This is a genomic window from Escherichia marmotae (assembly GCF_002900365.1).
Lineage (GTDB): Bacteria > Pseudomonadota > Gammaproteobacteria > Enterobacterales > Enterobacteriaceae > Escherichia > Escherichia marmotae.
This window is the reverse complement of record NZ_CP025979.1, coordinates 1,315,541-1,373,211: the sequence shown is the minus strand read 5'-3', so window position 1 is coordinate 1,373,211 and position 57,671 is coordinate 1,315,541. Positions and strand designations below refer to the sequence as shown.

General features: G+C 50.0%; 56 protein-coding genes, 1 tRNA gene and 1 pseudogene (2 of these 58 running past the window's edge). 33 read left to right on the top strand and 25 right to left on the bottom strand.

Annotation, left to right across the window (positions count from 1 at the left end):
- The 3 genes from appB to C1192_RS07325 form a co-directional block, all read left to right on the top strand.
- Positions 1-813 carry the 3' portion of a cytochrome d ubiquinol oxidase subunit II gene (appB, locus tag C1192_RS07335; protein WP_016261889.1) on the top strand. The gene continues 324 nt to the left of window position 1, outside the view, so the window shows 813 of its 1,137 coding nt (coding positions 325-1,137); its start codon lies beyond the left edge, outside the window; its stop codon occupies positions 811-813.
- Positions 814-826: 13 nt separating this feature from the next.
- A complete protein-coding gene (gene cbdX, locus C1192_RS07330; protein ID WP_000270307.1) occupies positions 827-919 on the top strand; it encodes a cytochrome bd-II oxidase subunit CbdX in 93 nt (30 codons plus the stop codon).
- An 87-nt stretch (positions 920-1,006) separates the two neighbouring features.
- A complete protein-coding gene (locus tag C1192_RS07325) occupies positions 1,007-2,305 on the top strand; it encodes an AppA family phytase/histidine-type acid phosphatase (RefSeq protein ID WP_052463042.1) in 1,299 nt (432 codons plus the stop codon).
- Between the two features lie 41 nt (positions 2,306-2,346).
- Here the strand turns inward: C1192_RS07325 and etk are convergent, their stop codons facing one another.
- The 8 genes from etk to cspH all read right to left on the bottom strand — a co-directional run bounded on the left by etk (position 2,347) and on the right by cspH (position 10,717).
- Entirely contained in the window at positions 2,347-4,527 is a 2,181-nt protein-coding gene (gene etk / locus C1192_RS07320) for a tyrosine-protein kinase (protein ID WP_038355276.1), read from the bottom strand.
- Between the two features lie 19 nt (positions 4,528-4,546).
- Positions 4,547-4,993, bottom strand: coding sequence for a protein-tyrosine-phosphatase Etp (gene etp, locus C1192_RS07315; protein WP_038355275.1), 447 nt, complete (start codon positions 4,991-4,993; stop codon positions 4,547-4,549).
- Positions 4,981-6,120 (bottom strand): polysaccharide export protein, encoded by a 1,140-nt coding sequence (locus tag C1192_RS07310; RefSeq protein ID WP_038355274.1) that lies wholly within the window; start codon positions 6,118-6,120, stop codon positions 4,981-4,983. The genes etp and C1192_RS07310 overlap by 13 nt, the downstream gene beginning before the upstream one ends.
- Positions 6,121-6,165: 45 nt before the next feature.
- Positions 6,166-8,262 carry a YjbH domain-containing protein gene (locus C1192_RS07305; protein WP_038355273.1) on the bottom strand — a complete coding sequence of 699 codons (2,097 nt, stop codon included), beginning with the start codon at positions 8,260-8,262 and terminating at the stop codon, positions 6,166-6,168.
- Complete coding sequence (locus C1192_RS07300; RefSeq protein ID WP_038355272.1) at positions 8,262-9,008, bottom strand: capsule biosynthesis GfcC family protein; 747 nt, start codon at positions 9,006-9,008, stop codon at positions 8,262-8,264. Before C1192_RS07300 ends, C1192_RS07305 begins: the two co-directional genes overlap by 1 nt.
- Positions 9,005-9,649 (bottom strand): lipoprotein GfcB, encoded by a 645-nt coding sequence (gene gfcB / locus C1192_RS07295; RefSeq protein ID WP_038355271.1) that lies wholly within the window; start codon positions 9,647-9,649, stop codon positions 9,005-9,007. Before gfcB ends, C1192_RS07300 begins: the two co-directional genes overlap by 4 nt.
- Before the next feature lie 106 nt (positions 9,650-9,755).
- Positions 9,756-10,070 (bottom strand): hypothetical protein, encoded by a 315-nt coding sequence (locus tag C1192_RS07290; RefSeq protein WP_038355270.1) that lies wholly within the window; start codon positions 10,068-10,070, stop codon positions 9,756-9,758.
- 434 nt (positions 10,071-10,504) lie between these two features.
- Positions 10,505-10,717 (bottom strand): cold shock-like protein CspH, encoded by a 213-nt coding sequence (gene cspH, locus C1192_RS07285; protein ID WP_000087760.1) that lies wholly within the window; start codon positions 10,715-10,717, stop codon positions 10,505-10,507.
- A 284-nt stretch (positions 10,718-11,001) separates the two neighbouring features.
- Here cspH and cspG point away from each other — a divergent pair, with 284 nt between their 5' ends.
- From cspG to C1192_RS07270, 4 genes and pseudogenes are all read left to right on the top strand, one after another.
- Positions 11,002-11,214 (top strand): cold shock protein CspG, encoded by a 213-nt coding sequence (gene cspG, locus C1192_RS07280; protein ID WP_000066492.1) that lies wholly within the window; start codon positions 11,002-11,004, stop codon positions 11,212-11,214.
- Positions 11,215-11,224: 10 nt separating this feature from the next.
- Positions 11,225-11,413, top strand: a complete 189-nt coding sequence (ymcF, locus tag C1192_RS07275; RefSeq protein ID WP_071524879.1) for a cold shock small protein YmcF — start codon at positions 11,225-11,227, stop codon at positions 11,411-11,413.
- Positions 11,388-11,580 (top strand): annotated as a pseudogene (locus C1192_RS25480) (protein YmcE). The gene ymcF and the pseudogene C1192_RS25480 overlap by 26 nt, the downstream one beginning before the upstream one ends.
- A gap of 18 nt (positions 11,581-11,598) precedes the next feature.
- A complete protein-coding gene (locus tag C1192_RS07270) occupies positions 11,599-11,772 on the top strand; it encodes a GnsA/GnsB family addiction module toxin (protein WP_001019201.1) in 174 nt (57 codons plus the stop codon).
- 49 nt (positions 11,773-11,821) lie between these two features.
- Here C1192_RS07270 and C1192_RS07265 read toward each other — a convergent pair whose 3' ends face one another.
- The 3 genes from C1192_RS07265 to torR all read right to left on the bottom strand — a co-directional run bounded on the left by C1192_RS07265 (position 11,822) and on the right by torR (position 16,436).
- Positions 11,822-12,895 carry a 4Fe-4S binding protein gene (locus tag C1192_RS07265; protein ID WP_038355269.1) on the bottom strand — a complete coding sequence of 358 codons (1,074 nt, stop codon included), beginning with the start codon at positions 12,893-12,895 and terminating at the stop codon, positions 11,822-11,824.
- A gap of 71 nt (positions 12,896-12,966) precedes the next feature.
- Positions 12,967-15,711 carry a TMAO reductase system sensor histidine kinase/response regulator TorS gene (torS, locus tag C1192_RS07260; RefSeq protein WP_072041594.1) on the bottom strand — a complete coding sequence of 915 codons (2,745 nt, stop codon included), beginning with the start codon at positions 15,709-15,711 and terminating at the stop codon, positions 12,967-12,969.
- A 32-nt stretch (positions 15,712-15,743) separates the two neighbouring features.
- Entirely contained in the window at positions 15,744-16,436 is a 693-nt protein-coding gene (gene torR / locus C1192_RS07255; protein WP_038355268.1) for a two-component system response regulator TorR, read from the bottom strand.
- Between the two features lie 130 nt (positions 16,437-16,566).
- On the opposite strand from torR, the gene torC reads away from it, so the two are divergent.
- From torC to torD, 3 genes are read left to right on the top strand one after another with little or no spacing between them, the layout of a single operon-like run.
- Entirely contained in the window at positions 16,567-17,736 is a 1,170-nt protein-coding gene (gene torC, locus C1192_RS07250; protein WP_038355267.1) for a pentaheme c-type cytochrome TorC, read from the top strand.
- Positions 17,736-20,270, top strand: coding sequence for a trimethylamine-N-oxide reductase TorA (torA, locus tag C1192_RS07245; protein ID WP_038355266.1), 2,535 nt, complete (start codon positions 17,736-17,738; stop codon positions 20,268-20,270). Before torC ends, torA begins: the two co-directional genes overlap by 1 nt.
- Complete coding sequence (torD, locus tag C1192_RS07240) at positions 20,267-20,866, top strand: molecular chaperone TorD (protein ID WP_038355265.1); 600 nt, start codon at positions 20,267-20,269, stop codon at positions 20,864-20,866. Before torA ends, torD begins: the two co-directional genes overlap by 4 nt.
- Before the next feature lie 152 nt (positions 20,867-21,018).
- On the opposite strand, the gene cbpM is transcribed toward torD, so the two are convergent.
- The 5 genes from cbpM to admX form a co-directional block, all read right to left on the bottom strand.
- Positions 21,019-21,324, bottom strand: coding sequence for a chaperone modulator CbpM (cbpM, locus tag C1192_RS07235; RefSeq protein ID WP_000024563.1), 306 nt, complete (start codon positions 21,322-21,324; stop codon positions 21,019-21,021).
- The gene (gene cbpA, locus C1192_RS07230; RefSeq protein WP_000420635.1) at positions 21,324-22,244 is read right to left on the bottom strand and encodes a curved DNA-binding protein; all 921 of its coding nucleotides are present in this window, start codon (positions 22,242-22,244) and stop codon (positions 21,324-21,326) included. Before cbpA ends, cbpM begins: the two co-directional genes overlap by 1 nt.
- 214 nt (positions 22,245-22,458) lie before the next feature.
- A complete protein-coding gene (locus tag C1192_RS07225; protein ID WP_024191856.1) occupies positions 22,459-22,815 on the bottom strand; it encodes a RidA family protein in 357 nt (118 codons plus the stop codon).
- A complete protein-coding gene (locus tag C1192_RS07220; RefSeq protein ID WP_038355264.1) occupies positions 22,812-24,065 on the bottom strand; it encodes a D-amino acid dehydrogenase in 1,254 nt (417 codons plus the stop codon). The genes C1192_RS07225 and C1192_RS07220 overlap by 4 nt, the downstream gene beginning before the upstream one ends.
- Positions 24,066-24,115: 50 nt before the next feature.
- Entirely contained in the window at positions 24,116-25,030 is a 915-nt protein-coding gene (gene admX, locus C1192_RS07215; RefSeq protein WP_038355263.1) for an HTH-type transcriptional regulator AdmX, read from the bottom strand.
- A 273-nt stretch (positions 25,031-25,303) separates the two neighbouring features.
- Between admX and C1192_RS07210 the strand changes: the two genes are divergently transcribed.
- Both C1192_RS07210 and agp read left to right on the top strand, forming a co-directional pair.
- On the top strand, positions 25,304-26,737 hold the full coding sequence (locus tag C1192_RS07210; protein WP_001285182.1) for a hypothetical protein: 1,434 nt from the start codon (positions 25,304-25,306) through the stop codon (positions 26,735-26,737).
- A gap of 149 nt (positions 26,738-26,886) precedes the next feature.
- The gene (agp, locus tag C1192_RS07205; RefSeq protein ID WP_001516155.1) at positions 26,887-28,128 is read left to right on the top strand and encodes a bifunctional glucose-1-phosphatase/inositol phosphatase; all 1,242 of its coding nucleotides are present in this window, start codon (positions 26,887-26,889) and stop codon (positions 28,126-28,128) included.
- A 219-nt stretch (positions 28,129-28,347) separates the two neighbouring features.
- On the opposite strand, the gene C1192_RS07200 is transcribed toward agp, so the two are convergent.
- Both C1192_RS07200 and wrbA read right to left on the bottom strand, forming a co-directional pair.
- On the bottom strand, positions 28,348-28,575 hold the full coding sequence (locus C1192_RS07200) for a YccJ family protein (RefSeq protein ID WP_001143120.1): 228 nt from the start codon (positions 28,573-28,575) through the stop codon (positions 28,348-28,350).
- 20 nt (positions 28,576-28,595) lie between these two features.
- On the bottom strand, positions 28,596-29,192 hold the full coding sequence (wrbA, locus tag C1192_RS07195; protein ID WP_001151439.1) for an NAD(P)H:quinone oxidoreductase: 597 nt from the start codon (positions 29,190-29,192) through the stop codon (positions 28,596-28,598).
- A gap of 361 nt (positions 29,193-29,553) precedes the next feature.
- On the opposite strand from wrbA, the gene C1192_RS07185 reads away from it, so the two are divergent.
- Positions 29,554-29,727, top strand: a complete 174-nt coding sequence (locus C1192_RS07185; RefSeq protein ID WP_001273657.1) for a con-10 family general stress protein — start codon at positions 29,554-29,556, stop codon at positions 29,725-29,727.
- 212 nt (positions 29,728-29,939) lie between these two features.
- Complete coding sequence (gene rutR, locus C1192_RS07180) at positions 29,940-30,578, top strand: HTH-type transcriptional regulator RutR (protein WP_000191701.1); 639 nt, start codon at positions 29,940-29,942, stop codon at positions 30,576-30,578.
- A 39-nt stretch (positions 30,579-30,617) separates the two neighbouring features.
- On the opposite strand, the gene putA is transcribed toward rutR, so the two are convergent.
- Positions 30,618-34,580: a trifunctional transcriptional regulator/proline dehydrogenase/L-glutamate gamma-semialdehyde dehydrogenase gene (putA, locus tag C1192_RS07175; RefSeq protein ID WP_038355262.1), complete on the bottom strand. Its 3,963-nt coding sequence runs from the start codon at positions 34,578-34,580 to the stop codon at positions 30,618-30,620.
- Positions 34,581-34,637: 57 nt separating this feature from the next.
- Here putA and C1192_RS07170 point away from each other — a divergent pair, with 57 nt between their 5' ends.
- The 6 genes from C1192_RS07170 (at position 34,638) to phoH (ending at position 41,355) form a co-directional block, all read left to right on the top strand.
- A complete protein-coding gene (locus C1192_RS07170; protein ID WP_158650413.1) occupies positions 34,638-34,841 on the top strand; it encodes a hypothetical protein in 204 nt (67 codons plus the stop codon).
- A 160-nt stretch (positions 34,842-35,001) separates the two neighbouring features.
- Positions 35,002-36,510, top strand: a complete 1,509-nt coding sequence (gene putP, locus C1192_RS07165; protein ID WP_001018482.1) for a sodium/proline symporter PutP — start codon at positions 35,002-35,004, stop codon at positions 36,508-36,510.
- Positions 36,511-36,720: 210 nt separating this feature from the next.
- Positions 36,721-37,551, top strand: a complete 831-nt coding sequence (gene efeU / locus C1192_RS07160; RefSeq protein WP_038355260.1) for an iron uptake transporter permease EfeU — start codon at positions 36,721-36,723, stop codon at positions 37,549-37,551.
- A gap of 57 nt (positions 37,552-37,608) precedes the next feature.
- Positions 37,609-38,736 (top strand): iron uptake system protein EfeO, encoded by a 1,128-nt coding sequence (gene efeO / locus C1192_RS07155; RefSeq protein WP_038355259.1) that lies wholly within the window; start codon positions 37,609-37,611, stop codon positions 38,734-38,736.
- 5 nt (positions 38,737-38,741) lie between these two features.
- Positions 38,742-40,013 carry an iron uptake transporter deferrochelatase/peroxidase subunit gene (gene efeB, locus C1192_RS07150; RefSeq protein WP_001199627.1) on the top strand — a complete coding sequence of 424 codons (1,272 nt, stop codon included), beginning with the start codon at positions 38,742-38,744 and terminating at the stop codon, positions 40,011-40,013.
- A 553-nt stretch (positions 40,014-40,566) separates the two neighbouring features.
- Complete coding sequence (gene phoH / locus C1192_RS07145) at positions 40,567-41,355, top strand: phosphate starvation-inducible protein PhoH (RefSeq protein ID WP_000533531.1); 789 nt, start codon at positions 40,567-40,569, stop codon at positions 41,353-41,355.
- Between the two features lie 278 nt (positions 41,356-41,633).
- On the opposite strand, the gene C1192_RS07135 is transcribed toward phoH, so the two are convergent.
- Positions 41,634-41,721: transfer RNA gene (locus C1192_RS07135), tRNA-Ser, on the bottom strand.
- Positions 41,722-41,953: 232 nt separating this feature from the next.
- Between C1192_RS07135 and ghrA the strand changes: the two genes are divergently transcribed.
- The 4 genes from ghrA (at position 41,954) to C1192_RS07115 (ending at position 44,855) form a co-directional block, all read left to right on the top strand.
- A complete protein-coding gene (ghrA, locus tag C1192_RS07130; RefSeq protein ID WP_016248581.1) occupies positions 41,954-42,892 on the top strand; it encodes a glyoxylate/hydroxypyruvate reductase GhrA in 939 nt (312 codons plus the stop codon).
- 54 nt (positions 42,893-42,946) lie between these two features.
- Positions 42,947-43,684, top strand: a complete 738-nt coding sequence (gene ycdX, locus C1192_RS07125) for a zinc-binding phosphatase (protein ID WP_000283676.1) — start codon at positions 42,947-42,949, stop codon at positions 43,682-43,684.
- A 23-nt stretch (positions 43,685-43,707) separates the two neighbouring features.
- Positions 43,708-44,262: a molecular chaperone YcdY gene (gene ycdY, locus C1192_RS07120; RefSeq protein WP_038355258.1), complete on the top strand. Its 555-nt coding sequence runs from the start codon at positions 43,708-43,710 to the stop codon at positions 44,260-44,262.
- Between the two features lie 101 nt (positions 44,263-44,363).
- Entirely contained in the window at positions 44,364-44,855 is a 492-nt protein-coding gene (locus tag C1192_RS07115; protein WP_038355295.1) for a DUF1097 domain-containing protein, read from the top strand.
- A 50-nt stretch (positions 44,856-44,905) separates the two neighbouring features.
- On the opposite strand, the gene csgG is transcribed toward C1192_RS07115, so the two are convergent.
- Genes csgG through csgD form a run of 4 tightly spaced genes read right to left on the bottom strand, consistent with a single transcriptional unit; the run spans position 44,906 to position 47,252 of the window.
- Positions 44,906-45,739 carry a curli production assembly/transport protein CsgG gene (csgG, locus tag C1192_RS07110; protein ID WP_001189334.1) on the bottom strand — a complete coding sequence of 278 codons (834 nt, stop codon included), beginning with the start codon at positions 45,737-45,739 and terminating at the stop codon, positions 44,906-44,908.
- A 26-nt stretch (positions 45,740-45,765) separates the two neighbouring features.
- Positions 45,766-46,182: a curli production assembly/transport protein CsgF gene (gene csgF / locus C1192_RS07105; RefSeq protein WP_001264092.1), complete on the bottom strand. Its 417-nt coding sequence runs from the start codon at positions 46,180-46,182 to the stop codon at positions 45,766-45,768.
- Between the two features lie 25 nt (positions 46,183-46,207).
- Positions 46,208-46,597: a curli production assembly/transport protein CsgE gene (csgE, locus tag C1192_RS07100; protein WP_000833232.1), complete on the bottom strand. Its 390-nt coding sequence runs from the start codon at positions 46,595-46,597 to the stop codon at positions 46,208-46,210.
- Between the two features lie 4 nt (positions 46,598-46,601).
- A complete protein-coding gene (gene csgD / locus C1192_RS07095) occupies positions 46,602-47,252 on the bottom strand; it encodes a biofilm master transcriptional regulator CsgD (protein WP_000481523.1) in 651 nt (216 codons plus the stop codon).
- Between the two features lie 757 nt (positions 47,253-48,009).
- Here csgD and csgB point away from each other — a divergent pair.
- The 6 genes from csgB to clsC all read left to right on the top strand — a co-directional run bounded on the left by csgB (position 48,010) and on the right by clsC (position 51,842).
- Positions 48,010-48,465: a curli minor subunit CsgB gene (gene csgB / locus C1192_RS07085; protein WP_001516164.1), complete on the top strand. Its 456-nt coding sequence runs from the start codon at positions 48,010-48,012 to the stop codon at positions 48,463-48,465.
- Between the two features lie 40 nt (positions 48,466-48,505).
- Positions 48,506-48,967: a curli major subunit CsgA gene (gene csgA, locus C1192_RS07080; RefSeq protein WP_000771420.1), complete on the top strand. Its 462-nt coding sequence runs from the start codon at positions 48,506-48,508 to the stop codon at positions 48,965-48,967.
- 58 nt (positions 48,968-49,025) lie between these two features.
- Positions 49,026-49,358 carry a curli assembly chaperone CsgC gene (csgC, locus tag C1192_RS07075; protein ID WP_000992824.1) on the top strand — a complete coding sequence of 111 codons (333 nt, stop codon included), beginning with the start codon at positions 49,026-49,028 and terminating at the stop codon, positions 49,356-49,358.
- Between the two features lie 121 nt (positions 49,359-49,479).
- The gene (locus C1192_RS07070) at positions 49,480-49,791 is read left to right on the top strand and encodes a YmdA family protein (protein WP_000489594.1); all 312 of its coding nucleotides are present in this window, start codon (positions 49,480-49,482) and stop codon (positions 49,789-49,791) included.
- A gap of 94 nt (positions 49,792-49,885) precedes the next feature.
- A complete protein-coding gene (gene ymdB, locus C1192_RS07065; RefSeq protein ID WP_000842235.1) occupies positions 49,886-50,419 on the top strand; it encodes an O-acetyl-ADP-ribose deacetylase in 534 nt (177 codons plus the stop codon).
- Positions 50,361-51,842: a cardiolipin synthase ClsC gene (gene clsC, locus C1192_RS07060; protein ID WP_154663969.1), complete on the top strand. Its 1,482-nt coding sequence runs from the start codon at positions 50,361-50,363 to the stop codon at positions 51,840-51,842. The genes ymdB and clsC overlap by 59 nt, the downstream gene beginning before the upstream one ends.
- 7 nt (positions 51,843-51,849) lie before the next feature.
- On the opposite strand, the gene mdoC is transcribed toward clsC, so the two are convergent.
- Complete coding sequence (gene mdoC / locus C1192_RS07055; protein ID WP_001516166.1) at positions 51,850-53,007, bottom strand: glucans biosynthesis protein MdoC; 1,158 nt, start codon at positions 53,005-53,007, stop codon at positions 51,850-51,852.
- Between the two features lie 393 nt (positions 53,008-53,400).
- Between mdoC and mdoG the strand changes: the two genes are divergently transcribed.
- The 3 genes from mdoG to C1192_RS07030 form a co-directional block, all read left to right on the top strand.
- Positions 53,401-54,936 carry a glucans biosynthesis protein MdoG gene (gene mdoG / locus C1192_RS07040; RefSeq protein WP_077784563.1) on the top strand — a complete coding sequence of 512 codons (1,536 nt, stop codon included), beginning with the start codon at positions 53,401-53,403 and terminating at the stop codon, positions 54,934-54,936.
- The gene (mdoH, locus tag C1192_RS07035; RefSeq protein WP_072041593.1) at positions 54,929-57,472 is read left to right on the top strand and encodes a glucans biosynthesis glucosyltransferase MdoH; all 2,544 of its coding nucleotides are present in this window, start codon (positions 54,929-54,931) and stop codon (positions 57,470-57,472) included. The genes mdoG and mdoH overlap by 8 nt, the downstream gene beginning before the upstream one ends.
- A 195-nt stretch (positions 57,473-57,667) precedes the next feature.
- On the top strand, positions 57,668-57,671 hold the beginning of the coding sequence (locus C1192_RS07030) for an IS4-like element IS4 family transposase (protein WP_103194760.1). Its footprint extends 1,325 nt past the window's final position; only the first 4 of its 1,329 coding nucleotides appear in the window; its start codon is at positions 57,668-57,670; the stop codon falls past the right edge of the window.

The following is a 57,671-nucleotide window of genomic DNA, read 5'->3' as shown; positions in this document are numbered from 1 at the left end:
AAAATCGCGGATGCACGCTGGCGTAAAATGTGGGATGCCGGGCTGGTCATCGGTAGTCTGATACCGCCGGTCGTCTTCGGTATCGCGTTTGGCAATTTGTTACTCGGCGTGCCGTTTGCTTTCACGCCGCAATTACGCGTGGAGTACCTCGGTAGCTTCTGGCAATTACTGACGCCATTCCCACTACTGTGCGGTTTGCTCAGTCTTGGAATGGTGATTTTGCAGGGGGGCGTCTGGCTGCAACTAAAAACAGTCGGTGCTATTCACCTGCGTTCGCAACTGGCGACCAAACGCGCGGCTCTGCTGGTGATGCTCTGCTTTTTGCTGGCGGGGTACTGGCTGTGGGTTGGTATTGATGGCTTCGTATTGCTCGCTCAGGATGTTAACGGTCCATCCAATCCGTTAATGAAACTGGTTGCGGTATTGCCTGGTGCCTGGATGAATAATTTTGTTGAATCGCCGGTATTGTGGATCTTCCCGCTGCTGGGTTTCTTCTGCCCGTTGCTGACGGTGATGGCGATTTATCGTGGTCGCCCCGGTTGGGGATTTCTGCTGGCGTCATTGATGCAATTTGGCGTGATTTTCACGGCAGGCATCACGCTGTTTCCATTTGTTATGCCTTCGAACATCAGCCCGATCTCCAGCCTGACGCTGTGGGATAGCACCTCCAGTCAACTGACGTTGAGCATTATGTTAGTAATTGTGCTGATATTTTTGCCTATTGTGTTGCTCTACACTGTGTGGAGCTACTACAAAATGTGGGGGCGTATGACAACTGAAACTCTCCGCCATCACGATCATGAGCTGTACTAAGGAGGGATGAACAATGTGGTATTTATTGTGGTTCGTCGGCATTTTGTTGATGTGTTCACTCTCCACCGTGGTGTTGGTGTGGCTGGAACCGCGTCTAAAAGGTTGATTTGACGCACAACGAACATAGGCCGGATAAGACGCGTCAGCGTCGTATCCGGCAATAATGCGAAACATGAAAAACGGAAACCTGGCGATGAAAGCGATATTGCTCCCCTTTTTTTCTCTTCTGCTTCCGTTAACACCACTACCTGCATACGCTCAGAGTGAGCCGGAACTGAAATTGGAGAGTGTGGTGATTGTCAGCCGTCATGGCGTGCGTGCCCCCACTAAATCTACGCAACTCATGCAGGAAATTACTCCAGACACATGGCCAGGTTGGCCGGTGAAACTGGGTTGGCTGACACCACGAGGCGGTGAGCTGATCTCTTATCTCGGACATTACCAACGCCAGCGTCTGGTGACTGACGGTTTGCTGGCAAAAAATGGCTGTCCGAAACCAGGTCAGGTGGCGATTATTGCTGATGTCGACGAACGCACCCGTAAAACAGGCGAAGCCTTTGCCGCCGGGCTGGCTCCCAATTGTGCAATAACCGTACATACCCGGTCAGACACCGCCAGTCCCGATCCGCTATTTAACCCGCTGAAAACCGGTGTCTGCCAACTGGATAAAGCGAACGTGACTGAAGCTATTCTTAACAGGGCAGGCGGCTCGATCACTAACTTTACTGATCATCGGCAAACGGCATTTCACGAACTGGAGCGGGTGCTTAATTTCACGCAATCAAGTCTGTGCCTCAAACGAGAGAAACAAGACGAAAGTTGTTCATTGACGCAAGTATTGCCGTCTGAACTGAAAGTAAGTACCGATAACGTTTCATTAACCGGTGCGGTGAGTCTGGCATCAATGCTGACGGAGATATTTCTCCTGCAGCAGGCACAGGGAATGCCGGAGCCTGGTTGGGGACGAATTACTGATTCACACCAGTGGAACACCTTGCTGAGTCTGCATAATGCGCAGTTTTATCTGCTGCAACGTACCCCAGAAGTGGCCCGTAGCCGTGCCACGCCCTTGTTGGATTTGCTCCTGACGGCGCTGACGCCACATAATCCGCAAAGGCAGAGCTATGGTGTTACGCTACCGACTTCGCTGCTGTTTATTGCCGGGCATGATACTAACCTGGCGAATTTAGGTGGGGCACTGGGACTTAACTGGACGCTGCCGGGCCAACCGGATAACACCCCGCCGGGAGGTGAACTGGTATTTGAACGCTGGCGGCGGCTAAGTGATAACAGTCAGTGGATTCAGGTTTCGCTGGTATTCCAGACCTTGCAGCAGATGCGTGATAAAGCCCGTCTGTCGCTTGATACGCCGCCAGGGGAAGTGAAGTTGACGTTGGCCGAGTGTGAAGAAAGAAACGCGCAGGGCATGTGTTCACTGGCGGATTTTACGCAAATCGTGAATGAAGCGCGTATTCCGGCCTGCAGTTTATAGTGCATAAAAAAGGGCATTCAGTTATCTGAATGCCCTCAGTTTTACTCTTTCTCTGAGTAACTATAACCGTAATAGTTATAGCCATAACTGTAAGCGGTACTTGCGCGTTTAACCACACCGTTGAGGATAGCGCCTTTAATATTGACGCCCGCCTGTTCCAGACGTTGCATTGACAAGCTCACCTCTTTGGCAGTGTTCAAACTAAAACGGGCGACTAGCAGGCTGGTGCCGACATAGCGTCCCACTACCGCGGCATCACTCACTGCAAGCATCGGTGGCGTATCGACAATCACCAGATCGTAATGGTTGTTCGCCCATTCCAGTAATTGACGCATCCGATCACGCATTAGCAGTTCTGATGGATTAGGTGGCACCTGACCATGGGTAATCACGTCAAATCCACCTTTACCAAAATGCTGAATCACGTTGCCGATCTCATCCTTACCTGCCAGATATTCTGACAAGCCATGTTCGTTACCCACGGTAAACAGGTTATGCGAATAACCACGGCGTAAGTCGGCATCAATGAATAACACTTTTTGATCGGACTGGGCGATCACCGCCGCCAGGGTAGAGCTGACAAATGTTTTACCACTGTCTGGCGTCGCACCGGTGATCATAAGAATGTTATTCTCAGTCTCCATCATAGCGAAGTGCAGGCTGGTACGTAGTGCACGAACCGCTTCTACAGCAGAATCCGCCGGGTTATCCACTGCCAGGAAGGGGATATTTTTAGTACGGTGGCGCTGCTGATTAGAAAATAAACTTTTCTTGCGCAAACGGGTACGCTTATCCAGCCATTCTGACATCGGGACAGTGGCATAAACGCTGATTCCGTGTTCTTCTAGCTGTTCCGGCGCTTCTACACCACGACGCAACATCGCGCGCGCCAGCACGGCACCCACCGAAATAAACAGGCCGAGAATAAACCCAAGCACCACATTTAACGCTTTTTTCGGTTTCACTGGCTGCGGCTGAGTGACTGCCGGGTCGATAATCCGCACGTTACCAATCGCACTGGATTTCGAAATATTCAACTCTTGCTGGCGGTTAAGCAATTGCAGATATACTGCACGGCCCGCTTCTACGTCACGGCTTAAACGCAATACTTCCTGCTGGGTGGAAGGCATTGCCGATACCCGCTTATTCAGGCGTTTACGTTCTTGCTCCAGCGTCTGGCGTTTTTCCAGCAACGCACGATAGGTCGGGTGATCTTTCTTATACAGTTGGGAGATCTCTGCCTCGCGGAAGGTCAGCTCATTGAGTTGATTATCAACGTTAACAATCTGCTCAAGAACGGCTTTGGCTTCCAGGTTAAGGTCAACCGAATCGCGTTGCTGGCGATAGACGTTGAGTTTTTCTTCCGCCTGGTCCAGCTCGCTGCGCACTTCAGGCAGTTGGCGCTGTAAGAATTCAAGGCTTTGTGAATCCTGCGCCGCCTGGCGAGCGATATTCTGTTGCAAATAGTTGTTTGCAATGCTGTTCAGAATACGGGTAATCAACTGGGGATCGTCGCCGGTCATGGTGAGCTCCAGCATCCCGCTTTCTTTACTGCGTTCGCTAACGGTAAAGGTTTCCTGCAACGCGTTAATCGCTTCCAGTTCGGTACGCTGGCTCAGGATAAACTGCGTTCCAGGTTCGGCCTTAATGTCCGCGATAGTCAACGCAACGCCATTTTTTTCCAGACGCTGACCGACCATACCGTTGACGGTAAACCCTTCACCTTCCAGCGTATAGTGGCCGTTTTCCCCAACAGTCAGCGTCAGTTGCTGATCCTGACCATTCAGTTGCGGAATATGCATCCAGCTAATCGCCAGTTCACCGGGGTTTTCTTTGGTTAATCTCGCCCAGCCGCGACCAACAATCGGAAAATACTTCTGCTCAACAATATTACGCAGATTCAGTTCAGCAATGGTTTTGCCAAGAATCATGCGCGATTGCAGCAGTTGGATCTCCGGCGCTGACTCCGGCGATGAGTTAGGGATCATATCGCTCAGGCCGCTGAGAATGGCGTTGCCTTGTTTCTGCTCAACCTGAATCAGCGTATCCGCCTGATAAATCGGCGTGCTTAATAGTGAGTCGGCGACAGCTACCAGCGTGAACAACACGGTCACACTGATAATAAACTTACGGTGATCCCATAACTCGCCGACCAGACGAAGCAGATCGATCTCATTTTCCTGAGTGCTACCTGGCGACGTATTCATATTTTTAGTTGTCATCGTATTTTATAAACTCAAATTACCGGCTGAGACGCTTCGCCCATTCATGACTGGCGCGCTCCAACATGCCGTAAACATGTTCAAATGCGTTCTGGCTTTTGCGATAAGGATCGGGGATCTCTTTTTGCTCCAGCCATTGCCCAAATAACATCGTCTTCCCACGGACTTCGGGAGCTATCGCGGTAACCTGAGCAATATGTTCTGATTCCATTGCCAGAATCAGATCGTAATTTCGTGCCATATCAGCGGTGAGCTGACGGGCGGCGTGACCTTCAAGCGACACGCCATGATTAGCAGCAACATCTGCCGCTGTTGCATCTGCAGGGTGTTTTACCAGACCATGAACACCTGCTGATTTGACTTTTACTCCTGGCAGACGTTTACGCAGCAAGCGCTCGCCAATGGGCGAACGGCAAATGTTGCCAGTACAAACCACCAGGATAGAGTTAAATTTTAGTTGGGCCATGTTTGAATCCACCGTGAAGTCTCTGTCAGGTCATGCACCCCGGAAATCGTCGGTACCAGCAGAGAAATCACACGGTTCCAACGAGCCAGCGGTGCAGTAGTGACATAAACAATGTCGTAAGGTTCAAGCTGGAATTCCGTTCCGAGTATCATTGCTGATGCGTCCTTCGCATTCAGCTGATAAATATTGGCGATTTTGCCATTCTGCTTGTTCTGCGTTGCACGAATAACAAAAATCCCCGTCGCATCGGCGACATCCTGATTCATACCTTCGGCGTTGCCTAAGGCTTCCGCCAGCGTCATACCGCTGCGGTCCATTTTCAGCGTGCTCTGTTTACCCACTTCGCCCATCACGAAGACTTTCAGGTCATCGTTGCGCGGAATGAATAAAATATCGCCCGGGTGCAGCAGTTTGTTCTGACGCAAGTCGCCACGCTGCATCAGCGCATAGAGGTTCACTTTGGTCTTCACGCCATTCTGGGTGAGTACCACGTTGCGCCAGTCAGCATCTGCGGTCAGACCGCCCGCGGCGTTAATCGCATCCATAATGGTTAGTGGGATATTGGTAATCGGTTGCTGGCCAGATTTACTCACTTCGCCGGTAACGTATGCTTTTTGCGAACGGAACGCTGCGACGCTGACATCGACCTGCGGGCTTTCAATAACTGCATCCAGGCGCGCGGTAATTTCATCGCGTACCTGGGTGAGGGTTTTTCCAGCCACTTTCAGGCGACCAATATAGGGATAGAAAATCGCGCCATCGGCGTTAACCCAGTTACCCGTATCACTGGCGCTACGGTATTGCCCCGCGGGAGTGGTCAGTTCCGGGTGATCCCAGACCGTAACCATCAGCACATCGCCAATGCCGATGCGATATTCATAGTTTGCGATTTGTTGCTCCAGCTCCGGGTTAGCCTGCGACATAATCGGCTTTGCGCGTAGCTGCTCAATCAACCCAGGTGTGACAGGATAGATATTGACCATTTTGTCCAGGTCATACTGATTGTCAGGTAACTCGATGACATCCTTATTACTGGTCGATAAATTCTGACCAGGAACAAGGGTACATGCTGTCAAAGACAGAACAGCCAATGTCAGTACCGAAAACTTAAAAATGTTATTTTTCATTGGGTTATATTTATCAGTCAATGTAACGTTATGAATCGCGCCAGGTTATTGTCCAACCGGTACTTCTCGCTCTGCCGTCATTGGATAGAGCTGGTATTTGCGTGACAGCATTTGCCCACCGTCACGCGTCAATGGTGTCCACGAAACCACCGCGCGGTTGCGGTTAGGTCCAATGGTCATCAAGTCGAACGGAATCGAGATATAAAAACCTTTGCTAAAGCCGCCTTCGCCGTAGTCATCTTTCGACACGTTACTGATAGCTGCCCAGACCCCTACCGCCACGCCGCTATCAAAGCGTTTGGCGACGTCGATAGTTGCCCCTTTGTCTTTTGCCAGGTATTGCCCAACGCTGAGTTTCATCAGCACTCCGTTGAGCGTCGGCGGGTTCCAGTAAGCCGTCACGAAACCTGTTGGCGTGGAATAATCGGTGAAGCGCATCATGTTGTCCCAGTCACGCTGCTTCACGTAGTTAACGTCCACACCCAGCGCCCAACTGGCATCAAGCGGACGATAAAGCAGCTCGGAACCCACACCGGCATACATCGTTTCCAGATAACCGCCATACACCTGGCCATAGAAACCGTTGCCTAAGTCGGCAAAGTAGTTAGCCTGCAAGTTGTTGAGATAGACGTCATTGCGAACGTAATCACGAATATGTGTGCGCACGCGGGGCAGAGTAGAGTCTGCAGGTAACAGCGAAGACTTAAACTTGTCGTAGTTGTTGTAAATATTGGTGAAAATACCGCCATCAAACAGCAGGTGATCGGTAAACCAGTAACGGGCGCTGGACATCAGCCCCAACTGGAACATATAGAAATCTTCCGGACCGCCCAGCGACTGCGAAAGTGTTGGGTTGAAAGAGTAGCTAAACCGATCTTCACGAATACGGTAGCCCCGACCAAAGGCAGAAAGATCTTCAGCCTCAACGCGCTGTTGTTGCAGTTGCTCTGGTTTACCCGGCGCAGTGCCCGCCAGTTGTTTACGCAGGCTGGCTACGTCGGTTTCGGTAGTTACCATCGCCATATGCTCACGCTTTTGCGTCACACTAATCTTCTCGACACCTTGCGGCAGGTTATTTACCAGAATCCGGTTGGCGCGATCAACTGCTTCGCGTGAGTCACGATATTTATATTGCTGACCAGACATATAAAGCGTCTTATCACGCAGTTGAATTTCTGGCGCGTCAAAGCCTGCGTTGTACTTCAGCGCAGTAAGTTGGTTCGCTACCGTGGTGTACTGCAACCCTTCAGACTCTGGCGCAGGCTGCCAGGCCGGTTTTGGTGTATCGCGCAGGGCAGGGCGCAATTCGTTGAAATTGGTCCGTAAAGTGAAGCCAAACATCAACGTGTTACCACGTTCATAACTCAGGTTAAGATCTGCCCAGTTGGCAGCGCGATAAACTGCGCCAACGTTGAAATGACTTGCTTGCGGCAGTTTGCCAGCAAAATCATTCTGGTAATTGTTGCCGTCGTATTCGAGTTTCAGACGCAGGGGATTCCACGGCGTTTGATACTCAATACCGCCAAAAATGGAGGCCGGGCCACGAAAGATGTCGCTAAAGCTGATATCGCCTGCATCGTGGGATTCAGCACGATGACAATATTTATCGCTCACCCGGCAAAACGGGTTGGTAATATTGCCCGCATTCCCGGCATAACCCCAAGCCATCCCGAGAGTGAGATCAAACGGCCCCGCTTGCTTGCTGGCCACCAGATACTCACCGTCAAACAGACCCGTACCCGCAATATCACGTTTACCAAACGCCACTTGCGGTAGCCAGTAACCTTCTTCCCACAGACGAAGTTTAAAATCGAAAGATTTATCTTTGTATGACTGATCGCCGCTGAAATCTTCCCACTGGCTATATTTGCGCGTGCGCACATCCGTATAACGAATAGTTCCTTCCAGCCACGGGAACAGCGCTATGGACGTGGAGTAGAAACGGTATTGGTCGTTATCCCGGTAGTTGACGCTAAATTCACCTTCCGGCGCGATGCGTGCATTAGGCATCTGCAACAATCCTGTGCCGCCAAAGTCTGATTGCGATGAACCCAGCGGATCCGGGTAGGTAAACACTTCTGCATGACAGGCACTGGAGACAGCAATAGCCAGGCAGCTTAAAAGATAAGAGTTCTTCTTCATCAGTCAGGAACACGTTGCGTTAAAACAGACACAATCTGGTCATTTAAATCAGCATACTTTTTGGGCAGAACATGTGCGGGAAAACCCAACCAAAGCTGGCTGCCTGGCGGTGGTTCCATATGCCTTTTATTCCACAGAGCGACAGGGGCGACGACAGTCTCACCCTCAGGCGTAATAACGATAACGTTATTCTTGTCTGCGCCTGCCAGACGGGTATGATCTTGTAGATAATCGGTAACACTATGGCCCGTCTGCCAGGGCAGTTGCCCAGCCCCGGAAACAGCGCCCAGCAGAGTGATAGTCACCGGACGCTGTACGGTATAGAGCGTATAGTCACCGACCAGTGGGGGATTGCTGTTCTCATCGACTCGCACAAAATCAGGGTCCAGTTTGACCGGTAAGCGGCCAGTGATATTGAGATTGAGCAACTGCTGGCGCACGAATTTAATCGTGGTCGCCACATCATCATCAGCTTCTGCTTCCCAGGAAGTCAGTTGTGCCATGACATGTTGATAGTCTTTAATCGCTTTGTTTTTTGCTGCGGAGTCGGTCAATAGAGCTCCAGGCCACCAGAGGCGATCGCGCAACTGCGGTTGTGTCACCAACTGGACAACATTCTCCACGGGGCCAACGGAAAGTGTCTGTTGTTCGCCAGGTAGATAAATAGTCACCGTTCCTTGCGCAAAGGCATGGGGCGTCATCACGTAAAGTACGCTGGCAATGAAATACGACTGTAATTTATTCATGGTGCGGGTTTAAGAAACGTCATTTCCACGGGAATTACCCCTGCGCCTAACATTTGCCGACTTTGACGAACTTGGCCAGTAGCCGAATCGACCCAGAATGTGTTCTGCCATTGCTTTTCCGGTTGCGTAGACGTTACGTCTTCCTGCCAGACATTGCATAACACATCGCGACCCGCAATATTCAGCGTCTCCAGTCCAACAAAGGAAAAAGTAGAGCTGACGGTCGCAGAGCGAAAATGGTTGTCTTCACTCCAGAGAATTTCTCGTGTCCAGCGACTGCCATCTTTTAATGCCAGCGCGTTACGCAGAGGATCCTGCCAGGAATTTGTCACTTCCAGCAGATTATTATTAAGTTTGACGGTTTTTAAAAGACGTCCATTGTGGGTAACCAACATGGCGTTATCCTGGGATAACCATTTGCTTTTTTCTTGTTCTATATATCCCAGCACCACAAATATTCGTTGCCCATTATTCAGGCGTAAATACATGGTGGAATAAGGCAACGCCTGGATGTGTTGATCCGCTACGATGATATCCTGATTATCGAGAATGCTGGCACGAAATGTATCGACCATACTTTGCTGGCTGTGAATACATCCCACCAGAAATAGTGCGAATATCGATAAAATAAGAGGGCGCACCTTTAATCCTTGAAAGGTTAATTTAAAAAATGCAAATCTCTAAAACCCGGTGGGAATATCGCAACCGGGCATTATTTAACTTAAGTTTCGACGATTTCAGGCAGAATTAACGCGTAGTAGACGTCGTGGTCGAAGTATTGTGAGAACCGCCGTCGCCATTGTCGTTTGCTGCTACTACTGCCAGGGTCGCTACACCAACAGCCGTTGCCACACCTACAGCAGTTGCTGTGCCGATAGCGCCAGCAGCCACGCCGCCAGTGGTTGCGGCAGTTGTTGTTGCGCCGGTAGTGGTCGCCGTTGTGCCAGTAGTACCAGTCGTTGTCGTGCTCGCCTCGGCTGCGTTTTCTGCTCCAGGTGCAGCAAACGCAGCTGGCGTCGTCAACATGAAGGCCATAAAGATTGCAGAAAGCTTGTGTTTCATAACTTTTCCTTTATTCATCGCATGAACAATACGTACGCTTGAGATCAGGATTGTCAACTTTGAGTATAACATCCTTGTGGAACCTCTCTTTCCACATACAGCCGGCACAATAAACCGCGAGTGGGAAAGGCGCGCAAAGGGAAATATAAGGTTGTTAACGATTTCCCTCTGGAAATACGACTTGCGAGCATAAGATAAATCTCAGAAAAATACAAATTAAAGATGAGAAAATAGTTAAGAAAGCCACTAATTATTGCTGATGATATAGTTACGCGCAGTATTATAATCGCGAATTAAATGGCGTTTATAGCTATTAGCCGCGGACAGGTTCGGTTTATTGGGTTAATTACATGGAGGAAATATAACTCAGGTTACAATGCAGTTATTGATTGTTTGGCTATATAAATAGAAACAAATCAGAATTCAGAGCCATATTAAGAGAGATAAACATTTGCCGCTGTTGGTCCACGCAGGCCATTAACGCGGCAAAACTCTACGCGTAACCCTGGTATAAGTACTTCTGCGTCGCGGGGGCTGAATGCGGAAATATGGACCTGGACTTCTTTACGACCGTCGGAGGGGATGATGAATCCTTTGCCGCTTTTGCGATCAAAGGTTTTGACAATTCCTGTCATTTTACGGGACAAACAAATTCCTTACTAAAAATACTGCGCTGCACTATACGGTTTTAAAAAAATAAAGCCAGCGATATTTAAGACCGCCGGACGGCTAAAATAAATTTGCTTAATTATGTGTATCATGCGTTAATAGCTGCGTCGGTTTGAAAGACAGACAGCATACAAAGTAGTTTACTAAAGCAGTTCTCATTATCAGGCATTATCCCCTTCTTTTGAGTCTCTCTCCTGAACACTAAGTAGTTTCTGTATTAAAGCCCTGTTTGCCGAAAGGCCCAAAATGAAGGAAGTAAAATATGTCTAATAAAATGACTGGTTTAGTAAAATGGTTTAACGCAGATAAAGGTTTTGGCTTTATCACTCCTGATGATGGCAGCAAGGACGTCTTCGTTCATTTCACCGCCATCCAGAGCAATGAATTCCGCACTCTGAATGAAAATCAGAAAGTCGAATTTTCTATTGAGCAGGGGCAACGTGGTCCCTCGGCAGCGAACGTTGTTGCGCTCTAAGGTTGCCGTTATTACTCAACATCTCCATTTCCGCTGTCCATGTTGTCATGGTTCACAGTACCGCACATCGGCATTCGATGTGACGGAGCGAAATCCTTTGGGAGCTAAGTGTATTTTCTGTAAATCGACGATGATCACCTTTGATAACGTTGCTTTACAAATACGCACAGACCATGCGCCACTGGATTTCACAAAATAATATCAGGCTCCCTCGCGGAGCCTTTTTTATATCTTCTGTTTGCACTCATCCCTGTATGCATATTGAGCGATAACCTACTGATTATTGAATCTTTCAGGCAGATAGCTTATAACTTTTGTTACCTGAACAGGGAACCAACACCTTACTGGCGTGTTGCTGCCTTTTAAGACCAGAAGAGGTTAACAGTGAATATTGAAGAGCTAAAAAAACAAGCCGAAACAGAAATCTCCGACTTTATTGCGCAAAAAATCACCGAGTTAAACAAGAGCACAGGGAAAGAAGTCTCTGAAATTCGCTTCACCGCGCGGGAGAAAATGACCGGGCTTGAAGGCTATGACGTCAAAATCCAAATAATGTGATTTTGTGGACATCACCCCAGCACGAGGTGATGTTCCGCTTGTCACTCTGTTAATGACCAATCATTGCCGCCCGTGGAATTAAGCGTCGGTACAATTCCTCTGGCACCGGGCTTTGCCATACACCTGCATACATCGCGTAACCAATCACCGCGAACATAATTCCCAATATCAGTAGTGTTATTAGCCAGCCAGATAACGCAAAAGTTTTTTTATTTATCGCGGGGTTTCGCAGCGAAAAAGTTAATGTTGAGGCGACCGGGCATGACTCGATGCAGGTCATACAGCCGGTACATTCCACCGTTCTAACCTGGATTAATTTATCGACAGGGATCCGTGACGGACAATTATTTGCGCATTTGCCGCAGTCGATACAACTTTCGGCATTGCGACGAATCTTAAACGGCGATAATAGCGAAACCAGTCCCATTAACGCGCCATACGGGCAGAGATAACGACACCAGGCATGGCGAATAAACAGGCTGGCAATCAGCAAAACGATCACGCTGATTAACGTCGCTGTCCCCATATGACGAAAGAAATCGAGCATTTTAACATCCATCACCACGCTGTAGGGCGATAGCATAAAATAGTGAATCGCCTGAGCGGGCATGAATAACGCGATATAGAGAAAAAAACTCAACAGCAGATATTTCGCCGCACGCAGAGGAATATCCAGCCAGAGAGGAAGGGTAAATTGCCGACCAAACAGTTTTTTCCCCAGATCGCCAATTAACTCAGATAGCGTACCAACCGGGCATAGCCACGAACAAAAGGCTTTTTTCAGCAGCAAGCTGATAATGATAAAAGCGACCAGCAACAGCATCGCGGCGGCGTGCACGGAAGGTAACTGGCCTGTTTCAAGGCTGTATTTCAGATTCATCAGACCGGCAATAGGGAGCCAGCCTTCAATACCACCTGGCCTTGCGATAAAAGGCGTACTACCTGCCGTTTCGTAATAGCGCACCCAATACCAGGAGGTGATGGCAATATAAATATTGATTGCCAGCAGTAATAATTGCGTCGCTTTACGCCAGGTCGTGGCATTGCGCCAGTCATTCCACGGTAATTTACCGCCCGTTGTGCCTGGCCGCCGCTGCCAGCGGATTCTTTTTTTCTCAGCCATGATTTTGCCAGTCCATTAAGTTGCATGCTAAATGCTACTATTCTAAGTCTTCTTATCTGGCTGATATTGATTCAAATCGCGTTCAGGTCTTTCTTATTCAACCACTCTTCCAGAGCCGCGATACTGCGTGTAATTTCTTCGCGCGGCAGGAGAGCGGCTAATGGTTCCCGCTCAAGTTGCCCGCACAACTGGCTGGCACTGCGCATTCCCAGACTGGCGCAACTACTTTTTAGCTGGTGCGCAGCGCGTTTGATTTTCTCGCTGTCGTGTCTGGCGCGAGCAGTGTCTATTTCATCAAGAAGCGGCAGGGTATGTTGTTTAAATAATGTCAGCCATTCGTGGATCTTATCCGCTCCCATTAACTGTGCATCTTCATTGAGTTGCGATACATCCAGCGGCTGATCGTTATTTTTTTGCTGGTGGAGATAGTGCGCCAGTAACTGACCGAGCACTTCACGCGGCACCGGTTTAGGGATAATTCCGCGAAATAGCGAACTGGTACGCTGGCGCAACGTTTCGTCGATGACATGGGCGCTAAAGCCAATCAAAACCAGCGACGGATATTGCAGCGAAAGTTGCCTGGCAAGTGTAATGCCGTCGATATCCGGCAGATCAAAATCCACCAGCGCGGCAGCAAACGATTCACTATTTTGCAGCGTCTCTAAATCCTGCGTGGCATTTCCAACGGCAGTGACCTGAGCACCACTGGTGTTCAGTATTTCGATGGTAATACGCTGCGTTAGCGGGTTATCTTCAATTAACAGCAAGCGTAAACCATCCAGATGCACCGCCTGATTGACTATTTTAGGTGCTGGCGCGGTGGCAACGCGTAACGGTAACCGTAAGCAAAAACAGCTTCCAACCCCCGGCGTGCTTGTGGCGATCAGTTCGCCGCCCATCGCCTGGGCCAGGCTGGTACTGATCGTCAACCCCAGTCCACTGCCGCCGCGTTTACCACTCACCTGAACAAATGGCTGGAAGATATCAGCCAGTTTCGCGGGATCAATACCACAGCCGCTGTCTTCCACTTCGACCAGCCATTGTTCGCCATCAGTGCGGCTACGCAGGACAATCTGCCCCTCGTCAGTGAAACGCAGGGCATTACTCAACAAATTGGTAATAACCTGGCGAATACGTCGCGGATCACCCATTAACGCGGTCGGTACATCGTCGGCAATTTCCGTTGCCAGTCGAATCGGACGACCTTTCACCCGCCCGCTCATTAATTGCAGGGTACTTTCCAGCAGCGGGCGCGGTTCATACGGTTCATCGCTGACCGAGACATTCTTGCCACCTGCTTCGATAGCCGAATAATCGAGAATATCGTTAAGGATGGTCAGCAATGATTCGCCAGAATCGGTAATTGCCCGCAAATCATCACGCTGGGCGTTAAGCGCCGGGTTATCCGCCAGCAGTTGAGCGGTGCCGAGAATGCCGTACAGCGGAGTGCGGATCTCATGGCTCATTGCCGCCAGAAACGCCGATTTTGCCTGACTGGCTTTTTCTGCTTCCGCCCGTGCCAGCCGGTGTTCTACTACCAGTTCCTGCAATTCGGCAGTGCGCGCTTTGACCTGCGCTGCCAGTTGTTCGCGGTGGCGATTAAGCGCATGAACACTACTGCGAAAAGCATCCATCAGCCGCCCGATGGTATCCAGCTCCCGCACGCCAGCGGTTTCCGGGAAAGGGGAGTCGATATCGCCGTCCAGCAGGCGTTGCAGTGCCTGCGTTTGTTCGGCAAGTGGGCGCGTGACTGAACGATAAACCACGCGCCAGAGGATCAGAATCAAAGAGCAAAGGGAAACGACGCCCAGGAGTAGCAGATTAAACCGCACATGTTCACTGGCGCTTTCCAGATGTGTCAGTCCGACCCGATTACGTTGTTCAATGGTTGCGACTAACTGATTAACCTCGTTGCTGAACTGCGTAAACTGCACAATATTATTTTGCGTCAGCGTCTGCAGGTGAGTATTAAGCGTATTTTCCCGTTGGTACAGCGCCAGTAATTCGACATATCGCTGTACTGTCTCCAGCGCCTTTTCAGCCTGCGCGCGAATCGGGGGAGCTTTAATGCGTCGTTGTTGAAGTTGCACCCTGTTAAGGGCGTTTTTCAGTTGAACAGGTAGTCTGTTGTTATTTTTTTCACTCTTCTCCAGCTCCAGTTTCATAACGAAATGCTGTATTTGCAGAGCGCTAAAGCGCATTTCGTGCATCTGCCTGACGTACTCACGATCGCCAGAAATCCATTGCTCGACGGCGCTCTCCGCCGGCCTGCCATGATTGTGGCCAAACACACTTTCCGGGCCAGACTGGGGCGTTGCGGTGGCGATTGCTATGTAATGGGTCTGGGATTGTGCGATATTGGCGATTTCTCCGGCAGCGGCGACGATTTGCTGGCTGAGTTGTTGCTGTTGATCGTGTAGTTTCAGCCGCTGGCCGACCAGTTCACCCTGCTGGCGTAGCGAGCGGTCAGTCTCATTGGCTTGCCGTTCAATGGCTATCGTGTCAAACCCTTTCTCGCGCAGGCCCTGTAACAGGCTGTCAATTTTCAGCTTCTGCGCCGATAACATCCTCCCCTGGAATTGCCACATCTCTGCGCTATCCGTATTGTTCAAATTTTGGGCGGTAAAGAGCTCCCACGCGCTGGCCTCACTCAACTGACGAGCCATATTCATGGTCGGGATCAGAGCCAGAGTATTGGTCTGGGCGCTTTGGGTGAAAACGCGCAGGTTATACCAACCTACAAAGATACTCACCAGAGTCAGCAATGCCATCAGGGCAAACGCCATCCACAATCTTTTGGCCAGAGTGAAAATCATCGTTGGTGCACCACATTACCTGAACCGGTGGATTAATAGACTTCAGCGGCTAAGAAATATCCTTCGCCATGCTGCGTGACTAACAGGTTGGCGCTGAGTTTATGACGCAAACGGCGGATCAGCACGTCCACGGTGCGCAAATCGGGGTTTTCCACCCGCCGGGCGGAGAGCATACGCAGCAGTCGTTCGCGGCTGAGGATCTCGCCAGGATTAGTGACAAAGGCCACCAGCATTTCATATTCCGCACGGGTGAGTTTGATCTGCCTACTGTCCTGGTCCAACGTGTGGCGTGAGATATTCAGACAATATCCCGCAAAACGATAGCAGTTATCCTGAGTGAGAGCGTTGGCCTGGCGGGCCAGATCGATACGCCAGAGCAGATTTTTTACCCGTACCACGAGTTCACGCAGCTCCAGCGGTTTGATGACATAATCATCGGCACCCATCTCCAGCCCGACAATTCGATCAATGGGATCGCTGCGCCCGGTCACCAGAATAATCCCTACCGTTGAGCGTTCGCGCAGTGCCCGGGTAAGCATCAAGCCGTTTTCATCTGGCAGGTTGATATCCAGCAGAATGAGATCAACTGGCTGGTTTTCCATAATTTCCCGTAACCCGTCGCCGCTTGCTGTGATCGACACGAGATACCCTTCCTGGGTGAAGTAGCTTTGTAAACGTGCCTGCGTCACAGGCTCATCTTCAACAATGACAATATGGTGTGACATCCTGCCTTCTCGAGCTTCCTGTTCATATCCATTCATATGCTGTCATAAGCCATTCATCCTGACGAGTGCCGCTATTCATATTTGCTTATTAAGATCACAGTTGCCAAATTATATTTTTACAGGAGTTATTATGAGACGACTATGGAGTGCGCTTCGTCGACCAAGTGCGCGTTGGTCGGTGTTAACGCTGGTGCTGATGGGGATTATGATCGGTATTGTATTGATTGTATTACCTCATTTCGGGATCAAGGCCACCAGCAATACTGAGTTTTGTGTCAGTTGCCACAGTATGACGCCGGTGTATGAAGAATATAAACAGTCGGCGCATTTCCAGAATGCCTCCGGCGTACGCGCCGAGTGCCATGACTGCCATGTTCCGTCAGATTTACCGGGAATGTTGAAGCGGAAACTGGAAGCGAGTAATGAGGTTTATCAGACTGTTATTGGTCACTCCATTGATACCCCTGAGAAATTCAACGCCAAACGCGCAGAACTTGCCGAGCGTGAATGGGCGCGGATGAAAGAGAACAATTCAGCGACCTGCCGTTCCTGCCATAACTACGATGCGATGGATCATGCGAAGCAGCATCCGGAAGCCGCGCGTCAAATGGCCGCCGCAGCGAAAGAAAATCAGTCCTGCATCGACTGCCACAAGGGTATTGCCCACCAGTTACCGGATATGAGCAGCGGCTCGCGTAAACAGTTCGAAGAACTACGCGCCAGCGCCAGAGATGATAAAGAAATCCTCTATTCGATTGATATAAAACCTCTTTACGCAGCAAAAGACGATAAAGACGCGGCAGGTTCTCTGTTGCCGGCCTCTGAAGTGAAAGTGCTTAAACGTGACGGCGATTGGTTGCAGGTGGCTATCACTGGCTGGACGGAAAACGCTGGAAGTCAACGAGTTCTGACCGAGTTACCAAGCAAACGGATTTTTGTCGCCTCCATTCGTGGCGATATCCAGCAGCAGGCGAAAATGCTGGAGAAAACGACTGTTGCTGACACCAAAACCGAGTGGAGTAAGATGCAGGCCATCGCATGGCTGAAGAAGGGCGATATGGTTGGCGACATCAAACCGATCTGGGCCTATGGCGATACGTTGTACAGCAACGCCTGTAAACAGTGCCACGGCGCGTCAGCAACCACCCATTACGACGCCAACGGTTGGATTGGTCAGATCAACGGCATGATTGGTTTTACCAGCCTCGATAAACGAGAAGAACGCACCATGCTGAAATATCTGCAAATGCATGCGTCGGATACCGCAGGGAAGTCTCACAGCGATAAGGAAGGAAAATAATGAAAAATAAAGACATTTTTCAGGCATCACGTCGGCGTTTTCTTACCCAGCTTGGCGGCTTAACGCTGGTCGGGATGCTGGGGCCATCGCTGTTAACTCCACGCCGTGCTAACGCAGCACAGGCTGTTACGGTTAAAGAGGGGATTCTGACCGGGTCGCGCTTTGGGGCAATCCGTGCCACGGTAAAAGATGGCCGTTTTGTCGCCGTAAAGCCCTTTGAACTGGATAAATATCCGACGAAAATCATCGCCGGGTTGCCGGATCACGTCCACAATTCGGCGCGCATTCGTTACCCAATGGTGCGCGTTGACTGGCTGCGCAAACGCCATCTGAGCGACACAACCCAGCGCGGCGATAACCGTTTTGTCCGCGTCAGTTGGGATGAAGCCCTGGACATGTTCTATGAAGAACTGGAACGGGTGCAAAAAACCTATGGCCCCAGTGCGTTACTGACCGCCAGCGGTGGGCAATCATCCGGTAAGTTTCATAGCGCCGGGGGAATGTTGTCGAAAGCCATCGCCCTACATGGCAATAAAGTGAGTACCGGCGGTGACTATTCCACCGGGGCTGCACAGGTGATCCTGCCGCGGGTGGTGGGATCAATGGAAGTTTACGAACAGCAAACGTCCTGGCCGCTGGTGTTGCAAAACAGCAAAGTCATCATTATGTGGGGCACCGATCTGGTGAAGAATCAGCAGGTCAATTTCCGCTGCCCGTCTCACGATGTTTATGAATATTACGAGCAACTGAAAGAAAAGGTGGCGGCGGGCGAAATCGAAGTCATCAGCATCGACCCGGTGGTCAGTTCAACGCATGAATATCTGGGGCGCGAGCACGTTAAACATATTGTTGTTAACCCGCAAACCGATGTGCCGCTACAACTGGCGATGGCCCATACCCTGTACAGCGAAAATCTGTACGACAAACAATTCATTGCTGATTATTGCGTCGGTTTCGAGCAATTTCTGCCGTATTTGCTGGGTGAGAAAGACGGCCAGCCGAAGGATGCCGTCTGGGCAGAAAAGCTGTGTGGCATTGACGCCGAAACGATCCGCATGCTGGCGCGGAAAATGGCGGGCACAAGAACGCAAATTATGGCTGGCTGGTGTGCCCAACGTATGCAGCACGGCGAGCAATGGTCATGGATGATTGTGGTGCTGGCGGCAATGCTCGGGCAGATTGGCCTGCCGGGTGGCGGTTTTGGTTTTAGTTGGCACAGCAGCGGCTCAGGCGTGCCAGGCCGTAAAGGGATTATCCTGAGCGGTTTTCCTGGTGCCACGAAAATTCCGCCAGTTCATAACAACAACGATTACAAAGGTTACAGCAGCACTATCCCAACGGCCCGTTATATCGACGCCATTCTGGAACCGGGGAAAGAGATCAACTGGGACGGAAAAACAGTCAAGTTGCCGCCGCTGAAAATGTGTGTTTTTGCCGGGACCAACCCGTTCCACCGCCATCAGCAGATTAACCGCATTATCGAAGGCTGGCGCAAGCTGGAGACGGTGATTTCCATTGATAACCAGTGGACCTCCAGTTGCCGCTTTTCCGATATTGTATTACCCGCAACCACACAGTTTGAGCGCAACGATCTCGACCAGTTTGGTGACTATGCCAGCCACGGGCTGATCACCACTAAACAGGTGGTGCAGCCGCAATTTGAGGCGCGCAACGACTTTGATATTTTCCGCGAGTTATGCCGACGCTTTGACCGTGAGGAAGCCTTTACCGAAGGACTGGATGAGATGGGCTGGCTCCGGCGCATCTGGTATGACGCGCTCCAGCAGGCCAAAGGGCTCGGCATCCATTTATCTACCTTTGATGAGTTGTGGAACAGTAAAGAGTACGTGGTATATGACCATCCGCAGATGTTCGTGCGTCATCAGGCGTTCCGCGAAGATCCTGATCTTGAACCGCTGGGGACGCCGAGCGGTCTGATTGAGATCTACTCGAAGACCATTGCCGACATGAACTATGACGATTGTCAGGGGCATCCGATGTGGTTTGAGAAAATCGAACGCTCTCACGGTGGGCCTGGTTCGCAGAAGTATCCGCTGCATCTGCAATCAGTACACCCGGATTATCGCGTCCACTCGCAACTGTGCGAATCCGAAACCTTACGTCAGCATTACAGCGTAGCGGGCAAAGAGCCGGTATATATAAGCCCACAGGATGCCAGTGCGTATGGAATTGCTAACGGCGATGTGGTGCGTGTTTTTAACGATCGTGGCCAGGTGCTGGCGGGAGCAGTGGTGTCTGATTTCTATGCGCCAGGCGTGATACGGATCCATGAAGGTGCCTGGTATGATCCGGACAAAGGCGGCGAGATTAATGCGCTGTGTAAATACGGTAACCCCAACGTATTAACGCCTGACATTGGCACCTCGCAGCTAGCGCAGGCTACCAGCTCACACACGACCATAGTGGAAATTGAAAAATTCAGCGGTCAGGTTGAGAAAGTGACGGCGTTTAGCGGCCCCATCGAAATGGTGGCGCAGTGCGAATATGTTCCGGCGTCGCAGGTGAAATCATGACTTCCTTGACGGCACAACAGACTGCCTGCGTCTACGACTGGCTGGCGCAGTTGTTTTCCCGTGAACTGGACGATGAACAACTGACGCAAATCGCCAGTGCGGAGATGGCTGAATGGTTTTCTTTGCTGAAAAGCGAACCGCCGCTGGCTGCGGCGGTGGACGAGCTGGAGAAAAGCATTGCTGCCCTGGTGGTACGTAACGACGCCCGTCTGGAACTGGCCGCTGATTTTTGCGGCCTGTTTCTGATGACCGACAAGCAAGCGGCGCTGCCGTATGCATCGGCCTACAAACAGGACGAGCAAGAGATTAAACACTTGTTGGTTGAGGCGGGCATGGAAACCAGTAGCAACTTCAACGAACCGGCAGATCATCTGGCGATTTATCTTGAGTTGTTGAGCTATCTGCATTTTTCACTGGGGGAAGGGAAAGTTACCACACAAAAAATCAACAGCTTACGGCAAAAAACGCTGGCGGCGCTGCGATCATGGCTACCGGAATTTGTAACGCGTTGCCGTCAGTATGACAGCTTTGGTTTTTACGCGACACTAAGCCAGTTATTGCTGGTGCTGGTGGAGTGCGACAACCAAAACAGATAATGCCGTTTGTAGGCCTGGTAAGACGCGTTAAGCGTCGCATCAAGCATTATGGCACAGCCGCCGGATGCGGCGTGAACGCCTTATCCGGCCTACGGAACAGTGATCTTTGTAGGCCTGATAAGACGCGTTAAGCGTCGCATCAGGCAACAAACTCACGGATGAGCCACAAACCGGGAAAGCCGTTGGCGCAGCAGGCGGTTTTCCTGTTTCAGATGTGCGATATCATCCATTAACGTTAGCGCCACCGCGATCCCCGGCCAGTCAAGCGCCAGTTCCTGACGCAGACGTACCGCGCGTTGCACCACAATGGCGGCATGGTCGTCAAACACCCAGGTCGTTTCCTGAATCTCACGCGGTTCAACTACGCCTAAACCGACAATTTCATTCAACTCCTCTTCAGAAATGCCGGTATGCAGGCAAAATTCAGTAATGGTAAAAGTCACCGTAACGTTAGCCATTATGCTTTCCCCCAATCTTTACGTGGATCAAAAGACGACTGGGCGTCTGCCAGTTGTTGCCACAGCGCAGCAGTGTTTTCATCAGGTTTCGGCGGCATGACGATTTTCAGCACCGCATACAGGTCGCCGGTCTGTTTTTTACCGACCAGACCTTTACCTTTAACGCGCAATCGTTGTCCGGCCTGACTGCCTGGTGGGATGGTCAGCAAAATGCTTTCTTTCAGTGTTGGAACGGTGACTTTAGCTCCCAGTGCCGCTTCCCACGGGCTAACCGGCACCACAATTTCCAGATCCTGACCGACAATATCAAACAACGGATGTGGCGCAATATGAATCACCAGCCACAGATCGCCATTCGGACCGCCGTTTTCGCCCGGCGTCCCCTGGCCTTTCAGGCGGATACGTTGACCATTGCCGACACCCGCCGGGATCTTCACATTCAGCGTTTTCGGGATTTCCTGTTCGATCATGCCAAAGGCGTTATAAACCGGCAGGTTATAGCTGATGGTACGCTTATGCTCAGTAAGCGTTTCTTCAAGGAATACCGCCACTTCGATTTCAATGTCGTGGCCACGTGTGGCGGGGCGCTGGCGGCTCTGACGGGCATGCTGACCGAAAATTGACGAGAAGATATCGTCAAAATCTTCGGCGTTGAAACTCTGGCCGTCACCATGCTGGAACTGACGGTTAAATTGCGGATCGTTGCGATGTTGCCACATCTGATCATATTCAGCGCGACGTTGTTCATCACTCAATACTTCCCAGGCTTCAGCGACCTCTTTGAAGCGGGCTTCGGCATCGGGTTCTTTGCTGACATCAGGATGGTATTTGCGGGCCAGTCGACGATAGGCGGTCTTGATTGTCTTGAGATCGTCCGTCGGTTTCACGCCCATGATGGCGTAATAATCCTTTAATTCCATAGCGTTATCTCGCGTAAATCAATACAGACAAAGGGAAACCCCTGACAAGGTATCAGTGTTAAGTGTAGGGGAAATCAGAAAAAATCGTAGGTCTGTGACGAAACATAACTAAAAATGATATTTTCAGCCTGAATGTTGGCAGGTAAAAGAGGGGGGCGTTTACCCTTCATGGATGCCCCATGACTACGTTGCCAGGGGGCTGAAAACGGGGAACTTATCTTGCTTTTACTGCCGTGACCATCACTTCAACCAGAATCTCCGGGCGAGCCATCTCAGCTTGTACGGCAGCACGGGCTGGGCTATATCCTTCTGGTATCCAACTAACCCATACGTCGTTGAAATCGGCAAAATCGCGGGTAATATCTTTTATCCATACCTGCGCGGATAAGATATGAAATTTATCACTGCCAGCCGCCGCAAGTAATTCGTCGATTTTTTCCAGCACTTCGCGCGTTTGTTGCGCGATGTCTGGGGTATTGCTTTTCGGTGTCTGGCCGGAGAGAAAAACAAGGTTGCTATATTCCACGCTGGCGGCCAGACGCGGCTGTGGGTTATTACGTTTGATATTCAAGCTGATTGGCTCCATGTCAGTCCATCAAGTGAAATTGCAGGATCTTCGCCCGACAGCAGAGCGCCTAACACCACAGCACTACCTGCCGCCAGCGTGAAGCCCAGACTGCCCTGACCAAGATTCATCCAGAGATTTTGATACTTCGCCCGTCCTAATAGTGGCGGACCCGCAGGAGTGGATGGACGCATACCTGTCCATAATTCGGCATCATCGATACCTTGCAGTTGCGGAAAACTGGAGGCTACGATCTGTTTTAAGGCATCAATGCGTTCAGGGCGCAGTTCATTACCGTCATAGCCAATATCGACCATGGCGGCGATACGCAACCGGTCACCGAGTCGGGCATAGACAATTTTATGACCATAGTCGGTGACACTGATTTGCGGTGCGATCCCCATTTTTTGTGGGAAAGGGAGTGTCAGACTGTAACCTTTCAGACCGCAAAGCGGTACGTGAATCCCGGTTTCGGTAAGTAAATGTGTGCTGCCATTTCCGGCGGCAACGACATAATCATCAGCAATCAGCGTTCCTGTACTGGTGGTAATGGAGACTATGCGCTCACCTTTTTTATTCAACTGCAAAACTTCACAATCGGTCTGTAGCGAAAAATTCGCGCTGGCATTAAGTTTGGCAAGTAATGCCTGGCAGAACTTATAGCAGTCCGCCGTTTCATCGCCGGGAGAATAAATACCACCGCACAGGGAATTACCAATATGCTTTAGTGCGGGTTCAAGATGAACGCACTCTTCGCGTAATAGAGTCTGTTGAAAATGCGGATTAATGCCTTTTGCCGCTTTGGCTAAATCTTGCTGGCGGCGATGAATAATCAGTTTGCCAGAACGGCGCCAGTGGAAATCATCAAGATTATCCTCCAGCAACCATGCTTCCATTACCTGACGACTTAATAGTGATAAGCGTAAAATATGATCGCCATTGAGTTTATTTGTCCGGTTATTGCAGGCCAGTAAAAACGCCAGCAACCAGCGCCACTGACTTAATGACATGCGCAAACGCATATTCAGTGGAGAGTCACTTTTCCCCATCCATTTAAGCCCCTGTATCGGTACGCCTTTATCCGCCAGAGGGGCAACGTAACGATAACTGAGTTGCCCACCGTTAGCGAAACTGGTGGCGACGCCTGCCTGGCTGTTGCGTTCTAACAATTGTACCTGATGGCCCTGTTTTACCAGGACCCATGCTGTCGCCAGACCAATGACCCCGCCGCCAATAACTACAATGCGTTTTTTCATCACCTGAGATATCCACCGCTAATAAATGCGTTGGGGTTATGTCAAAACATTTAGGCCTGAGGAGCAATTGACTTTTTATTTTCAGGGTATAACTCAAGGTTAATGGCTCGCAGTTGCTGACGTAATTGCTGGCAGAGGAAATCAACAAATTTTTGTGTAATGGGGCTAAGTGACACGTCGGCACGACGTAGCAAACAAAGATCAATTTTCATTGGTGGTTCGATGGGGTGAATTGTTTCTGCCGGGAGGTTATGACGGGCAGAGAAAATATCGGTAATACTGCATCCCATTCCTCGTTTTACAAATTCAGTCGCCATGTAATAGGTCTGGACATTCAGGCGCGTTGTCAAAAAATCACGCCGTTTGGCTATGGCATTGGAAAGGGAATGTGGGCCAGGAGAAATCCAGCGTTGTTGGTCAATCTTGTCTATTTCTACCGCGCCCTGGCGATAGTCCCGGTCGATATAAACCAGCGGAACTTCGGCTATCAGTGTCGTCATAATCTCCCCCTGTTGAATCGGCTGTAGCGTCAGGGCCAGATCAATCTCACGCAGATCAAGTTTTTTAACCAACGTTTCAGTGTGCTCTGTCGTCAGTGTCATTACCAGATTTGCATTCTGCTGGTAAAACGCAGTGACTATTTCGGGCACCAGGCTTAATCCTAGGCTTGGCAGGCATCCCAGGGCTATTCTGGCTCGGGGATCTCGCGTCAGGTTATCGGCCAGCAGTCGCAGGTTATCGAGTTCGTGATAAATCGACTGCGCTTTTTCAAAAAGTGTGATCGCTTCGCTGGTTGGAAGAAGCTTGCCACGCACTCGCTGAAAGAGCTGAAAACCGAGTTTTTGTTCAGCGTTTTTTAACGCTTTACTGGCGGCCGGTTGGGAAATATTCAGCGATTCCGCTGCACGTGAAAGTGTTTCGCATGTCATCACGGCATAGAAGATTTCCAGGTGGCGCAGTTTCATTAAGAGTTAACCCAGAGTTATAGACGATAGATAAAAAGTCATTTCATGGTAACACCAAGTTAACATAAATTTAATCTGTAACGCCTGTTCTGGTAACAATGCGTTATTTGCCCACCTAAAAGGGGTTAATTACGAACTCAGAATAATACCTGTAGTACCCGGACAAACCCTCAGTGCATTTTGCCAACAATAATAACGAGGGGGGATATTTTCTGAGCTGTCCAAATACATCGGCTGATATTGACGGTCGATTCGATGGGGTTAAGGAGTTATATGAGTGACTCAATGCTCGCTGGTGGTTTGCTAACCAGACAAAATATCACCAAAAAGAATGTCATTATTGGCTTACTGTTGGTTATTTTTTTATTGACAGCGTTCTGGTGTCAGGGGCGTCCAGGTAATGAACTCGGACTGCTGGGTTTCACACCGTTGGTGGCGTTAGCGGTGCTCTCGTTGATAGGCGTCGATATTGTTCTGGCGGTTATTTCATCCATTATTATTGCGATGATAATGACTTCCACCGGTTTACCAGAAATGGGCACCATGCTGGCAAAATCGACAGGATCGTTTATCGCCACTGTTGGACTGATCATTATGCTTGGCGCAGGCGTCGGTGAAGTGGCAACACGTACCGGAGCGGCCGTTGAACTGGTCAAATTTGTGGTACATCGGATCGGACTTTCCAGCCAGACACGGGTCAAATTTGGCATCGTCATCTCTTCCATTCTCATCTGTGGCGCGCTGGGCACTATGGCGGGTGGCAATGCCATTATTGTTGCGGTGATTATTCCTGTGGCAGCAGCAGTACGGCTTACACCTCCCACGGTGGCGGCACTGATGATGACGGCGGGGTCTGTGGGATTGTTTACCGGGCCTTTTACCCCCAGCACAGTGACGATTTTACAACTCGGCGGCCTGACTTATCCGCAATATCTGATGTACGTCGGGTTACCAATGAGCGCCGTGACGTTATTCGCAGGCTGGATCATGGCCGGGCGAATTCAGAAGATGACGGAAGGAAAATTGCATTACGACGTCGATCTTTCAGAGAAAACGCAGGAAGAAGAAGATCCCGCACGCGATCGCCGTCGCAAGCTCAGCGCCCTGGCATTTGCAGCAACCATTATTGTTATGGCGGTTATTGGCGTAGTGATAAAAGCAGGTTTTAGTTTTGCCATTATCGTTATGTTGTTGGTGGCTCTGGTCACCGGGCTGGTGGGAGGGTTAAGTCCAACCGGGATCTTGCAGGCGCTGTATAAAGGGTGTGGCAGGCTGGTGTGGATGTTTCTGCTCTACTGGCTGTATAACCCGATTCTGGAACTTATGGATAGCCTACAGGCGTATCAGGGGTTGCTCGAATATACCCAACCCCTGTTAACCGGGATATCTCCGGCATGGCTTTGCTTCTGTATTTTTGCCTTTAACATTATCGGTCATGTGCCTGGTGCCGCAGTGGCTCAGATGACTTTTACGCACAAAATATTTGGCCCGATGTTGATGGCTGCAGGTGTACCGCCACAGGGTACAACGGCGGTATTGTTAGCTTCATCGCAAGTGGACTGGTTTGGGCCTTTCCCTTCATCGGATATGTTTGGCCAAATGGGGCTGGCACAATCTACTCACCTGAAATATATGCTTTATAACGGTTGGGCCATTGTCATTGCCAATATCATTCTTTTTGCCGTGCTGTTTCAGATATTAGTTTAACGATACAAACCAGGCGATAGTGCAGCTACTGTCCGTTATCGCCTGACGGTTTCCCGCCTCGTCATCTGCTAAATTGCGAACCGGTTCCCGGAAAAATGCCATATTTCTGTCACACTCTTAATTGATTGATAACTAAAGAGGTGATGGGAATGAAAAAAACGCTAATCGCTGCGGCCGTGGCTGGAATGGTTTTACTCTCTTCGAATGCTCAGGCACAGACAGTGCCGGAAGGCTATCAGCTACAGCAAGTGCTACTCATGAGCCGTCATAACTTACGTGCGCCGCTGGCAAATAATGGCAGCGTGCTTGAGCAGTCCACGCCGAATAAATGGCCGCAATGGGATGTCCCCGGAGGGCAACTCACCACCAAAGGCGGCGTGCTGGAAGTGTATATGGGCCATTACATGCGTGAATGGCTGGCAGAGCAGGGGATGGTGAAATCGGGCGAATGTCCGCCACCGGACACCGTTTACGCCTACGCGAACAGCCTGCAACGTACCGTCGCCACTGCGCAGTTCTTTATTACTGGCGCATTCCCGGGGTGTGATATTCCTGTTCATCATCAGGAAAAAATGGGCACGATGGACCCAACCTTTAACCCGGTAATCACCGATGATTCCGCTGCATTCAGCGAGCAGGCAGTGGCAGCAATGGAAAAAGAGTTGAGTAAACTCCAGCTTACCGACAGCTACCAGCTACTGGAAAAAATCGTTAACTATAAAGATTCTCCGGCCTGTAAAGAAAAACAGCAGTGTTCACTGGTGGATGGCAAAAATACTTTTAGCGCGAAATATCAACAAGAGCCGGGCGTTTCCGGGCCGTTGAAGGTGGGCAACTCGCTGGTGGATGCGTTTACTTTGCAATACTACGAAGGTTTCCCGATGGATCAGGTGGCCTGGGGAGAGATCAAATCAGATCAACAGTGGAAGGTGTTGTCGAAACTGAAAAACGGTTACCAGGATAGCCTGTTTACTTCACCGGAAGTGGCGCGCAATGTCGCGAAACCGCTGGTGAGCTACATCGACAAAGCCCTGGTCACCGATCGCGCCAGTGCGCCGAAGATTACGGTGTTGGTAGGACACGACTCTAACATTGCCTCGCTACTCACTGCGCTGGATTTCAAACCGTATCAACTGCATGACCAGAATGAACGTACGCCCATTGGTGGCAAGATTGTCTTCCAGCGTTGGCATGACAGCAAAGCCAATCGTGATTTGATGAAAATCGAGTATGTGTACCAGAGTTCGCAGCAGTTGCGTAATGCCGACGCCTTAACCCTGCAAGCACCTGCTCAGCGCGTGACGCTGGAACTTACTGGCTGCCCGATAGATGCCAACGGATTTTGCCCGATGGATAAGTTTGATAGCGTGTTGAATGAGGCAGTGAAATAACAGAAAACTCCCCCGCGAGAAGCGGGGGAGTATGAGACAGATGACAAATGTTAGATTGCCTGATGCGCTACGCTTATCAGGCCTACCCGAGAATTGCACTATATCGAATTTGCACGATCATGTAGGTCGGATAAGGCGTTCACGCCGCATCCGACATGAACAAAGCGCACTTTGTCAACAATTTGAAAACTCCCCCGCGAGAAGCGGGGGAATTGCGGATTAAACGTTTTTACGTTCGATGGTCTGTTCGCCCCAAAAAAGCGAATCTTTATCGGTTTTGGCAAAGGCTTTGACTAACACTTCATCGCTACCTTCTTCCCAAATTTTTTCCGCCATTTTTTCGTCATACCCGGCGACTTCAAAAATGGCCTCGGCTATTTCCGGCGACGTATTGCGCAGAGATGCCCATTCACCCACGTGATGGGCTTTCGCTTCTTGAGTTGGCATGCGTATCCTCCTGTTGAAGATTAGCCATTAAGTTTGACTGCCAGACCAGCAACATATTCCCCCTGGTAACGTGCGATAGACAACTCTTCCTGGCTGGGCTGGCGCGAACCGTCACCGCCTGCAATGGTGGTAGCGCCGTAAGGCGTTCCGCCGCGAACCTGCGAGACGTCAAATAATTCCTGCGCTGCGTAGCCAATGGGGACAATCACCATGCCGTGATGCGCAAGGGTCGTCCAGGTGGAAGTAATGGTTTGTTCCTGACCGCCGCCAGTTCCGGTAGAGCTAAAGACGCTCGCCAGTTTGCCGTACAGCGCACCGGAAGCCCACAGGCCGCCAGTCTGATCCAGGAAGGTACGCATCTGCCCTGACATATTGCCAAAGCGGGTCGGCGTACCAAAAATGATGGCATCGTAATCGGCCAGTTCTTGCGGGGTTGCAACGGGCGCAGTTTGCGGTTTACCGCCTGCTTTTTCGAATAATTGCGGCTGCATGGTTTCCGGTACACGCTTAACGACAACTTCTGCGCCATCGACTTTGCTTGCGCCTTCTGCGACTGCACGCGCCATCGTTTCAATATGTCCGTACATGGAATAATAAAGCACCAGAACTTTAGCCATTTCTAACCACTCCTCGTGTTATCTCTATTCCGTAGCGATTCGCTACCACTCATTTAAAGATAAGACGTCCTTTTCAGAGTGCAAATTTCACAACCACTTATTTGATTTATAACAACTTTCACAAGTCTGTAATTTTGTCGCAAAATGATACATTTTTATCTCATAGCGTTTTTTTAATCATAAGAGCGGCTTATGGCTGATTATCAGAAATGATATCTATTCTCGCTAAGAAGTTGTTGCAGGATATTACCAAACGCAGGCTTGCCCGCGTCAGTTCACTAAGCTTAGTCCCACGTAGCGAAAATATGGCATCCGCCATACGCCGCGTTAATCCTGGGCACTATGATGACGGAGGTCAGTAATGGCAAACCATCGAGGCGGTTCCGGCAATTTTGCAGAAGACCGCGAAAGAGCATCAGAAGCAGGTAAAAAAGGTGGACAGCACAGCGGGGGGAATTTCAAAAATGACCCGCAGCGCGCATCTGAAGCAGGAAAAAAAGGTGGTAAAAGCAGTCACGGCAAAAGCGACAAATAGCCGGGCTTAATCAATGACGAATGCGTTTTTGTCTGACGCGCGTCATTAGCCACCACCGCCGGAAACCCCGGCGGTTTTTTCGTTCTGGTGTTCTCCTTTATATCCTCACGTTAATACCTTCTCGCTTATTCCATTCATATTGCGAATGTTGATGGTCGAGGCATTGTGCTGATTTTGCTATCCTGTTGCCCATCGACAAGAGGGGAGAGCGCATGACGCAAGGCGCAGTGAAAACAACGGGTAAACGTTCGCGCGCAGTGAGCGCGAAGAAAAAAGCGATTCTTAGCGCGGCACTGGACACTTTTTCACAATTCGGTTTTCACGGCACAAGACTGGAGCAAATTGCAGAGTTGGCGGGCGTTTCAAAAACCAATCTGCTGTATTACTTCCCGTCGAAAGAGGCACTGTATATTGCCGTGCTGCGGCAAATTCTGGATATCTGGCTGGCACCGTTAAAGGCGTTTCGTGAAGATTTCGCTCCGCTGGCGGCGATCAAAGAGTACATCCGGCTGAAGCTGGAAGTTTCCCGTGATTATCCGCAGGCTTCGCGCCTGTTCTGTATGGAGATGCTGGCTGGCGCGCCGCTGTTGATGGATGAACTGACCGGCGACCTGAAGGCGTTAATTGATGAGAAATCGGCGCTGATTGCCGGTTGGGTCAAAAGCGGCAAACTCGCGCCGATTGACCCGCAGCATCTGATTTTTATGATTTGGGCTTCCACCCAACATTACGCTGATTTCGCTCCCCAGGTGGAGGCGGTAACGGGCGCGACATTGCGCGATGAGGTGTTTTTCAATCAAACGGTTGAAAACGTGCAGCGGATTATTATTGAAGGGATCCGACCACGTTAATGATGCCGGAGGAGGTTGCGACATCCTCCGGCTACCTGTTTAACCGATCGTCATCAAACTGGCGTTACCTCCGGCGGCAGCGGTATTCACACTCAGCGAGCGTTCAATATACAGCCGTTCCAGCAGGATATTGCTTTCGCCACGGGCAAACCCCTGCACTGAAACAATCGCACCGTCCCGTGCGGCAACCGCTTCACACAACGCCCGAAGCTGATCCGAATCACCGTGGAAGATCACCGCATCAAACGGTTGAGCGGTAATATTTTCCGCTTTCGCCAGTTGAATACGTTCGCTGACTGCCGATGGCAATGCCTTCACTAACTGACGATGCAGCGCGTCATCCGGCCACAGCACCTGGCTGCCCACAGCCAGCACGGCGGCAAGCTGGGTTAATGCATCCTGTTCATCATCCGCAATACACAGCACGCGCTCACGCGGCAGCAGCGTCCAGGTATTACGTTCACCCGTCGGTCCTGGCAGTAATCGCTGTGTTCCTGCCTGTGCCAGCTCGCCATATTGCGTACATAACGCCTGCAATTCTGTTCGGTTTGATGCCCATTCCCGCAGCGCATTCAGTGGCTGAATTAATGCTGCTTTCAGTTGGGCATCAACCGGATACTCTGCATCCTGACGTGCGAGCGTCACCGCCAGTGCACTTTCCGGGCGATTCGCCAGCAGACGGTAGAGATAGAGCGGACCACCCGCTTTCGGGCCTGTACCGGACAACCCTTCGCCGCCGAACGGCTGCACACCAACTACTGCGCCAACCATATTACGGTTAACATAAAGGTTGCCGACATGTGCCGAGCCAGTGACCTGGGCGATAGTTTCATCAATACGCGTATGGACACCGAGCGTCAGGCCATAGCCGGAAGCGTTAATCTGCTCGATCAGCTCCGGTAATTGATTACGGTTGTAGCGCACCACATGTAGCACCGGGCCAAAGACCTCTTTTTGCAATTCAGCAAAGCTATCCAGTTCGATCAGCGTCGGCGCGACAAAAGTGCCGCTTTGCCATTCACGGGCATCTTCACTGTTTTCCCGCACTGTCTGAAACACCGGACGGCCTTTGCTGCGCATGGTCTGAATATGACGCTCAATATTCGCTTTCGCTTCGCTACCGATCACCGGCCCGATATCGGTGGTCAGGCGACCCGGATTGCCCATTCGGCACTCGGCCATTGCGCCGCGCAGCATTTTCAACGTGTGATCGGCAATCTCATCTTGCAAACACAGCACGCGTAGCGCCGAACAACGCTGGCCTGCGCTGTCGAACGCCGAGGCCAGTACATCTATTACTACTTGTTCAGTCAGTGCTGAAGAATCGACAATCATCGCGTTCATCCCACCGGTTTCAGCGATAAGCGGAATAGGGCGACCCTGAGCGTCCAGACGGCTGGCGATATTGCGTTGTAGCAAGGTAGCGACTTCGGTTGAACCGGTGAACATCACCCCGCGCACGCGATCATCCCCCGTCAGTTGTGCGCCCACGGTTTCACCCTGACCTGGCAGCAATTGTACTACGCCTGGCGGCACACCCGCTTCCAGCAAAATGGCGATCCCTTGCGCTGCAATCAGCGGCGTTTGCTCCGCCGGTTTTGCCAGTACGCTGTTACCTGCCGCCAGCGCGGCAGCAATTTGCCCGGTGAAAATGGCCAGCGGGAAGTTCCACGGGCTGATACATACCACGGGGCCTAAAGGACGATGCGTTTCGTTAGCGAAATCATCACGTACCTGTCCGGCGTAGTAGTGGAGAAAATCAACGGCTTCACGCACTTCGGCAATGGCGTTACTGAACGTTTTTCCGGCTTCACGCACCAGAATACCAATCAGTTGCTGCATCTGACTTTCCATTAGCACGGCAGCGCGATGCAAAATCGCTGCGCGTTCAGCCGGAGGGGTGGCAAACCAGATAGGCGCATTGTTGACGGCATTTTCCAGTGCCTGGTCCACTTCACGTGGCGTGGCTTCACGCACATAACCCACAATATCTTTCGGTTCCGCCGGGTTGATAACGGGCGACATTTCGCCTGCCGCAACCGGTTGTTCCAGCATTGGCAAGGCCTGCCACTTTTGCAGCGCACTGTTGAGCAGAGCAGAGGAGAGTGACGCCAGACGTTGTTCGTTGGCGAGATCTAACCCTGCCGAGTTGTCGCGCCCGTGACCGTAGAGATCGCGCGGCAGGGGAATTTTCGGATGCGGTAATCCGGTTTGCCCTTCCTGCTGCGCTATTTTTTCTACGGCAGCGACCGGATCGGCAACCAGTTCATCCAGTGGCAGAGAGGTGTCGGCAATGCGGTTAACGAACGAGGTATTAGCACCGTTTTCCAGCAGACGACGCACCAGATACGCCAGCAGCGTCTCATGTGTGCCAACCGGCGCATAAATACGACACGGACGGTTAAGTTTGCCGTCGGCAACTTTCCCGGTGATCTGCTCATACAGCGGCTCGCCCATACCATGCAGGCACTGGAACTCATACTGACCCGGATAGTAGTTCTGTCCCGCCAGTTGATAAATCGCCGCCAGCGTGTGGGCGTTGTGTGTCGCGAACTGCGGGTAGATTAAATTCGGCACCGCCAGCAGCTTTTTCGCACAGGCGAGATAAGAAACATCGGTGTACACCTTGCGGGTATAAACCGGATAGCCTTCAAGGCCGTCCATCTGTGCTCGCTTGATTTCACTGTCCCAGTACGCGCCTTTCACCAGACGAATCATCAGGCGGCGACGGCTACGGGTCGCCAGATCAATCAGGTAATCAATTACCATCGGGCAGCGTTTCTGATAAGCCTGAATAACAAAACCGATGCCGTTCCAGCCTGCCAGTTCTGGCTCGAAACAGAGTTTTTCCAGCAGATCGAGGGAGATCTCCAGACGATCGGCCTCTTCGGCATCGATGTTAATACCAATATCGTACTGGCGTGCCAGCAGCGTCAGGGATTTCAGGCGCGGGTAAAGTTCGTCCATCACGCGGTCATACTGCGCGCGGCTGTAACGCGGGTGTAGGGCGGAAAGCTTAATTGAGATCCCCGGGCCTTCGTAGATACCGCGTCCGTTAGAGGCTTTACCAATCGCGTGGATAGCCTGCTGATAAGAGACCATATACGCCTGCGCGTCCGCTGCGGTTAGCGCGGCTTCGCCCAGCATATCGTATGAGTAACGGAAACCTTTCTCTTCCAGCTTACGGGCATTGGCTAACGCCTCCGCAATGGTTTCGCCGGTGACGAACTGTTCACCCATCAGACGCATCGCCATATCCACACCTTTGCGGATCAGTGGTTCACCGCTCTTACCGATAATGCGGTTCAGCGAACGGGAGAGGCTGGCTTCGTTATGGGTAGAAACCAGTTTACCGGTAAAAAGTAGCCCCCAGGTGGAGGCATTAACAAACAGCGACGGGCTACGACCAATATGTGACTGCCAGTTACCATTGCTGATTTTGTCGCGAATTAAGGCGTCACGGGTGGCTTTATCGGGGATACGCAGTAACGCTTCTGCCAGACACATCAGCGCTACACCTTCCTGTGATGACAGCGAAAACTCCTGCAATAGCCCCTGAACCATGCCAGCGCGACCACTGGCGTTTTTTTGGTTACGCAGTTTATCCGCCAGTTGATATGCCAGTTTATGCGCCTGTTCAGCAACCGGCTGTGGCAGACGAGCTTGTTCCAGTAACATGGAAACAGCTTCTGTTTCCGGGCGGCGATACGCGGCGGTGATGGCGGCGCGGGAAACCGACTGCGGCAAAATTTGCTCGGCAAAATCGAGGAAAGGCTGGTGTGGTTCATCTGCCGGATTCGGTGCTTCATCGCTCTCATTGGCCGCGCCAGAAAGCAGCGCAGGTAGCTCCGGCAAGGTATCGCTGTTTTCAAGTTGTTCGAGATAAGAAAAAATCGCCTGCTTAATTAACCAGTGTGGTGTGCGATCGATACGTGTCGCGGCAGACTTAATACGCTCACGCGTCGCGTCGTCCAGCTTAACCCCCATAGTGGTAGTTCCCATGCCATTACTCCTGTTGTTCTGAAAGGTGCAACTTAACGTTATCGTGAAATATCCATTATGTTGCAACTTTGTGCAACTGCGTTAAATGTGACCTGCGTAACAAGCTTAAAAATGAATGAAATGTTAATAAAAGTAATCGTTATGACAGGAATTAAAAAAGTAACGCAGACTTTTTCTCTGCGGCAGTTAACATTTTTGAAAGGTGCAACCGCAAAAAATGTGAGGGAGTGCAACCTGATGGAAAATAGTATCGCTGGGTAATAAAAATTGATGTAAATGATGTGTTAAATCGATTGTGAATAACCAGCGCTTACGGCAGGATACGGTCGCCCTGGTAAACATAAACTCTGTTACCCCGTTCCGGTGGCAGATATAACGGCAAGTTTCGACATTGCCGATAATATTTTTTTGGAGACTTTAGATGGCTATTAGCACACCGATGTTGGTGACGTTTTGTGTCTATATCTTTGGCATGATATTGATTGGGTTTATCGCCTGGCGATCAACCAAAAACTTTGACGATTATATTTTGGGTGGCCGCAGTCTTGGCCCATTTGTAACGGCATTATCGGCGGGTGCGTCGGATATGAGCGGCTGGTTATTAATGGGGTTGCCGGGCGCGGTATTTCTTTCCGGGATTTCAGAAAGCTGGATCGCCATTGGCCTGACATTAGGCGCGTGGATCAACTGGAAACTGGTGGCCGGGCGGTTGCGTGTTCATACCGAATACAACAATAACGCCTTAACTCTGCCGGACTATTTCACCGGGCGCTTTGAAGATAAAAGCCGTATTTTGCGTATTATCTCCGCGCTGGTTATTTTACTGTTTTTCACTATTTATTGTGCTTCGGGCATTGTGGCTGGCGCACGTCTGTTTGAAAGCACCTTCGGCATGAGCTACGAAACGGCTCTGTGGGCAGGTGCGGCGGCGACCATCCTTTATACCTTTATTGGCGGTTTCCTCGCGGTGAGCTGGACCGATACCGTGCAGGCCAGCCTGATGATTTTTGCGCTGATCCTCACTCCGGTGATCGTGATTATCAGCGTCGGTGGTTTTGGTGACTCGCTGGAAGTGATCAAACAAAAGAGCATTGAAAACGTTGATATGCTCAAAGGCCTGAACTTTGTCGCCATTATCTCGCTGATGGGGTGGGGGCTGGGCTACTTCGGGCAGCCGCATATTCTGGCGCGTTTTATGGCAGCGGATTCCCACCATAGCATCGTCCATGCGCGTCGTATCAGCATGACCTGGATGATCCTCTGCCTGGCCGGAGCGGTGGCTGTCGGCTTCTTTGGTATTGCTTACTTTAATGATCATCCGGCGGTAGCGGGTGCGGTAAACCAGAATGCTGAACGCGTATTTATCGAACTGGCGCAAATTCTGTTTAATCCGTGGATTGCCGGAATTCTGTTGTCAGCGATTCTGGCAGCGGTGATGTCAACATTAAGCTGCCAGTTGCTGGTATGTTCCAGTGCGATTACCGAAGATCTGTACAAAGCGTTTCTGCGTAAACATGCCAGCCAAAAAGAACTGGTGTGGGTTGGGCGCGTGATGGTGCTGGTGGTGGCGCTGGTGGCCATTGCGTTGGCGGCAAACCCGGAAAACCGCGTGCTGGGTCTGGTGAGCTACGCGTGGGCAGGTTTTGGTGCGGCGTTTGGTCCGGTCGTGCTGTTCTCGGTAATGTGGTCACGCATGACGCGCAACGGTGCGCTGGCGGGGATGATTATTGGCGCGCTTACGGTTATCGTCTGGAAACAGTTCGGCTGGCTGGGACTGTACGAAATTATTCCGGGCTTTATCTTCGGCAGCATTGGGATTGTGGTGTTCAGTTTGCTGGGTAAAGCACCGTCAGCGGCGATGCAAAAACGTTTTGCTGAAGCGGATGCGCATTATCATTCGGCGCCACCGTCACGGTTGCAGGAAAGCTAAGGGAAGGCGTTTTACCGAAACATAACAGGCAGCAGGCAGAGGGCAATCAGTGATTGCCCTCTGTGTTTTCTTTCAAAGTATTTTTACATTTCATTATCATTATCACTACATTTCGCTTGTGTTTTCCTTCGCCGTAATGATAATCGCTATCACTGCGATTTACTTTTCTTTGCATAGATTGACTCAGAAAAACGTTTAAGGGTGGGTGGCATGTTTGTTCCGTTTCTCATTATGTTGCGCGAAGGACTTGAAGCCGCGCTGATTGTTAGTTTGATTGCCAGCTATCTTAAGCGTACCCAGCGGGGCCGATGGATTGGTGTGATGTGGATTGGCGTGTTGCTTGCCGCCGCGTTGTGCCTGGGACTGGGCATCTTCATTAATGAAACCACCGGCGAATTCCCACAAAAAGAACAAGAACTGTTTGAAGGTATCGTGGCGGTGATTGCCGTGGTGATCCTCACCTGGATGGTTTTCTGGATGCGCAAAGTGTCGCGCAACGTCAAAGTGCAACTGGAACAGGCGGTCGATAGCGCATTGCAGCGCGGAAACCATCACGGCTGGGCGCTGGTGATGATGGTCTTTTTGGCCGTTGCAAGGGAAGGGCTGGAGTCGGTCTTTTTCTTGCTGGCGGCATTTCAACAGGATGTCGGGATTTGGCCGCCGCTGGGCGCAATGCTTGGTCTCGCTACTGCCGTAGTGCTCGGTTTCTTGCTCTACTGGGGGGGGATTCGCCTGAATCTTGGCGCATTTTTCAAATGGACGAGCCTGTTTATCCTCTTCGTCGCCGCAGGGCTGGCCGCTGGTGCCATTCGCGCATTTCATGAAGCCGGACTGTGGAACCACTTCCAGGAAATCGCCTTCGATATGAGCGCGGTGCTCTCAACTCACTCTCTGTTCGGTACGCTGATGGAAGGTATTTTTGGTTATCAGGAAGCGCCCAGCGTCAGCGAAGTGGCCGTCTGGTTTATTTATCTCATCCCGGCGCTGGTGGCGTTTGCTCTGCCGCCACGTACCGGTACGACAGCGTCTCGCTCCGTGTAACGAATATGACGCAAACTCTTACTTAGTTACAACATACTTTAAAGGGATAGTCTCGTCATGACCATTAACTTCCGCCGTAGCGCACTGTACCTGAGCGTGGCTGCGCTTTTCTCCACCGCTTTTATGGCTAACGCTGCTGATGTTCCGCAGGTCAAAGTAACTGTGACGGATAAACAGTGCGAACCGATGACCATTACGGTCAACGCCGGTAAAACGCAGTTCATTATTCAGAATCACAGCCAGAAGGCACTGGAGTGGGAGATCCTCAAAGGTGTGATGGTGGTGGAAGAGCGGGAAAATATCGCCCCTGGTTTTAGCCAGAAAATGACGGCGAATTTACAGCCAGGTGAATACGATATGACCTGCGGTCTGCTGACTAACCCGAAAGGGAAGTTGATCGTCAAAGGCGAGGCGACGGCGGATGCGGCGCAAAGCGATGCGCTGTTAAGTCTTGGCGGTGCAATTACCGAATATAAAGCGTATGTCATGGCGGAAACCGCGCAACTGGTTACCGATACCAAAGCCTTTACCGACGCCATCAAAGCAGGTGATATCGAAAAAGCCAAAGCACTGTATGCCCCGACGCGCCAGCACTATGAGCGCATTGAACCAATCGCTGAACTGTTCTCTGATCTGGATGGCAGCATTGACGCGCGTGAGGATGATTACGAACAAAAAGCGGCTGACCCGAAATTCACCGGTTTCCACCGTCTGGAAAAAGCGCTGTTTGGCGACAACACCACCAAAGGGATGGATAAGTACGCTGACCAGCTTTATACCGATGTGGTCGATTTGCAAAAACGTATCAGTGAACTGGCTTTCCCGCCATCAAAAGTCGTTGGTGGCGCAGCCGGGCTGATCGAAGAAGTGGCAGCCAGCAAAATCAGTGGTGAAGAAGATCGCTACAGCCATACCGATCTGTGGGACTTCCAGGCAAATATTGAAGGCTCTCAGAAAATTGTCGATCTGCTGCGTCCACAATTACAAAAAGCTAATCCTGAACTGCTGGCGAAAGTTGACGTCAACTTCAAAAAAGTCGATACCATTCTGGCGAAATATCGAACTAAAGACGGTTTTGAAACCTACGATAAGCTGACCGATGCCGACCGTAACGCGCTGAAAGGGCCGATTACTGCGCTGGCAGAAGATCTGGCGCAACTTCGCGGTGTGCTGGGACTGGATTAAGCGTTATGCAGTACAAAAATGAAAACGGCGTGAATGAACCGTCACGCCGACGTTTACTTAAAGGGATTGGCGCGCTGGCGCTGGCAGGGAGTTGCCCGGTCGCTCATGCGCAAAAAGTGCAAAGTGCGCCGGGTACGCTTTCGCCAGAAGCGCGCAATGAGAAACAACCTTTTTATGGTGAGCATCAGGCGGGCATTCTGACACCACAGCAAGCTGCAATGATGCTGGTGGCGTTTGATGTGCTGGCCAGCGATAAAGCCGATCTTGAGCGGCTGTTTCGTTTGCTGACTCAGCGGTTTGCTTTTCTGACTCAGGGCGGAGTGGCACCAGAAACGCCCAATCCTCGCTTGCCGCCACTCGATTCCGGCATTCTCGGCGGATACATTGCGCCTGATAATCTCACTATTACACTGTCTGTGGGGCATTCGTTGTTTGATGAGCGGTTTGGCCTTGCGTTGCAGATGCCGAAAAAGTTGCAGAAGATGACGCGTTTCCCTAACGACTCGCTGGATGCAGCATTATGTCATGGTGATGTGCTGTTGCAGATTTGCGCTAACACCCAGGACACGGTGATCCATGCGCTGCGCGATATCATTAAACACACGCCAGATTTACTCAGCGTTCGCTGGAAACGGGAAGGGTTTATTTCCGATCATGCGGCGCGTAGCAAAGGCAAAGAGACGCCGATTAATTTGCTGGGCTTCAAAGATGGCACCGCCAATCCCGACAGCCAGAATACGAAACTGATGCAAAAAGTGGTGTGGGTAACGGCAGATCAGCAGGAGCCAGCCTGGACTATTGGTGGCAGCTACCAGGCCGTGCGTTTAATTCAGTTTCGGGTGGAGTTTTGGGACAGAACACCACTGAAAGAGCAGCAGACGATTTTTGGTCGAGATAAACAAACCGGTGCACCGCTGGGTATGCAGCATGAGCATGATGTACCGGATTACGCCAGTGACCCTGAAGGGAAGGTGATTGCGCTGGACAGCCATATCCGGCTGGCGAATCCCCGCACGCCAGAGAGTGAGTCCAGCCTGATGCTGCGTCGCGGCTACAGTTATTCGTTGGGTGTCACCAACTCCGGGCAACTTGATATGGGGCTTTTGTTTGTCTGCTACCAACACGATCTGGAAAAAGGCTTCCTGACAGTTCAAAAAAGGCTGAATGGCGAGGCTCTGGAGGAATACGTCAAACCCATCGGCGGGGGGTATTTTTTTGCGCTGCCGGGGGTGAAGGATGCGAACGATTACCTGGGAAGCGCGTTATTGCGGGTTTAATGTTTGTTTACGCCGCATCTGGTGTTCGTGCTCTGATGCGACGCTTGCGCGTCTTATCAGGCCTACGGTTAGGGTACAGAGCACACTAATATCGACCCAAATTGCTCGTTTTTGTCATCACACTGTCATCTTTGCGATACAAGCTAATGTCATCAAAATGGTGGTTTATAGTTAAATATAAGTAAATATATCGTTGCAATGAATAAGAGATCTGTTGTACTTATTATGTAACAGCGGTAGTTCCCGGCAGTGATAGACAGTCACTATGGAGATCGCGGATGGTAACGTCCTGTACTGGACATGTTTTTGACAATCAACGCTCGACTAAACGCGGAGACTTCTCCTCCGGTAGCAACTGCGTCACTCTACATTCTCATCCACTTCCTTTCTTTATTCGTGTTACCGACGCCTTTAACGGTGCGCGTAGCCGTTTTCGGTGTTATTTCCAAAAGCAAACTATGGCTTACAAGGAAGCCAACCCTCTGATGTTCGTGCGCATAATCGCGCTGCCAACGGCGCGTGTGATGAATACAAACAACTCAAGGTGCTCTCCATGGGAAGACAAAAAGCAGTGATCAAAGCTCGTCGCGAGGCAAAACGTGTGCTGAGACGGGATTCGCGTAGCCATAAACAGCGTGAAGAAGAATCGGTCACCTCGCTTGTGCAGATGAGCGGCGTAGAAGCCATTGGCATGGCTCGCGACAGTCGTGATACTTCGCCAATCGCCGCGCGAAATGAAGCGCAATTGCACTATCTGAAGGCTATTGAGAGTAAGCAGCTTATATTTGCCACTGGCGAAGCCGGGTGCGGCAAAACCTGGATCAGTGCTGCAAAAGCGGCAGAGGCTCTGATTCATAAGGATGTCGACAGGATTATCGTCACCCGTCCAGTATTGCAGGCCGATGAAGATCTTGGCTTCTTACCTGGAGATATTGCAGAAAAGTTTGCTCCTTATTTTCGCCCGGTCTATGACGTGCTTGTCCGGCGCCTGGGGGCTTCCTTTATGCAGTATTGCCTGCGACCGGAAATAGGGAAGGTGGAAATCGCGCCGTTCGCCTACATGCGTGGACGTACCTTTGAAAATGCAGTTGTCATTCTTGACGAGGCGCAGAATGTGACTGCCGCGCAAATGAAAATGTTTTTAACCCGCCTCGGGGAAAACGTGACGGTTATCGTCAACGGTGATATCACGCAATGCGATTTACCTCGCGGCGTGCGATCCGGATTAAGTGACGCTCTGGAACGTTTTGAAGAAGATGAGATGATCGGGATTGTCCGATTCGGCAAAGATGATTGCGTACGTTCGGCACTTTGCCAACGAACGCTACATGCTTACAGCTAAGTGTATTATTGGTTCAAAGCCCGGGCGAGCCGGGCTTTGAGATTGATGACAAACGTAAGATGCCTGATGCGCTACGCTTATCAGACCTACAAGATAATCACAATGTATTGAATTTGCGAGATTTTGTGGGGCGGATAAGACGTTCATGCCACATCCGGCATGAACAAAGCGCACAGTGTCAACAATCTGAGAACCCCGGTCGGGGCTTCTCATCCCCCCCGGTGTATGTAATATGCGAAAAAAAAGCCCGTACTTTCGTACGAGCTCTTCTTAAAATATGGCGGTGAGGGGGGGATTCGAACCCCCGATACGTTGCCGTATACACACTTTCCAGGCGTGCTCCTTCAGCCACTCGGACACCTCACCAAATTGTTGTTCCTGTCTTGCTGGAACGGGCGCTAATTTAGGGAAATCATGGCCTGAGGTCAACAAACTTTTTAAAAAAATCGCGCGTTTATTCAAACTTCAATCAATATGCAGTTTTAATAAGCGAAATCTGCTTTTTTTGCCACCGACCGCTGATTTGTTATGCTGGTGGTCTTTGTAGATCATAACGATAAGTGCGAATAAATTTCGCTCAGATTTTTCGGGAGTCAGTATGGATATCATCTTTTATCACCCAACGTTTGATACCCAATGGTGGATTGATGCGCTGGGGAAATCGCTTCCACATGCAAGAGTCAGAGCATGGGAAACCGGCGATAATCATCCTGCGGATTATGCTTTGGTCTGGCATCCTCCGGTCGGGATGCTGGCAGGGCGTGACCTTAAGGCGGTGTTCGCGTTGGGTGCTGGTGTTGATTCGATTTTGAGTAAATTACAGACACACCCTGAAATGTTGAAACCGTCTATTCCGCTTTTTCGCCTGGAAGATACCGGTATGGGCGAGCAAATGCAGGAGTACGCAGTGAGCCAGGTGTTGCACTGGTTTCGGCGCTTTGACGATTATCGCGAGCAACAAAATGCTTCGCTTTGGCAACCACTGCCTGAATATCACCGGGAAGATTTTACTATCGGCATTCTGGGGGCTGGTGTATTGGGCAGTAAAGTCGCACAGAGTTTGCGAACCTGGCGCTTTCCATTGCGTTGTTGGAGTCGCACTCGTAAATCCTGGTCTGGTGTTCAAAGCTTTGCCGGAAGCGAAGAGTTGCACGCATTTCTGAGCCAATGCCGCGTATTGATTAATCTTCTACCGAATACCCCCGAAACGGCCGGCATTATTAATCAACAATTATTAGAAAAATTACCGGATGGCGCGTATCTCCTGAATCTGGCGCGTGGCGTTCATGTAGTAGAAGATGACCTGCTCGCGGCGCTGGATAGCGGTAAGGTTAAAGCGGCGATGCTGGATGTTTTTAATCGTGAACCCTTACCGTCGGAAAGTCGGCTCTGGCAACATCCACGTGTGACAATAACACCACATGTTGCAGCCATTACCCGACCTGCTGAAGCGGTGGAGTATATTGCACGCACCATTACGCAACTTGAACGAGGGGAGACTGCTAGCGGGCAGGTCGATCGCGCTCGAGGCTACTAATAAAGCTTCCGGATTCCTGCTATCCTTGGCGGTAATTGAATACAGGAGAGAGTTATGTATCCCGTCGACCTTCATATGCATACCGTTGCCAGTACGCATGCATATAGCACATTAAGTGATTACATTGCCCAGGCCAAACAGAAGGGCATTAAACTTTTTGCGATCACCGATCATGGCCCGGATATGGAAGATGCACCGCACCATTGGCACTTCATTAATATGCGTATCTGGCCGCGAGTGGTCGATGGGGTAGGGATCCTGCGTGGAATCGAAGCCAACATCAAAAACGTTGATGGTGAAATTGACTGCAGCGGCAAAATGTTTGAGTCGCTGGATTTGATCATTGCTGGTTTTCATGAACCAGTTTTTGCACCACATGATAAAGCCACTAACACGCAAGCGATGATCGCGACTATTGCCAGTGGTAATGTGCATATTATAAGCCATCCGGGGAACCCCAAATATTCCATAGATTTTAACGCTGTTGCCGAAGCAGCGGCTAAATATCAGGTGGCGCTGGAAATTAATAATTCCTCATTCTTACATTCGCGTAAGGGCAGTGAAGAAAACTGCCGTGCAGTGGCTGCGGCGGTGCGCGATGCCGGTGGCTGGGTCGCGTTAGGATCGGATTCTCACACCGCGTTTACCATGGGGGACTTTGCAGAGTGTCGTAAAATCCTCGACGCGGTTGATTTTCCGCAAGAGCGTATTCTGAATGTTTCACCGCGCCGCTTACTGAACTTCCTTGAATCTCGCGGTATGGCACCAATTGCAGAATTTGCTGATCTTTAATTGTTATTAACGGAAATAAATTAATGAACGAGTTTTCTATCCTGTGTCGTGTACTGGGTTCGCTCTATTACCGCCAACCGCAGGACCCTTTACTGGTTCCGCTGTTTACCTTGATTCGTGAAGGAAAACTGGCGGCGAACTGGCCGCTGGAACAGGATGAATTACTGGCGCGCTTGCAGAAAAGCTGTGATATGGCGCAAGTATCTGCCGATTACAATGCACTATTTGTCGGAGATGAATGCGCAGTTTCGCCTTATCGCAGCGCCTGGGTTGAGGGTGCCACAGAAGCAGAAGTGCGTGCTTTTCTTTCCGAACGCGGGATGCCGTTAGCGGATACGCCAGCGGATCATATCGGTACTTTATTGCTGGCAGCTTCCTGGTTGGAAGATCAGTCAACAGAAGATGAAAGCGAAGCGCTGGAAACACTGTTCAGCGAGTATCTGTTGCCCTGGTGCGGCGTATTTCTCGGTAAAGTTGAGGCCCATGCGACCACGCCGTTCTGGCGTACCATGGCACCGCTGACCCGCGATGCCATTAGCGCAATGTGGGATGAACTTGAGGAACAGTCAGAAGAATAAATGTGACTCACGTCACTTATAACTGCAATCTATAATTTGCCGTTGCATAAAATGTGTGCTCGATCTCATTCAATTTCGCGTTTTCTGCTATTATGCGCGGCATGAACATACTTCTCTCTATTGCAATCACAACAGGCATTCTCTCCGGTATCTGGGGATGGGTGGCTGTTTCTCTTGGCTTACTTAGCTGGGCGGGTTTCCTGGGCTGCACGGCCTACTTTGCCTGTCCACAGGGTGGTTTGAAAGGACTGGCAATCTCCGCTGCAACGTTGCTGAGTGGCATGGTGTGGGCGATGGTTATTATTCACGGTAGTGCGCTGGCACCACATCTGGAAATTCACGGTTATGTCATAACGGGGATTGTGGCTTTTCTGATGTGTATTCAGGCTAAACATCTGTTGTTGTCGTTTGTCCCTGGTACATTTATCGGCGCATGTGCGACGTTTGCCGGGCAGGGGAACTGGAAGCTGGTTTTACCCTCTCTGGCGCTTGGGTTGGTGTTTGGCTACGCGATGAAAAACAGCGGTCTTTGGCTGGCAGCGCGCGGTGCTAAGTCCGCTCAGCGAGAGCAACAAGTCAAAAATAAAGCGTGAGGAGCACTCACGCTTTAGATTGAATAGTAAAGAGCCAGCTTTTTTATGTATCAGGATTCCGGCGGTACTGATAAGTGGCGGTATTTCACCAGAATGTCATTCTGCCGTTCTGCTTTATTCTGCAAATCCCACAGGCCACGGTCGATACCGTCGTTAATCAGGAAGATAACGCCTGTTTCGATGGCTGACATCAGGCACAGCATAACCGGCTCGTTAGAGGTATAACCCACTTCCCCTTCCAGTAACCGTTGGTAGTCAATAAAGCGGAAGACACCCGCCTGGACTTCATAGGAAAGGATTGTCTTACTGGTGTTCACCGAAGAAAGGATCTCACCGGTACTCACATTGACGACGCGCAGGTTCACGGCGATCTGATCAAGTTGGTATTGCGTGTCTGCACCAATACCAAAGTATCTCGCCCCAACACCGCCCGATTTGACGTTGCTTTCATAACCAATAATTGAGCCTTCAACCATGATATTGGCTGCGGTCAGCGATTGAAGCGGGATTCGGTTGTTTACCGCTACAGTACCGTTTTCCTGTGCTGCACGAATAATCTTGCGTTCGTTGAGCAGGTTTTGTAGGCCCTGACGCTCCAGCGGTATAAACCAGCGAGAATCTTTCAATGCCGTGACCAGCATCGCGGTGGCGCTTTGCGGAACAGCAGTGGAGAAGTTACTCGCCGGGTAGGCTTTAAATTGCCCGGTTTCGTCCTGAATGTTGTATACCGAAACAAAGATCTTACCCGTTGGTGCAGGTAAATGGGTCAAATCTTTATAGCTCTGGGCTCGAGGCATTAATGTTGGCTTGGCGGCTTCTTTTGGTGGGGCGGTTAAGCATCCGCTCAGCAACATGACGGCAACCAAAACAAATAAGCGCTGCATGATTAATTTCCTTATGAAGCTGGGGCTTAAAAATCGGTTGAGTTATTTTGTAAACCCGACACTTCAATAGTCGAAGTTTGTCCGGTTTTACGATCTGTCACGTTCAACTGCAATTGACCATCGCGGTTGGCAATATCGATAATATATTCGTTAGTCACCATTCGGCCCGGTTTGCCAGTGTTAATATTCGACAGCAGGCCACCTAAAATTTGTGACTGAATAGCCTGGGTGAAGTTATCCAGCGCCGATGGTGTTTCAATACCAAAGTCATCGTTATAGCTGGGATCTTTATATGAGTTCTGTGCCTGGGCGCTATTTAATAAAAAAGCGCCGTTATTCGGGTTGCCACCAAAGTTTGGGTTGCGGAACTGAAAGGTCATAGTTCCAGCCCAACTTAATGGAGAAATAAGCATGAGTAGAACTACTGCATGTTTGACACGCATTGCAGCCTCCTGACAAATTTTTTATTTAGAATTCATCATGCGCCAAATCGCCCGTACCCAATAACGCCTGATTTATCTGGCGACGATTTAGTGCTTCTTCAGTTTGTATCAGTGCAAAGACGACAGTTTTCTCGAAGTCTCTTTTCAACGGGAATAAAAATGTCTGGAAAATAACGTCCTGATTCACCGTTATTGTGATCCAGCTTCCCCATCGTGCACTGGGTCTTTCATTAATCGTTAAATTACCGGTGTAGTCACTTTCCCATTTATCACTAAAGGCACGGTAAAAATCGTGCCCAATAGATGAAACAGTATGGTCAGTTAACAATCCCGGTACTTCTACCTCAACGGCGTGAACATTGCCCGCAGCGAAGAGAAGTTCTGCTGCTACAATCCAGCATAAATAACGTTTCATGGCTTTATCGCCTGAGGTTATCGTTTGCCCATGAGACCGCTTGTGTTCGGTTTTTTACAGCTATCTTCTTGAAAAGATTATAAAGATGCGTTTTAACCGTATTTTCGCTGATGAACAGCGAACGAGCAATCTCGTTATTGGAGGCGCCGATACGCAGCTTATTAAGGATCTCTTTTTCCCTATGAGTAAGGAGGGCAGATTCCGTGCTGTTATAACGATAGTTACCGGAATGTGTAATCAGGTAACTGGCAAGCTTTTGCGTAAAGTAGCATTCACCACGTAAGACGCCTTGCAACCCATTGACTACGCGTTCTTGATCCTCCATGGCGTAAAAAACACCATTGATATGTGGCCAGTTTTCAATGTCGCGGTACGGATAATCATCTGGGGTATTTAACAACATTGTTTTAATGTTGTTGTGTTTTCTGCTTAATGTATCCTGCCAGTAATGAATGAGCTTTTTATCTGCTTCCATCATATCCAACAGAATAATGCAGCCAGAAGATATATCGTCCAGAGAACGTTGAATATTATGCAGTTTTCCTGTGATTGCCAGCGATTGTTTTAAATGCTGCAATAACGCTGTCGCCTGCAAGGAAGGTTTAGTGATCAACAGTAAAGTATGACCATGAACACTATGGACTTCATTAAACATGATGAAACCCCGCTTTTTTTTATTAATCGCACACCTGACAGCTACCTCTAAAAATAGAGGCACCAGAAGTACTGACAGATGTTGCACTGCTGTGTGTAGTAATAAATCAACCCTAAATGGGTAAAATATAAAACTAATGGATTACATCTGATTTCAATCTAGCTATTACAAATCTTAAAGCAAGTGTTAATCGTGTAACAAAATGTAATCTGACATTTAAAAATGTTAACACTGCGGGGTGGTTAAGTTTAGAAATGATAGAAAAGTTGTACATATAGCTTTTATTGCACAATTTTAAAAAGTCATACAAATAACGCTAAGTCCATAATTATGCATATAAAATTTATTCCCACATAGTCCTTTTGTTGCGCGGAAATTTCTTAATTTTTCGGAGGTTCTCCCTGGACAAATTTTTGCTGCAAAAAGACGATGTTTGTCACGGCTTGTTGAACAGACATATCGACGTAATCTTCTCGACTTGTGCAGAGAGGCCGTCCGTTGAATTTTTGCGGTCAAAAAATAGCAATTTAAAAGTAAACAAAATATTTTTTGCGTAAATAACAGCGTATTTACGCGAGTTTTAATACTTTGGTATGAACAAAAAAAGAAAAATACAACGCGTGGGTGAGTTATTAAAAATATTTCTACAGACATACTTTCCATCGTAACGCAGCGTTAACAAAAAGCGGTTTGCGTTAACAACCAAGTTGAAGTGATTTAAATTTCTTTAATGTACGACCAGGTCCAGGGTGACAACATGAAAAACAGATTGTTATTTATGATGTTAACAGTACTGGGTGCGCCTGGGATTGCAGCCGCGGCAGGTTATGATTTGGCTAATTCAGAATATAACTTTGCGGTAAATGAATTGAGTAAGTCTTCATTTAATCAGGCAGCCATAATTGGTCAAACTGGCGCTAATAATAGCGCGCAGTTACGGCAGGGAGGCTCTAAACTTTTGTCGGTTATTTCGCAAGAAGGTAATAGTAACCGAGCCAGGATTGACCAGAAAGGAGATTATAACCTTGCGTATATTGACCAGACGGGCAATGCCAACGATGCCAGTATATCGCAAGGCGCATATGGTAATACTGCAATGATTATCCAGAAAGGTTCTGGTAATAAAGCAAATATTACTCAGTATGGTACTCAAAAAACGGCAATTGTAGTGCAGAGACAGTCGCAAATGGCTATTCGCGTGACACAACGTTAATTTCCATACGACTTTTAAATCAATCCGATGGGGGTTTTACATGAAACTTTTAAAAGTAGCAGCAATTGCAGCAATCGTATTCTCTGGTAGTGCTCTGGCAGGTGCTATTCCTCAGTACGGCGGCGGTGGCGGCGGCAACCACGGTGGTGGCGGCAATAACAGCGGCCCGAATTCAGAGCTGAATATTTACCAGTACGGCGGCGGTAACTCTGCTGTTGCATTGCAGGCTGATGCCCGCAACTCCGATCTGACTATTACCCAGCATGGCGGCGGTAACGGCGCTGATGTTGGACAAGGTTCTGATGACAGCTCAATCGATCTGACTCAGCGTGGTTTCGGTAACAGCGCTACTCTCGATCAGTGGAATGGTAAAGATTCTACTATGACCGTTAAACAGTTCGGTGGTGGTAACGGTGCTGCTGTTGACCAGACTGCATCTAACTCCAGCGTCAACGTAACTCAGGTTGGCTTTGGTAACAACGCGACCGCTCATCAGTACTAATACAGAATTTGTATGACAGAAACAGGGCGTAAGCCCTGTTTTTTTTCGGGAGAATAGTATGAACGCGTTATTACTTCTCGCGGCGCTTTCCAGCCAGATAACCTTTAATACGACCCAGCAAGGCGACATGTACACCATTATCCCTGAAGTCACCCTGACACAATCTTGCCTGTGTCGGGTACAAATATTGTCTCTGCGCGAAGGCAGTTCTGGGCAAAGCCAGACGAAGCAAGAAAAGACCCTCTCAGTGCCCGCTAATCAACCCATTGCTTTGACAAAATTGAGCTTAAATATTTCCCCGGACGATCGAGTGAAAATAGTTGTTACTGTTTCTGATGGACAGTCACTGCATTTATCACAACAATGGCCGCCATCTTCAGGAAAGTCTTAATGCGTTGATATATTGAGCATAAAATGAATCGGGAGAGAATGGTCTGATGCGAATCGGCCAACCTGACAGTATGGATAACAGCAACCCTCAAGGATGATTAATCATTGAGGAAATAGAATAAATGTTCAGACCATTTTTAAACTCTCTTATGCTCGGCAGTCTGGTTTACCCTTTTATTGCCATCGCAGGCAGTAATGCACAAGGTGGCGTGATCTATTTTCGTGGTCAAATTGTAGAACCGACATGTGATGTCAGTACTCTTCAGGCACCACCAGAAATGACCTGTATGCAGAATGGTTCGGTTCCGGACAAAACCTATTCCAGCAAAGAGTTGATGAGCGGTAACGTCAAAAATCCGCAAATTGCCTCAGTAAAAGTGCAGTACCTTGATGAGCAGAAAAAGCTGGCTGTGATGAACATCGAATATAACTAAGTTTCTGAGCAACTCACGTTGCTGACAACAAAAATGCGATTTCCCTAAAAGCCCTGCTGTACACTTAAGGAACAAGATGGTGTAAGGAGGCGTTATGAAATCGCGTATTCATGTTGTGCAGGGTGATATTACCAAACTGGCCGTTGATGTTATTGTTAATGCGGCAAATCCATCATTAATGGGGGGCGGCGGTGTTGATGGCGCTATTCATCGCGCTGCTGGTCCGGCCTTGCTGGATGCTTGTTTAAAAGTTCGTCAGCAACAGGGCGATTGCCCTACGGGACATGCAGTCATTACTCTTGCAGGCGATCTTCCTGCCAAAGCAGTTGTGCATACCGTTGGGCCAGTCTGGCGCGGGGGCGAACAAAATGAAGACCAGTTATTGCAGGATGCCTATCTCAATAGTCTGCGACTGGTGGCTGCGAACGGTTATTCGTCAGTGGCTTTTCCTGCCATTAGCACTGGTGTATATGGTTACCCGCGTGCTGCTGCGGCTGAAATAGCTGTAAAAACCGTTTCGGAATTTATTACCCGTCACGCTTTACCTGAGCAAGTATACTTTGTCTGTTATGATGCAGAAAACGCCCACCTCTACGAAAGACTCCTTACCCAACAAGGAGATGAATGATTTGCCCCGGCTGGCGAGCGCGGTGCTGCCGTTGTGCTCGCAACATCCTGGAAAATGCGGCATTTTCCCTCTTGATAAAAGCCTGGATGCGTTTGCCGCAAGATATTATCTGGCGGAAATGGCGGAACATACGCTGGATGTTCAGTACTACATTTGGCAGGACGATATGTCGGGGCGGTTGCTGTTTTCCGCCCTGTTAGCCGCAGCGAAGCGTGGCGTTCGCGTCCGGTTGTTGCTCGATGACAACAATACCCCCGGGCTTGATGACATTTTACGCTTGCTCGATAGTCACCCGCGTATTGAAGTCCGGCTTTTCAATCCTTTCTCGTTTCGTTTGTTGCGCCCGCTTGGCTATATCACCGATTTTTCCCGCCTCAATCGCCGTATGCATAATAAAAGTTTTACCGTTGATGGTGTGGTAACGCTGGTGGGCGGGCGAAACATTGGCGACGCTTATTTTGGTGCGGGGGAAGAGCCGCTTTTTTCTGATTTAGATGTCATGGCAATCGGGCCAGTTGTTGAGGACGTTGCCGATGATTTCGCCCGCTACTGGTATTGCAAATCGGTTTCACCGTTGCAGCAGGTGCTGGATGTTCCCGATGGCGAAATGGCTGACCGCATTGAGCTACCTGCGTCCTGGTACAACGACAGCGGGACACATCGCTATTTGCGCCAAATGGAGTTAAGTCCTTTTATAAATCAACTGGTTGACGGGGCATTGCCGCTAATCTGGGCAAGAACGCGTTTATTAAGTGATGATCCCGCGAAAGGGGAGGGCAAGGCAAAACGCCATTCACTGCTGCCGCAACGTCTGTTCGATATCATGGGCTCACCCAGCGAACGTATTGATATTATCTCTTCCTATTTTGTGCCAACGCGCGCGGGAGTGGCGCAGCTTTTACGAATGGTGAGAAAAGGGGTCAAGATAGCTATCTTAACCAATTCACTTGCCGCTAACGATGTCGCTGTCGTTCATGCCGGGTATGCCCGCTGGCGCAAAAAATTGCTCCGCTATGGCGTTGAATTATATGAACTGAAGCCGACGCGGGAACAGAGCGGAACGCTGCACGATCGCGGTATAACCGGGAATTCTGGCGCAAGTCTGCATGCCAAAACGTTTAGTGTCGATGGCAAAATAGTGTTTATTGGCTCATTCAATTTCGATCCGCGTTCAACGCTGCTCAATACTGAAATGGGCCTGGTGATAGAGAGTGAAACGCTGGCGCAATTAATCGATAAACGCTTTATGCAGAGTCAGTATGATGCGGCCTGGCAGCTCCGTTTGGATCGTTGGGGAAGGATCAACTGGGTCGATCGTCATGGGAAGGAAGATATTATCCTCAAAAAAGAACCCGCAACCAGTTTCTGGAAGCGGGTTATGGTCAGACTGGCGTCAATATTGCCCGTTGAATGGTTATTATAAACGTGGCTTAACGGGCTGGCGCTTTATCATTCTCACGCTTCACGTTCGGTTTGCCAGAGAATAAAAACTTCAGCAACGGAATGCGTAAATGAATTTCGTACAGAATTATCGCAATCCCTATCACAAATATCAGACCGCAGAGAAAACCAAGCCAATTTGAGGTGATATGCGGGGTGATGTATGCGCCGAAAAAGAGCGTTAATGGGTGGTGAACCAGGTAGATAAACAGCGACGCGTTGACAAAATAAGTTACCCGTGCCGACTGAAAATTAAGCAGGCGGTGGCCGAAGGAGAAGACCACATTAACCATCCACAGTCCGAGCACCATCGTGATCACCGACTCAGTTTCATACATCCATGCATCGCCACTGCCGTAACGTTGATTGAGCAAATAAGCCATAAATGCCAGTGCTGCCGCGAGGGTACAGCCGCGAGATGGGGTGGTAAACAAAGCTTTAAGGTTAGGAAAAATGAAAGCCAGTGCACCGAGAATAAAGAACGGCATATAAAACAGCGTCTGCATGAAAATAAAATTGAACATGCCATCGCTTAAAATGGGCGGATAAATGATAAATAGTGTTCTTCTTATTGCTGCATAGCCAACACCCAGACAGAAAAATAATATCGATAGCTTAACCATCGAGAAAGATTTATTCGCCTTATCTGAATTTTCTAAATTATTTCTGATGCGCTTAAATATCCACACGCACAGTGTCGTCATAACGACCAGCACCAGTAAAAACCACAGATGCGAGACTAATTCCCAGGCCAGAGTATTATATTTGTCATACAATGATAGCCCAGGCCAGCTTTCCGCTTTGCCTTTGACATATTGCAGCATAATGAATTGCGGCAAGGTGAGCAGGGGAATTGCCGTTAACATCGGGATACCTACGCGCTCAACGCGCACTTTCCACCATTTTTTCAATGGGTAGCGCAAAAACAGCATGTAGGAAAAATACCCGGAAATAACGAAAAATACCTGCATACGGAAGGCGTGGATAAAATCGTTAAAAAGCGTCAGCCACCATGATGGTTCTGCGCTATTCACATGCCAGGTGTGGCTTGAATAAATTAAAGAAATATGAAAAGGGATCCCTAACAACATCAACCATGCGCGGATGGAGTCGAGGAAATATTCACGCTGCGCGGGTACTGGATTCATATATGGTTAACTAATCTCGGATTTTTCGTCTTATCCCGACCGGGTAATGCCTTTAGGCTTTTGCCGTAGCGACACCGACCTGACCACATGTGGCGCAGATTTCAAGTGTGTTTTTATGCGGCATAACCGCTACCACGAACCAAAATGGAAGCGCCTGTAAGACGGTTGATAAATAAATTTGCTGGCAAACCCTACACGAACTCGCTCCTTCTGTCTTTAGGAGAAGCACGGAAAGTGAAAACGGTTGCAATCAGGTGCTTAATCCATGAGCCGGTACGCCGAATAATACCGGGATTCTGTTGTCGGAATGGCTGGTTATCCATTAAAATAGATCGGATCGATATAAGCACACAAAGGGGGAAGTGCTTACTTATTATGAAACATAAACTACAAATGATGAAAATGCGTTGGTTGAGCGCTGCAGTAATGTTAACTCTGTATACATCGCCAGGCTGGGCCTTCAGCATTGACGATGTCGCAAAGCAAGCTCAATCCTTAGCCGGGAAAGGCTATGAGGCACCTAAAAGTAACTTGCCCTCCGTTTTCCGCGACATGAAATACGCGGACTATCAGCAGATCCAGTTTAATCATGACAAAGCCTACTGGAACAATCTGAAGACCCCATTCAAGCTCGAGTTCTACCATCAAGGTATGTACTTCGACACGCCGGTCAAAATCAACGAAGTCACCGCAACGGCAGTAAAAAGAATCAAATACAGTCCGGATTATTTCACTTTCGGTGATGTTCAGCATGACAAAGACACGGTAAAAGACCTTGGCTTCGCCGGTTTTAAAGTGCTTTACCCGATCAACAGCAAAGATAAAAACGATGAAATCGTCAGCATGCTCGGGGCCAGCTATTTTCGCGTGATTGGCGCAGGTCAGGTTTACGGTCTTTCTGCCCGTGGCCTGGCAATTGATACCGCTTTGCCATCCGGTGAAGAATTTCCGCGATTTAAAGAATTCTGGATCGAGCGTCCAAAACCGACTGACAAACGTTTAACAATTTATGCGCTGCTTGATTCGCCGCGTGCGACAGGCGCTTACAAGTTCGTTGTTATGCCGGGACGTGACACGGTTGTTGATGTGCAATCGAAAATTTACCTGCGCGATAAAGTCGGCAAACTGGGCGTTGCACCGTTAACCAGTATGTTCCTGTTCGGGCCGAATCAGCCATCTCCAGCGAATAACTATCGTCCGGAATTGCACGATTCTAACGGCCTTTCTATCCATGCTGGTAACGGTGAGTGGATCTGGCGTCCGCTGAACAACCCGAAACATCTGGCGATCAGCAGTTTCTCGATGGAGAACCCTCAAGGTTTCGGTCTACTGCAACGCGGCCGCGATTTCTCCCGTTTTGAAGATCTCGACGATCGTTATGATTTGCGTCCTAGCGCCTGGGTAACGCCGAAAGGGGAGTGGGGTAAAGGCAGCGTTGAGCTGGTAGAAATTCCAACCAACGATGAAACCAACGATAACATCGTCGCTTACTGGACACCGGATCAGTTGCCGGAGCCGGGCAAAGAGATGAACTTTAAATACACCATCACCTTCAGTCGTGACGAAGACAAACTTCACGCGCCTGATAACGCCTGGGTGCAGCAGACGCGCCGTTCAACGGGCGATGTAAAGCAGTCGAACCTGATTCGCCAGCCTGATGACACTATTGCCTTTGTGGTCGATTTCACCGGCGCAGAAATGAAAAAACTGCCAGAGGATACGCCGGTCACCGCGCAAACCAGCATTGGCGATAATGGTGAGATTGTCGAAAGCACGGTGCGTTATAACCCGGTTACTAAAGGCTGGCGTCTGGTGATGCGTGTGAAAGTGAAAGATGCCAAGAAAACCACTGAAATGCGTGCTGCGCTGGTGAATGCCGATCAGACGTTGAGTGAAACCTGGAGCTACCAGTTACCTGCCAATGAATAAGACAACCGAGTACATTGACGCAATGCCCATCTCTGCAAGCGAGAAAGCGGCATTGCCGAAGACCGATATCCGCGCTGTTCATCAGGCGCTGGATGCTGAACACCGGATCTATGCGCGGGAGGATGACTCCCCACAAGGCTCGGTAAAGGCACGTCTGGAACAAGCCTGGCCTGATTCGCTTGCTGATGGACAGTTAATTAAAGACGACGAAGGACGCGACCAGCTTCAGGCAATGCCGAAAGCAAAACGCTCCTCTATGTTTCCCGATCCGTGGCGAACTAATCCGGTAGGGCGATTCTGGGATCGTCTGCGTGGGCGCGATGTGACGCCGCGCTATCTGGCCCGGTTGACCAAAGAAGAGCAGGAAAGTGAGCAAAAGTGGCGTACCGTCGGGACAATCCGTCGTTACATCCTGCTTATCCTGACGTTGGCGCAAACTGTTGTCGCCACCTGGTACATGAAGACGATTCTGCCGTATCAGGGATGGGCGTTGATTAATCCGGTTGATATGGTTGGTCAGGATCTGTGGGTTTCCTTTATGCAGCTCCTGCCTTATATGCTGCAAACCGGCATTCTGATCCTCTTCGCTGTTCTTTTCTGTTGGGTGTCTGCCGGGTTCTGGACGGCGCTGATGGGCTTCCTGCAGTTACTTATTGGTCGCGATAAATACAGTATATCTGCGTCAACCGTTGGTGATGAGCCGTTAAATCCGGAGCATCGCACGGCATTGATCATGCCTATTTGTAATGAGGATGTGAACCGCGTCTTTGCAGGCTTGCGTGCAACGTGGGAATCGGTAAAAGCCACCGGCAATGCTCAACACTTTGATGTCTATATTCTGAGTGACAGCTACAACCCAGACATCTGTGTGGCAGAACAAAAAGCGTGGATGGAGCTGATCGCTGAAGTCGGTGGCGAAGGTCAGATTTTCTATCGCCGTCGCCGTCGTCGCGTGAAGCGTAAGAGCGGTAATATCGATGACTTCTGCCGTCGCTGGGGCAGTCAGTACAGCTACATGGTGGTGCTGGATGCCGACTCAGTGATGACCGGTGATTGCTTGTGTGGTCTGGTGCGCCTGATGGAAGCCAATCCGAATGCCGGGATTATCCAGTCTTCACCGAAAGCGTCCGGTATGGATACGCTGTATGCGCGCTGCCAGCAGTTTGCTACCCGTGTCTATGGGCCATTGTTCACTGCCGGTTTGCACTTCTGGCAACTCGGTGAGTCGCACTACTGGGGGCATAACGCGATAATCCGCGTGAAACCGTTTATCGAGCATTGTGCGCTGGCACCGCTGCCTGGTGAAGGATCATTTGCTGGTTCAATTCTTTCGCATGACTTTGTGGAAGCCGCACTGATGCGCCGTGCAGGCTGGGGGGTATGGATTGCTTACGATCTTCCTGGCTCTTATGAAGAGCTGCCCCCTAATCTGCTTGATGAGCTAAAACGTGACCGCCGCTGGTGCCACGGTAACCTGATGAACTTCCGTCTGTTCCTGGTGAAAGGGATGCACCCGGTACACCGCGCGGTGTTCCTGACAGGTGTGATGTCTTATCTTTCCGCACCGCTGTGGTTTATGTTCCTCGCGCTTTCTACCGCATTGCAGGTAGTGCACGCGCTGACCGAGCCGCAATACTTTCTGCAACCACGGCAGTTGTTCCCGGTGTGGCCACAGTGGCGTCCTGAACTGGCTATTGCGCTGTTTGCCTCGACCATGGTGCTGCTGTTCCTGCCGAAGTTGTTGAGTATTTTGCTCATCTGGTGCAAAGGGACGAAAGAGTATGGCGGCTTCTGGCGCGTGACGTTATCGTTGTTGTTAGAAGTGCTGTTCTCCGTGTTGTTGGCACCGGTACGCATGCTGTTTCATACGGTATTCGTGGTCAGCGCCTTCCTCGGTTGGGAAGTGGTGTGGAATTCACCGCAGCGTGATGATGACTCCACTTCCTGGGGCGAAGCGTTTAAACGCCACGGCTCTCAGTTATTGCTGGGGTTAGTGTGGGCGGTCGGTATGGCGTGGCTGGATCTGCGTTTTCTGTTCTGGCTGGCACCGATTGTCTTCTCGTTGATCCAGTCACCGTTTGTTTCGGTGATCTCCAGCCGTACAACCGTTGGTTTGCGCACGAAACGCTGGAAACTGTTCCTGATCCCGGAAGAGTATTCACCGCCGCAGGTACTGGTCGATACCGATCGTTTCCTTGAGATGAACCGTCAACGTTCTCTCGACGATGGCTTTATGCACGCGGTGTTTAATCCGTCGTTTAATGCCCTGGCAATGGCAATGGCCACCGCGCGTCACCGCGCCAGTAAGGTGCTGGAAATCGCCCGCGATCGCCACGTTGAACAGGCGCTGAACGAGACGCCAGAGAAGCTGAATCGCGATCGCCGCCTGGTGCTGTTGAGCGATCCGGTGACCATGGCACGCCTGCATTTCCGTGTGTGGAATTCCCCGGAGAAATATTCTTCATGGGTGAGTTACTACGAAGGGATAAAGCTGAATCCACTGGCATTACGTAAACCGGATGTGGCTTCGCAATAAAGCGTAGTTACCTGCAATATATTGAATTTGCAAGGTTTCGTAGATCGGATAAGGCGTTCACGCCACATCCGGCAAAAACAACGAGCCAATAAAAATACCGGCGTAATGCCGTAATGCCGATCAGTTAAGGATCAGTTGACCGATCCAGTGGCTGTGTAAGAATCCGGAAACGCTCACTCGTTTCCGGATTTTTTTATGC

Coding starts and splice junctions, on each gene's coding strand:
- C1192_RS07210 (WP_001285182.1), top strand. CDS start 25,304: ATGAGTGACTCAATGCTCGCTGGTGGTTTGCTAACCAGACAAAATATC.
- mdoG (WP_077784563.1), top strand. CDS start 53,401: ATGATGAAAATGCGTTGGTTGAGCGCTGCAGTAATGTTAACTCTGTAT.
- C1192_RS07290 (WP_038355270.1), bottom strand. CDS start 10,070: ATGAAACACAAGCTTTCTGCAATCTTTATGGCCTTCATGTTGACGACG.
- putA (WP_038355262.1), bottom strand. CDS start 34,580: ATGGGAACTACCACTATGGGGGTTAAGCTGGACGACGCGACGCGTGAG.
- torS (WP_072041594.1), bottom strand. CDS start 15,711: ATGATTTTCACTCTGGCCAAAAGATTGTGGATGGCGTTTGCCCTGATG.
- C1192_RS07265 (WP_038355269.1), bottom strand. CDS start 12,895: ATGGCTGAGAAAAAAAGAATCCGCTGGCAGCGGCGGCCAGGCACAACG.
- C1192_RS07200 (WP_001143120.1), bottom strand. CDS start 28,575: ATGCCAACTCAAGAAGCGAAAGCCCATCACGTGGGTGAATGGGCATCT.
- C1192_RS07305 (WP_038355273.1), bottom strand. CDS start 8,262: ATGAAGAAGAACTCTTATCTTTTAAGCTGCCTGGCTATTGCTGTCTCC.
- csgB (WP_001516164.1), top strand. CDS start 48,010: ATGAAAAACAGATTGTTATTTATGATGTTAACAGTACTGGGTGCGCCT.
- wrbA (WP_001151439.1), bottom strand. CDS start 29,192: ATGGCTAAAGTTCTGGTGCTTTATTATTCCATGTACGGACATATTGAA.
- C1192_RS07220 (WP_038355264.1), bottom strand. CDS start 24,065: ATGAAAAAACGCATTGTAGTTATTGGCGGCGGGGTCATTGGTCTGGCG.
- ghrA (WP_016248581.1), top strand. CDS start 41,954: ATGGATATCATCTTTTATCACCCAACGTTTGATACCCAATGGTGGATT.
- ymdB (WP_000842235.1), top strand. CDS start 49,886: ATGAAATCGCGTATTCATGTTGTGCAGGGTGATATTACCAAACTGGCC.
- torD (WP_038355265.1), top strand. CDS start 20,267: ATGACTTCCTTGACGGCACAACAGACTGCCTGCGTCTACGACTGGCTG.
- cbpM (WP_000024563.1), bottom strand. CDS start 21,324: ATGGCTAACGTTACGGTGACTTTTACCATTACTGAATTTTGCCTGCAT.
- torR (WP_038355268.1), bottom strand. CDS start 16,436: ATGTCACACCATATTGTCATTGTTGAAGATGAGCCTGTGACGCAGGCA.
- C1192_RS07170 (WP_158650413.1), top strand. CDS start 34,638: ATGTTGCAACTTTGTGCAACTGCGTTAAATGTGACCTGCGTAACAAGC.
- cbpA (WP_000420635.1), bottom strand. CDS start 22,244: ATGGAATTAAAGGATTATTACGCCATCATGGGCGTGAAACCGACGGAC.
- C1192_RS07070 (WP_000489594.1), top strand. CDS start 49,480: ATGTTCAGACCATTTTTAAACTCTCTTATGCTCGGCAGTCTGGTTTAC.
- putP (WP_001018482.1), top strand. CDS start 35,002: ATGGCTATTAGCACACCGATGTTGGTGACGTTTTGTGTCTATATCTTT.
- torC (WP_038355267.1), top strand. CDS start 16,567: ATGAGACGACTATGGAGTGCGCTTCGTCGACCAAGTGCGCGTTGGTCG.
- efeO (WP_038355259.1), top strand. CDS start 37,609: ATGACCATTAACTTCCGCCGTAGCGCACTGTACCTGAGCGTGGCTGCG.
- csgE (WP_000833232.1), bottom strand. CDS start 46,597: ATGAAACGTTATTTATGCTGGATTGTAGCAGCAGAACTTCTCTTCGCT.
- efeU (WP_038355260.1), top strand. CDS start 36,721: ATGTTTGTTCCGTTTCTCATTATGTTGCGCGAAGGACTTGAAGCCGCG.
- cspG (WP_000066492.1), top strand. CDS start 11,002: ATGTCTAATAAAATGACTGGTTTAGTAAAATGGTTTAACGCAGATAAA.
- C1192_RS07185 (WP_001273657.1), top strand. CDS start 29,554: ATGGCAAACCATCGAGGCGGTTCCGGCAATTTTGCAGAAGACCGCGAA.
- csgF (WP_001264092.1), bottom strand. CDS start 46,182: ATGCGTGTCAAACATGCAGTAGTTCTACTCATGCTTATTTCTCCATTA.
- C1192_RS07115 (WP_038355295.1), top strand. CDS start 44,364: ATGAACATACTTCTCTCTATTGCAATCACAACAGGCATTCTCTCCGGT.
- csgD (WP_000481523.1), bottom strand. CDS start 47,252: ATGTTTAATGAAGTCCATAGTGTTCATGGTCATACTTTACTGTTGATC.
- csgA (WP_000771420.1), top strand. CDS start 48,506: ATGAAACTTTTAAAAGTAGCAGCAATTGCAGCAATCGTATTCTCTGGT.
- etk (WP_038355276.1), bottom strand. CDS start 4,527: ATGACAACTAAAAATATGAATACGTCGCCAGGTAGCACTCAGGAAAAT.
- etp (WP_038355275.1), bottom strand. CDS start 4,993: ATGGCCCAACTAAAATTTAACTCTATCCTGGTGGTTTGTACTGGCAAC.
- clsC (WP_154663969.1), top strand. CDS start 50,361: ATGATGCAGAAAACGCCCACCTCTACGAAAGACTCCTTACCCAACAAG.
- rutR (WP_000191701.1), top strand. CDS start 29,940: ATGACGCAAGGCGCAGTGAAAACAACGGGTAAACGTTCGCGCGCAGTG.
- phoH (WP_000533531.1), top strand. CDS start 40,567: ATGGGAAGACAAAAAGCAGTGATCAAAGCTCGTCGCGAGGCAAAACGT.
- csgG (WP_001189334.1), bottom strand. CDS start 45,739: ATGCAGCGCTTATTTGTTTTGGTTGCCGTCATGTTGCTGAGCGGATGC.
- mdoH (WP_072041593.1), top strand. CDS start 54,929: ATGAATAAGACAACCGAGTACATTGACGCAATGCCCATCTCTGCAAGC.
- mdoC (WP_001516166.1), bottom strand. CDS start 53,007: ATGAATCCAGTACCCGCGCAGCGTGAATATTTCCTCGACTCCATCCGC.
- agp (WP_001516155.1), top strand. CDS start 26,887: ATGAAAAAAACGCTAATCGCTGCGGCCGTGGCTGGAATGGTTTTACTC.
- ycdY (WP_038355258.1), top strand. CDS start 43,708: ATGAACGAGTTTTCTATCCTGTGTCGTGTACTGGGTTCGCTCTATTAC.
- cbdX (WP_000270307.1), top strand. CDS start 827: ATGTGGTATTTATTGTGGTTCGTCGGCATTTTGTTGATGTGTTCACTC.
- csgC (WP_000992824.1), top strand. CDS start 49,026: ATGAACGCGTTATTACTTCTCGCGGCGCTTTCCAGCCAGATAACCTTT.
- C1192_RS07325 (WP_052463042.1), top strand. CDS start 1,007: ATGAAAGCGATATTGCTCCCCTTTTTTTCTCTTCTGCTTCCGTTAACA.
- efeB (WP_001199627.1), top strand. CDS start 38,742: ATGCAGTACAAAAATGAAAACGGCGTGAATGAACCGTCACGCCGACGT.
- C1192_RS07300 (WP_038355272.1), bottom strand. CDS start 9,008: ATGAATAAATTACAGTCGTATTTCATTGCCAGCGTACTTTACGTGATG.
- ycdX (WP_000283676.1), top strand. CDS start 42,947: ATGTATCCCGTCGACCTTCATATGCATACCGTTGCCAGTACGCATGCA.
- C1192_RS07310 (WP_038355274.1), bottom strand. CDS start 6,120: ATGAAAAATAACATTTTTAAGTTTTCGGTACTGACATTGGCTGTTCTG.
- torA (WP_038355266.1), top strand. CDS start 17,736: ATGAAAAATAAAGACATTTTTCAGGCATCACGTCGGCGTTTTCTTACC.
- admX (WP_038355263.1), bottom strand. CDS start 25,030: ATGAAACTGCGCCACCTGGAAATCTTCTATGCCGTGATGACATGCGAA.